Origin of the sequence: Tenacibaculum sp., from assembly GCF_048269885.1 — a bacterium.
Taxonomy (GTDB): domain Bacteria; phylum Bacteroidota; class Bacteroidia; order Flavobacteriales; family Flavobacteriaceae; genus Polaribacter.
The window spans coordinates 57,672-115,342 of sequence record NZ_JBLWTZ010000012.1; the positions used below are offsets into that span (position 1 = coordinate 57,672).

General features: G+C 33.1%; 58 protein-coding genes (2 of these 58 cut by a window edge). 29 read left to right on the forward strand and 29 right to left on the reverse strand.

The features are described from left to right. From ACN0WY_RS10450 to ACN0WY_RS10470, 5 genes are all read right to left on the reverse strand, one after another. On the reverse strand, window positions 1-736 hold the 5' portion of the coding sequence (locus ACN0WY_RS10450; RefSeq protein ID WP_330488009.1) for a VWA domain-containing protein. 272 nt of this gene lie to the left of the window's left edge; the window shows 736 of its 1,008 coding nt (coding positions 1-736); the start codon lies at window positions 734-736; its stop codon lies beyond the left edge, outside the window. Beyond that, window positions 723-1,640 carry a hypothetical protein gene (locus ACN0WY_RS10455; protein WP_417800323.1) on the reverse strand — a complete coding sequence of 306 codons (918 nt, stop codon included), beginning with the start codon at window positions 1,638-1,640 and terminating at the stop codon, window positions 723-725. Before ACN0WY_RS10455 ends, ACN0WY_RS10450 begins: the two co-directional genes overlap by 14 nt. Before the next feature lie 9 nt (window positions 1,641-1,649). After that, window positions 1,650-2,516 carry a DUF58 domain-containing protein gene (locus ACN0WY_RS10460; protein WP_330487946.1) on the reverse strand — a complete coding sequence of 289 codons (867 nt, stop codon included), beginning with the start codon at window positions 2,514-2,516 and terminating at the stop codon, window positions 1,650-1,652. Then, window positions 2,516-2,845 carry a hypothetical protein gene (locus tag ACN0WY_RS10465; protein WP_417800324.1) on the reverse strand — a complete coding sequence of 110 codons (330 nt, stop codon included), beginning with the start codon at window positions 2,843-2,845 and terminating at the stop codon, window positions 2,516-2,518. The genes ACN0WY_RS10460 and ACN0WY_RS10465 overlap by 1 nt, the downstream gene beginning before the upstream one ends. A gap of 72 nt (window positions 2,846-2,917) precedes the next feature. Continuing rightward, window positions 2,918-3,907, reverse strand: coding sequence for an AAA family ATPase (locus tag ACN0WY_RS10470; RefSeq protein ID WP_330487948.1), 990 nt, complete (start codon window positions 3,905-3,907; stop codon window positions 2,918-2,920). A 227-nt stretch (window positions 3,908-4,134) separates the two neighbouring features. Here ACN0WY_RS10470 and ACN0WY_RS10475 point away from each other — a divergent pair, with 227 nt between their 5' ends. Both ACN0WY_RS10475 and ACN0WY_RS10480 read left to right on the forward strand, forming a co-directional pair. Further along, complete coding sequence (locus ACN0WY_RS10475) at window positions 4,135-7,098, forward strand: SusC/RagA family TonB-linked outer membrane protein (protein WP_330487949.1); 2,964 nt, start codon at window positions 4,135-4,137, stop codon at window positions 7,096-7,098. 13 nt (window positions 7,099-7,111) lie between these two features. Next, a complete protein-coding gene (locus ACN0WY_RS10480) occupies window positions 7,112-8,425 on the forward strand; it encodes a RagB/SusD family nutrient uptake outer membrane protein (RefSeq protein WP_417800325.1) in 1,314 nt (437 codons plus the stop codon). Window positions 8,426-8,490: 65 nt separating this feature from the next. Here the strand turns inward: ACN0WY_RS10480 and ACN0WY_RS10485 are convergent, their stop codons facing one another. Further along, on the reverse strand, window positions 8,491-9,249 hold the full coding sequence (locus ACN0WY_RS10485; protein WP_417800352.1) for a UDP-2,3-diacylglucosamine diphosphatase: 759 nt from the start codon (window positions 9,247-9,249) through the stop codon (window positions 8,491-8,493). A 103-nt stretch (window positions 9,250-9,352) separates the two neighbouring features. Between ACN0WY_RS10485 and ACN0WY_RS10490 the strand changes: the two genes are divergently transcribed. Next, window positions 9,353-9,799: a nucleoside deaminase gene (locus ACN0WY_RS10490; RefSeq protein ID WP_330488010.1), complete on the forward strand. Its 447-nt coding sequence runs from the start codon at window positions 9,353-9,355 to the stop codon at window positions 9,797-9,799. A gap of 69 nt (window positions 9,800-9,868) precedes the next feature. Here the strand turns inward: ACN0WY_RS10490 and ACN0WY_RS10495 are convergent, their stop codons facing one another. Together ACN0WY_RS10495 and ACN0WY_RS10500 are read right to left on the reverse strand one after the other, a co-directional pair. Further along, window positions 9,869-10,363: a methylated-DNA--[protein]-cysteine S-methyltransferase gene (locus ACN0WY_RS10495; protein ID WP_417800326.1), complete on the reverse strand. Its 495-nt coding sequence runs from the start codon at window positions 10,361-10,363 to the stop codon at window positions 9,869-9,871. Beyond that, on the reverse strand, window positions 10,356-11,120 hold the full coding sequence (locus ACN0WY_RS10500; RefSeq protein WP_417800327.1) for a TatD family hydrolase: 765 nt from the start codon (window positions 11,118-11,120) through the stop codon (window positions 10,356-10,358). The genes ACN0WY_RS10495 and ACN0WY_RS10500 overlap by 8 nt, the downstream gene beginning before the upstream one ends. Before the next feature lie 36 nt (window positions 11,121-11,156). Here ACN0WY_RS10500 and ACN0WY_RS10505 point away from each other — a divergent pair, with 36 nt between their 5' ends. Continuing rightward, window positions 11,157-11,621: a retropepsin-like aspartic protease gene (locus tag ACN0WY_RS10505; protein ID WP_417800328.1), complete on the forward strand. Its 465-nt coding sequence runs from the start codon at window positions 11,157-11,159 to the stop codon at window positions 11,619-11,621. Window positions 11,622-11,630: 9 nt separating this feature from the next. Here ACN0WY_RS10505 and ACN0WY_RS10510 read toward each other — a convergent pair whose 3' ends face one another. Further along, entirely contained in the window at window positions 11,631-11,789 is a 159-nt protein-coding gene (locus tag ACN0WY_RS10510) for a helix-turn-helix domain-containing protein (RefSeq protein ID WP_417800353.1), read from the reverse strand. A gap of 168 nt (window positions 11,790-11,957) precedes the next feature. Between ACN0WY_RS10510 and ACN0WY_RS10515 the strand changes: the two genes are divergently transcribed. After that, the gene (locus ACN0WY_RS10515; protein ID WP_417800329.1) at window positions 11,958-12,344 is read left to right on the forward strand and encodes a hypothetical protein; all 387 of its coding nucleotides are present in this window, start codon (window positions 11,958-11,960) and stop codon (window positions 12,342-12,344) included. Then, window positions 12,329-12,790: a hypothetical protein gene (locus ACN0WY_RS10520; RefSeq protein WP_417800330.1), complete on the forward strand. Its 462-nt coding sequence runs from the start codon at window positions 12,329-12,331 to the stop codon at window positions 12,788-12,790. The genes ACN0WY_RS10515 and ACN0WY_RS10520 overlap by 16 nt, the downstream gene beginning before the upstream one ends. A 431-nt stretch (window positions 12,791-13,221) precedes the next feature. Here the strand turns inward: ACN0WY_RS10520 and ACN0WY_RS10525 are convergent, their stop codons facing one another. Together ACN0WY_RS10525 and ACN0WY_RS10530 are read right to left on the reverse strand one after the other, a co-directional pair. Beyond that, the gene (locus ACN0WY_RS10525; protein WP_417800331.1) at window positions 13,222-14,409 is read right to left on the reverse strand and encodes a pyridoxal phosphate-dependent aminotransferase; all 1,188 of its coding nucleotides are present in this window, start codon (window positions 14,407-14,409) and stop codon (window positions 13,222-13,224) included. Between the two features lie 24 nt (window positions 14,410-14,433). After that, window positions 14,434-15,525 (reverse strand): fatty acid desaturase family protein, encoded by a 1,092-nt coding sequence (locus ACN0WY_RS10530; protein ID WP_417800332.1) that lies wholly within the window; start codon window positions 15,523-15,525, stop codon window positions 14,434-14,436. 297 nt (window positions 15,526-15,822) lie between these two features. On the opposite strand from ACN0WY_RS10530, the gene rsmG reads away from it, so the two are divergent. Next, window positions 15,823-16,452, forward strand: a complete 630-nt coding sequence (gene rsmG / locus ACN0WY_RS10535) for a 16S rRNA (guanine(527)-N(7))-methyltransferase RsmG (RefSeq protein WP_417800333.1) — start codon at window positions 15,823-15,825, stop codon at window positions 16,450-16,452. Here rsmG and ACN0WY_RS10540 read toward each other — a convergent pair. The 4 genes from ACN0WY_RS10540 to ACN0WY_RS10555 form a co-directional block, all read right to left on the reverse strand. Next, window positions 16,449-17,075, reverse strand: a complete 627-nt coding sequence (locus ACN0WY_RS10540) for a low molecular weight phosphatase family protein (protein ID WP_417800354.1) — start codon at window positions 17,073-17,075, stop codon at window positions 16,449-16,451. The genes rsmG and ACN0WY_RS10540 overlap by 4 nt on opposite strands. A 1-nt stretch (window position 17,076) precedes the next feature. Next, window positions 17,077-17,544: a DUF6428 family protein gene (locus ACN0WY_RS10545; protein WP_417800334.1), complete on the reverse strand. Its 468-nt coding sequence runs from the start codon at window positions 17,542-17,544 to the stop codon at window positions 17,077-17,079. A 48-nt stretch (window positions 17,545-17,592) separates the two neighbouring features. Beyond that, on the reverse strand, window positions 17,593-17,922 hold the full coding sequence (locus ACN0WY_RS10550) for a metalloregulator ArsR/SmtB family transcription factor (RefSeq protein WP_330487960.1): 330 nt from the start codon (window positions 17,920-17,922) through the stop codon (window positions 17,593-17,595). A 178-nt stretch (window positions 17,923-18,100) separates the two neighbouring features. After that, window positions 18,101-19,333, reverse strand: a complete 1,233-nt coding sequence (locus ACN0WY_RS10555) for a DEAD/DEAH box helicase (RefSeq protein WP_417800335.1) — start codon at window positions 19,331-19,333, stop codon at window positions 18,101-18,103. A 184-nt stretch (window positions 19,334-19,517) separates the two neighbouring features. Between ACN0WY_RS10555 and ACN0WY_RS10560 the strand changes: the two genes are divergently transcribed. After that, complete coding sequence (locus ACN0WY_RS10560; RefSeq protein ID WP_417800336.1) at window positions 19,518-20,153, forward strand: YceI family protein; 636 nt, start codon at window positions 19,518-19,520, stop codon at window positions 20,151-20,153. A 134-nt stretch (window positions 20,154-20,287) separates the two neighbouring features. On the opposite strand, the gene ACN0WY_RS10565 is transcribed toward ACN0WY_RS10560, so the two are convergent. Together ACN0WY_RS10565 and ACN0WY_RS10570 are read right to left on the reverse strand one after the other, a co-directional pair. Beyond that, window positions 20,288-21,586: a Fic family protein gene (locus tag ACN0WY_RS10565; protein ID WP_417800337.1), complete on the reverse strand. Its 1,299-nt coding sequence runs from the start codon at window positions 21,584-21,586 to the stop codon at window positions 20,288-20,290. 139 nt (window positions 21,587-21,725) lie between these two features. Beyond that, a complete protein-coding gene (locus tag ACN0WY_RS10570) occupies window positions 21,726-22,637 on the reverse strand; it encodes a glutaminase (protein WP_417800338.1) in 912 nt (303 codons plus the stop codon). A 323-nt stretch (window positions 22,638-22,960) separates the two neighbouring features. On the opposite strand from ACN0WY_RS10570, the gene ACN0WY_RS10575 reads away from it, so the two are divergent. Further along, window positions 22,961-23,347 (forward strand): hypothetical protein, encoded by a 387-nt coding sequence (locus ACN0WY_RS10575; RefSeq protein ID WP_330487965.1) that lies wholly within the window; start codon window positions 22,961-22,963, stop codon window positions 23,345-23,347. Window positions 23,348-23,460: 113 nt separating this feature from the next. Here ACN0WY_RS10575 and pruA read toward each other — a convergent pair whose 3' ends face one another. After that, complete coding sequence (pruA, locus tag ACN0WY_RS10580) at window positions 23,461-25,086, reverse strand: L-glutamate gamma-semialdehyde dehydrogenase (RefSeq protein WP_330487966.1); 1,626 nt, start codon at window positions 25,084-25,086, stop codon at window positions 23,461-23,463. Window positions 25,087-25,227: 141 nt separating this feature from the next. Between pruA and ACN0WY_RS10585 the strand changes: the two genes are divergently transcribed. Genes ACN0WY_RS10585 through ACN0WY_RS10600 form a run of 4 tightly spaced genes read left to right on the forward strand, consistent with a single transcriptional unit; the run spans window position 25,228 to window position 29,772 of the window. Continuing rightward, window positions 25,228-25,947 carry an NRDE family protein gene (locus tag ACN0WY_RS10585; protein WP_417800339.1) on the forward strand — a complete coding sequence of 240 codons (720 nt, stop codon included), beginning with the start codon at window positions 25,228-25,230 and terminating at the stop codon, window positions 25,945-25,947. A gap of 30 nt (window positions 25,948-25,977) precedes the next feature. Beyond that, window positions 25,978-26,649, forward strand: a complete 672-nt coding sequence (locus ACN0WY_RS10590; protein WP_330487968.1) for a hypothetical protein — start codon at window positions 25,978-25,980, stop codon at window positions 26,647-26,649. Window positions 26,650-26,656: 7 nt separating this feature from the next. After that, complete coding sequence (locus ACN0WY_RS10595; RefSeq protein WP_330487969.1) at window positions 26,657-28,438, forward strand: hypothetical protein; 1,782 nt, start codon at window positions 26,657-26,659, stop codon at window positions 28,436-28,438. A gap of 5 nt (window positions 28,439-28,443) precedes the next feature. Next, window positions 28,444-29,772 (forward strand): hypothetical protein, encoded by a 1,329-nt coding sequence (locus tag ACN0WY_RS10600; protein ID WP_417800340.1) that lies wholly within the window; start codon window positions 28,444-28,446, stop codon window positions 29,770-29,772. Here the strand turns inward: ACN0WY_RS10600 and ACN0WY_RS10605 are convergent. The 3 genes from ACN0WY_RS10605 to ACN0WY_RS10615 are packed head-to-tail and all read right to left on the reverse strand — an operon-like array spanning window position 29,769 to window position 32,551. Next, window positions 29,769-30,881, reverse strand: coding sequence for a DUF3667 domain-containing protein (locus ACN0WY_RS10605; RefSeq protein ID WP_330487971.1), 1,113 nt, complete (start codon window positions 30,879-30,881; stop codon window positions 29,769-29,771). The two genes, ACN0WY_RS10600 and ACN0WY_RS10605, sit on opposite strands and share 4 nt — an antisense overlap. Then, window positions 30,881-31,267, reverse strand: a complete 387-nt coding sequence (gene apaG, locus ACN0WY_RS10610; protein WP_330487972.1) for a Co2+/Mg2+ efflux protein ApaG — start codon at window positions 31,265-31,267, stop codon at window positions 30,881-30,883. Before apaG ends, ACN0WY_RS10605 begins: the two co-directional genes overlap by 1 nt. A gap of 51 nt (window positions 31,268-31,318) precedes the next feature. Beyond that, entirely contained in the window at window positions 31,319-32,551 is a 1,233-nt protein-coding gene (locus ACN0WY_RS10615; protein WP_417800341.1) for a DUF5103 domain-containing protein, read from the reverse strand. A 162-nt stretch (window positions 32,552-32,713) separates the two neighbouring features. Between ACN0WY_RS10615 and ACN0WY_RS10620 the strand changes: the two genes are divergently transcribed. The 6 genes from ACN0WY_RS10620 to nqrF all read left to right on the forward strand — a co-directional run bounded on the left by ACN0WY_RS10620 (window position 32,714) and on the right by nqrF (window position 38,810). Then, window positions 32,714-34,066 carry a Na(+)-translocating NADH-quinone reductase subunit A gene (locus ACN0WY_RS10620; RefSeq protein ID WP_417800342.1) on the forward strand — a complete coding sequence of 451 codons (1,353 nt, stop codon included), beginning with the start codon at window positions 32,714-32,716 and terminating at the stop codon, window positions 34,064-34,066. Window positions 34,067-34,069: 3 nt separating this feature from the next. Further along, a complete protein-coding gene (locus tag ACN0WY_RS10625; RefSeq protein ID WP_417800343.1) occupies window positions 34,070-35,275 on the forward strand; it encodes an NADH:ubiquinone reductase (Na(+)-transporting) subunit B in 1,206 nt (401 codons plus the stop codon). Window positions 35,276-35,277: 2 nt separating this feature from the next. After that, window positions 35,278-36,018, forward strand: a complete 741-nt coding sequence (locus tag ACN0WY_RS10630; protein WP_330487976.1) for a Na(+)-translocating NADH-quinone reductase subunit C — start codon at window positions 35,278-35,280, stop codon at window positions 36,016-36,018. Between the two features lie 2 nt (window positions 36,019-36,020). Further along, complete coding sequence (locus tag ACN0WY_RS10635) at window positions 36,021-36,665, forward strand: NADH:ubiquinone reductase (Na(+)-transporting) subunit D (RefSeq protein ID WP_099215191.1); 645 nt, start codon at window positions 36,021-36,023, stop codon at window positions 36,663-36,665. Window positions 36,666-36,750: 85 nt separating this feature from the next. Then, a complete protein-coding gene (nqrE, locus tag ACN0WY_RS10640; RefSeq protein WP_330487977.1) occupies window positions 36,751-37,500 on the forward strand; it encodes an NADH:ubiquinone reductase (Na(+)-transporting) subunit E in 750 nt (249 codons plus the stop codon). Beyond that, complete coding sequence (nqrF, locus tag ACN0WY_RS10645; protein ID WP_330487978.1) at window positions 37,500-38,810, forward strand: NADH:ubiquinone reductase (Na(+)-transporting) subunit F; 1,311 nt, start codon at window positions 37,500-37,502, stop codon at window positions 38,808-38,810. Before nqrE ends, nqrF begins: the two co-directional genes overlap by 1 nt. Before the next feature lie 314 nt (window positions 38,811-39,124). Here nqrF and ACN0WY_RS10650 read toward each other — a convergent pair whose 3' ends face one another. Continuing rightward, window positions 39,125-39,586, reverse strand: coding sequence for a Na(+)-translocating NADH-quinone reductase subunit F (locus ACN0WY_RS10650; protein WP_330487979.1), 462 nt, complete (start codon window positions 39,584-39,586; stop codon window positions 39,125-39,127). Window positions 39,587-39,655: 69 nt separating this feature from the next. Here ACN0WY_RS10650 and ACN0WY_RS10655 point away from each other — a divergent pair, with 69 nt between their 5' ends. From ACN0WY_RS10655 to ACN0WY_RS10685, 7 genes are all read left to right on the forward strand, one after another. Beyond that, on the forward strand, window positions 39,656-41,014 hold the full coding sequence (locus ACN0WY_RS10655; RefSeq protein WP_417800344.1) for a DEAD/DEAH box helicase: 1,359 nt from the start codon (window positions 39,656-39,658) through the stop codon (window positions 41,012-41,014). Further along, the gene (locus ACN0WY_RS10660; protein ID WP_330487981.1) at window positions 41,014-41,376 is read left to right on the forward strand and encodes a Na(+)-translocating NADH-quinone reductase subunit F; all 363 of its coding nucleotides are present in this window, start codon (window positions 41,014-41,016) and stop codon (window positions 41,374-41,376) included. Before ACN0WY_RS10655 ends, ACN0WY_RS10660 begins: the two co-directional genes overlap by 1 nt. A gap of 336 nt (window positions 41,377-41,712) precedes the next feature. After that, a complete protein-coding gene (locus ACN0WY_RS10665; RefSeq protein ID WP_417800345.1) occupies window positions 41,713-42,276 on the forward strand; it encodes a uracil-DNA glycosylase family protein in 564 nt (187 codons plus the stop codon). Between the two features lie 160 nt (window positions 42,277-42,436). Further along, the gene (gene hflX / locus ACN0WY_RS10670; RefSeq protein WP_330487983.1) at window positions 42,437-43,636 is read left to right on the forward strand and encodes a GTPase HflX; all 1,200 of its coding nucleotides are present in this window, start codon (window positions 42,437-42,439) and stop codon (window positions 43,634-43,636) included. A 366-nt stretch (window positions 43,637-44,002) separates the two neighbouring features. Continuing rightward, window positions 44,003-44,707, forward strand: coding sequence for an energy transducer TonB (locus ACN0WY_RS10675; RefSeq protein ID WP_330487984.1), 705 nt, complete (start codon window positions 44,003-44,005; stop codon window positions 44,705-44,707). Between the two features lie 111 nt (window positions 44,708-44,818). Next, window positions 44,819-45,553 carry an energy transducer TonB gene (locus ACN0WY_RS10680; protein ID WP_417800346.1) on the forward strand — a complete coding sequence of 245 codons (735 nt, stop codon included), beginning with the start codon at window positions 44,819-44,821 and terminating at the stop codon, window positions 45,551-45,553. 43 nt (window positions 45,554-45,596) lie between these two features. Beyond that, the gene (locus tag ACN0WY_RS10685; RefSeq protein ID WP_417800347.1) at window positions 45,597-48,323 is read left to right on the forward strand and encodes a TonB-dependent receptor; all 2,727 of its coding nucleotides are present in this window, start codon (window positions 45,597-45,599) and stop codon (window positions 48,321-48,323) included. A gap of 81 nt (window positions 48,324-48,404) precedes the next feature. Here the strand turns inward: ACN0WY_RS10685 and ACN0WY_RS10690 are convergent, their stop codons facing one another. The 6 genes from ACN0WY_RS10690 to ACN0WY_RS10715 form a co-directional block, all read right to left on the reverse strand. Further along, window positions 48,405-49,478: a CNNM domain-containing protein gene (locus tag ACN0WY_RS10690; RefSeq protein ID WP_330487987.1), complete on the reverse strand. Its 1,074-nt coding sequence runs from the start codon at window positions 49,476-49,478 to the stop codon at window positions 48,405-48,407. A gap of 87 nt (window positions 49,479-49,565) precedes the next feature. Beyond that, window positions 49,566-50,405: a DUF3078 domain-containing protein gene (locus ACN0WY_RS10695; protein WP_330487988.1), complete on the reverse strand. Its 840-nt coding sequence runs from the start codon at window positions 50,403-50,405 to the stop codon at window positions 49,566-49,568. Window positions 50,406-50,484: 79 nt separating this feature from the next. Further along, complete coding sequence (locus ACN0WY_RS10700) at window positions 50,485-51,435, reverse strand: DUF3078 domain-containing protein (protein WP_417800348.1); 951 nt, start codon at window positions 51,433-51,435, stop codon at window positions 50,485-50,487. A gap of 33 nt (window positions 51,436-51,468) precedes the next feature. Beyond that, window positions 51,469-51,978: a DUF2480 family protein gene (locus tag ACN0WY_RS10705; protein WP_330487990.1), complete on the reverse strand. Its 510-nt coding sequence runs from the start codon at window positions 51,976-51,978 to the stop codon at window positions 51,469-51,471. Window positions 51,979-52,037: 59 nt separating this feature from the next. Then, a complete protein-coding gene (locus tag ACN0WY_RS10710) occupies window positions 52,038-52,358 on the reverse strand; it encodes a DUF59 domain-containing protein (protein WP_115899355.1) in 321 nt (106 codons plus the stop codon). A gap of 15 nt (window positions 52,359-52,373) precedes the next feature. After that, entirely contained in the window at window positions 52,374-52,799 is a 426-nt protein-coding gene (locus tag ACN0WY_RS10715) for a SufE family protein (RefSeq protein ID WP_330487991.1), read from the reverse strand. 192 nt (window positions 52,800-52,991) lie between these two features. On the opposite strand from ACN0WY_RS10715, the gene ACN0WY_RS10720 reads away from it, so the two are divergent. Together ACN0WY_RS10720 and ACN0WY_RS10725 are read left to right on the forward strand one after the other, a co-directional pair. Then, window positions 52,992-53,918 (forward strand): PfkB family carbohydrate kinase, encoded by a 927-nt coding sequence (locus ACN0WY_RS10720; protein ID WP_417800349.1) that lies wholly within the window; start codon window positions 52,992-52,994, stop codon window positions 53,916-53,918. Between the two features lie 79 nt (window positions 53,919-53,997). Next, window positions 53,998-55,896, forward strand: coding sequence for an amidophosphoribosyltransferase (locus ACN0WY_RS10725; protein ID WP_330487993.1), 1,899 nt, complete (start codon window positions 53,998-54,000; stop codon window positions 55,894-55,896). Window positions 55,897-55,970: 74 nt separating this feature from the next. Here the strand turns inward: ACN0WY_RS10725 and ACN0WY_RS10730 are convergent, their stop codons facing one another. Further along, window positions 55,971-56,333, reverse strand: a complete 363-nt coding sequence (locus ACN0WY_RS10730; protein WP_330487994.1) for an SPOR domain-containing protein — start codon at window positions 56,331-56,333, stop codon at window positions 55,971-55,973. Between the two features lie 214 nt (window positions 56,334-56,547). Here ACN0WY_RS10730 and ACN0WY_RS10735 point away from each other — a divergent pair, with 214 nt between their 5' ends. Further along, window positions 56,548-57,671 carry the 5' portion of a c-type cytochrome gene (locus ACN0WY_RS10735; protein ID WP_330487995.1) on the forward strand. 169 nt of this gene lie beyond the right edge of the window, so only the first 1,124 of its 1,293 coding nucleotides appear in the window; its start codon is at window positions 56,548-56,550; the stop codon falls past the right edge of the window.

Below are 57,671 nucleotides of genomic sequence, written 5' to 3' on the forward strand. Positions count from 1 at the left end.
CAGTTCTTGGATCCTTGGCCCAAGGAAAAGGAGCCATTCCATTAGTGCCAATACCAATAGTATAAACCTTAATTCCGTTTCCTTTTGCTAAATCGGTAGCAGTCTTAGGATCAACAAAACCAGCATTATTTACACCGTCCGTCAATAAGATAATCACTTTACTTTTGGCTTTGCTATCCTTGAGTCTGTTTACCGCAGAACCTAAGCCCATTCCAATTGCTGTTCCTCCTTCTAGTTGTCCCCATTTAATTTCTGAAATGGTTCTTTTTACGATAGATTTATCACTGGTAATTGGAGTTTGTGTAAAACTTTCTCCTGCGTATACTACAATACCAATACGGTCATTTGGACGTCGGTTTATAAAATCGGTAGCTACTCTTTTTAAGGCTTCTAGTCGGTTAGGTTTAAGGTCTTTTGCTAACATACTAGCAGAAACATCAACAGCCATTACAATGTCAATTCCTCGGTTTGTTTTCGTTTTTTTACTAACGGCAACATTTCTGGGACGTGCTAAAGCAACTATTAAGCAGGTTAAGGCCAGTAGTCTTAAGAGCGGCAGTATGGGCTTTAGTTTGGGTAAAATAGAACCTTGTACTTTAAAACCTTTGATGTTTGGCATTCTTAGTTGAGCACTGTCTTTTTTTCGAGTATAAAAACTCCAAAAAGCTAATAAAGGAATTAATAGTAGCAACCATAAAAACTCTGGACTATGAAACTCGAAATTATTCCACTTCATCATCTTCTTCTTGTTTTTTAGGTTTTAAATTATCTATAATAAGCTTTGCTTCTTTTCGGTCTTCTTCTATCTCATGAGACAAAGGTTTCGATTTTGCAAATTTTACTAAGTCAGATTCTTGTAATAAGTTCTTTAATTTATCAATAATTTCCCTAGAAGTTTCTATTGAATTAGTATCGTTAAAATCTCTTAAAACATCAATTAATTCATCAGTAGTGCTTTCTAAGGCAGGAACGTGCAACTCTCGTTCAATATATCCTCTAATTATATCTGTTAATTCGCTGTAATATTTTTTAACTTGATTATTTTGCCACAATAGTTTTTTGTCCAGTTCTTCCAGTTTTTGCATGGCTTCTTCATAAGGAGCCAATAAAGGAACAACGATAGTTTCCTCTTGTTCTTTTTTCTTCTTGAAAACAAAGAAATAGAGGAGTAATGCGATAACAATAATGGCTATTACAACCCACCAAATGTATTGTTTGAAATCGTCAAATTGATAGGGTTCTCCTTTAATCCCTTTAATTGGAAATTTTTTAATCTTGGTAGTGTCTATAGGAACTGTGGCTACATTAACTAGTAAGCTATCGGTTAAATAAGCTTGGTTTCTAATAAAAATTTGTTGTTGAGGAATGTAAAAAGCACCACTATCAAACCCTGTTAAAATGTATTTTCGGATGAGTTTGTTTTCAATAGTGTCTACTTTAAGGGTGTCAATAACCTCTAAGCCTTTAAGGTTGTTTAGTTTAGGAATGATAACGTTTTCAGTTTCATCAACAGTTATTTTATATTGAAACTGTTCACCAATTCTAATGTTTGTTGTGTCAATTTCTGCTTTTACCTGAGGTTGCTGTGCAAAGGCAAAAGAAGTTAAAAACAAGCATATGTAAAGTAATTTGTATTTCATTGTTTGTTCTTATCCTTTTCGTTTAAAATAGCCTAACAATTTTCGTACATAACTTTCATCAACTCTAGTGCTAATAGTACCTGCGCCACTTTTGGTAAATGCATTTTCAAAATAATCAGTTAAGCGTAGGGCGTTAGCCTTGTAATGGGTTCTAACAGATTTGGAACTGGTATTAACTAATTGAGTTTTTCCCGTTTCAGCATCTAGTATAGGAACCATTCCTAAATTAGGAATTTCCTCATCGTGCTTGTCATATACACGAATACCAGTTACATCGTGTTTGTTTCCAACAATTTTTAGCGTACGTTCATAACCTTCATCCATAAAATCAGAAAGCATAAAAACTATAGCTTTCTTTTTCATGATGTTGGATAAAAACTTGAGGGCTTCACTAATATTGGTTTGTCTACTTTTTGGTTGAAACTCAATAAGCTCACGAATAATTCGTAATACGTGACTTTTACCTTTTTTAGGAGGAATGTATAGTTCAACCTGATCAGAAAACAACATCAAACCAACTTTGTCGTTATTTTGAATGGCTGAAAAAGCCAATGTTGCGGCGATTTCTGTTACAGTATCTTTTTTAAATTGTTCAGAAGTACCAAAAAATTCAGAGCCAGAAATATCAACTACCAACATCATGGTAAGTTCACGTTCTTCTTCAAAAACTTTTATATAGGGTTCGTTGTAGCGAGCTGTAACGTTCCAATCAATTGCTCTAATATCATCTCCATACTGATATTGACGTACTTCAGAAAAAGTCATACCTCTACCCTTAAAGGTTGAGTGGTATTCTCCTCCAAAAATATGATTAGACAACCTACGTGTCTTTATTTCTATTTTTCGAACTTTTTTTAGTAACTCTTTTGTATCCATTAATTTAACCAAGATTCAGGTAGTGGAGGTAGTTCCACTTCTGTGTATTCTACGCTTTTTTCAAAAGCTAAAAAACGCGCTTCTTGTATTGATAAATTCACATTGTTTTTTTTACTAATCTCTTTTACTATTTCTTGTATACTCTTTTGTTGGCCTAAAACAAAACTATTCATAATTATGTTCGACTCAGTTTGTAAATCAAAACAGTTTACATAATAACTGGGCTTGTTGTCTTTATAAATAATAGCCTCAGTATTTTTTTTCTTTTTTAATTCTAAAATTTTTTTAGTTCCTTTTAATGTTTTGTACGTTGTTAATTTAAAAGTCATTAATAGCTAATTTAAGGGGATTCATATTAATAAGGTGGAAGCTATAAATGAGTAGGTGTACTTTCTTTATTTTTAAGGTACCTGTACTTCATTTATTATCGAGTTAATTATGTCTATCGATGTAATGTTTTCAGCCTCGGCTTCATAGGTAATACCAATTCTATGACGTAATACATCGTTAACCACAGCTCTAACATCTTCAGGAATTACATATCCTCTACGTTTAATAAAAGCATAACATTTAGCTGCTTTAGCCAAGGCAATGCTTCCACGAGGAGAAGATCCAAAACTAATAAGTGGTTGTAATTTTTCTAAATTGTATTTCTCAGGATAACGAGTTGCGAAAACAATGTCTAAAATATATTTTTCAATTTTTTCATCCATGTAAACTTCGTTAACGACGTTACGAGCTTTGATAATTTGATCTATTGAAATAACAGAATTTATCTTTTGAAAACTTCCGTTTAAGTTTTGACGCATAATCAGTTGCTCGTCTTGTAATTTTGGGTAGTCAATCACAGTTTTTAACATAAAACGATCTACCTGTGCTTCAGGAAGAGGATAGGTTCCTTCTTGTTCAACTGGGTTTTGAGTTGCCATTACCAAGAAAGGTTCATCTAATTTAAAGGTTTCGTCACCAATAGTAATTTGACGTTCTTGCATAGCTTCTAGTAAAGCAGACTGCACTTTAGCAGGAGCACGGTTAATCTCATCAGCTAATACAAAATTGGCAAAAATAGGTCCCTTTTTTATAGAGAAATCATTTTCCTTTACATTGTATATCATAGTACCCACAACATCAGCAGGTAATAAGTCTGGAGTAAATTGAATACGACTAAAGCTTCCGTCAACAGCTTTTGAAAGAGTATTAATAGCTAAGGTTTTTGCTAGCCCAGGTACCCCCTCTAATAAAATATGTCCGTTTCCTAAAAGCCCAATGAGTAATCGCTCAATCATGTGTTTTTGACCTACAATTACTTTGTTCATTTCTGTAGTTAATAAGTCTACAAAAGCACTTTCTCTTTCTATCTTTTCATTGATAGCTCTTACATCTATATCCATAGTAATTGAAATAAATTAGAAATTTTATGAAACAAAGCTACAATAATAGTGTTTTTTTAGTTGTTAAAAGTTGGTTAAACCTTGTATTAACAAGTGGCAAGGTGGTTCTTTTTAAAGTTTAGTTTTGGGTGTAGGTATTTATTTGACTGAAAATAAGTTATTTATAATTTGTTTTTGTAAATAAAAAAAATGAAATTTAGCTTCTACTAACCTTAAACTTAAATTTTATGAAGAAAATGTATTTTAGCAAAACGCTGCTAATTAACGCACTTATTTTCCTGTTTTCTAGTTTTGTTTACGGACAAACAATAAAAGGGAAAATAGTGGATGTAAATGGAGAAAGTATTCCTTTTGCTAACATAATAGAAAAAGGCACGACAAATGGCACCACTTCTAATGAGAATGGTGAATTTAGTTTAAATGTAAAAAAAATTCCGACGGTAGTTACCATATCTTCTTTAGGTTTTGTTACTGTAGAAAAAAATGTAGTCAATACAGATACTTTCTTACAAGTAACATTACGAGAAGATTCAGATGTTTTAGAAGAGGTGGTAATTTCAGGTTTAGCTACCACAACAAAAAGGTCTAATTTAGCGAATACTGTGTCTACAATTTCAGCGGCTGAATTAACACAAGTTACATCACAATCAGGATTTGATAGTGCTCTGTCAGGGAAATTTACGGGAGCTGAGATAAAAGCAAATTCAGGAGCGCCAGGAGGGGGAATCTCAATGAGGCTTAGAGGGGTTACTTCTATTTTTGGAGATCAACAACCTTTATTTGTGGTAGATGGAGTATATGTTGATAATTCATCTATTTCTTCTGGAAACAATGTTGTAAGTGAAGCAGCAGGAGGGGGGAATCCTTCTACAAATCAAGATGATGCTTCTAACAGAATTGCAGACATTGATCCTGAAGATATAGAAACCGTAGAAATATTAAAAGGGGCTTCTGCAGCAGCACTGTATGGGTCAAGGGCAGCAGGAGGAGTTGTGATTATTACAACGAAAAGAGGAAAAGAAGGGAAACCGAGAATTTCTTTTTCTCAAACAGTAGGTTTAAGAAGCCCTACTAGACTCTTAGGGTTAAGAGATTGGGATGAGGCAGAAATTGTAGCCTTTGGTGGTCCTGCTAATGCTAAGTTAAGAGATTACGAAGCTGAATTATTCGACCATACTAGAATTTCTACCACTACACGTTTTACAACTTCTGGAGGTTCAGAAAGAAGCGATTACTTTTTTGGAGTAACTTATAAAGAAGAACCAGGTTTGGTTGAGAATACGGGGTATGAAAAAACAGCTGTACGTCTGAATATTGGTCAAAAGTTTACAGATTGGATTGATATGTATATAACCTCAAACTATATCAATTCACAAGCAGACAGAGGTTTCTTTAATAACGGGAATGCTAATAGAACAGTAGGTTATGCATTGGCTTTTACGTATCCATGGGAAAATTTATCAGCGGTTGATGGAGTGTATCCATCAGGAGGGGCTGGCTCTAATGTTTTAGAAACAGTAGATTTAACTACCAATCGAGAGAATGTTAATCGTTTTATAGGAAGTGTTACTTCTAATGTTAAAATTTTAGACAATGAAAGAAATAGGTTGAAATTGGTATTGCAAGGAGGTTTTGATCAGTATACTTTAAGAACAACAAGTATTTTTCCAAGATCACTATCTTATTTTAGAGATCCTTCGTCACTAAGAGGAGCTTCCATTTCAGGAACAACAGTAAATACTAACTACAATTTATCTGCCTTTTTAGTTCATAATTTGAACTTAGAAAACGGATTGAATTTCACAACTCAAGCAGGAAGCTTTTTTCAAAATTTTGACAGAAATACGGTGATAACTATTGCTACTGGTTTAAATGGATCTCAAACAAATTTGGGGCAATCTGAAAGTGTATCTACACAACAAAATATAAGGTTACAAAAAGATAAAGGGTTCTTTGTTCAAGAAGAAATTAATTATGATGATAAAATTATAGGAACAGTAGGTATTCGTGGAGATAAGTCAACAAATAATGGTGATGCTGATAAAATGTATTACTATCCTAAAGGTAATTTAGCAATTAACTTACATAAGTTTGATTTCTGGAAGATTAAAGAGATTAGTTCCTTTAAACCTAGAATAGCCTATGGTGAAGCAGGAAGGTTTTCGAATTTTAGAGATAGGTTTACTACTATGACAGGACAGTTAATTGATGGTAACTCAGGTTTAGCACCTGGGAACTTTAAAGGGAACCCAAATGTAGGACCTGAGCGTCAAAAGGAGTTAGAATATGGAGTTGATTTTGGGTTGTTAGATAGCAGAATTAACTTTGAAGTTACCTTTTATAATAAAAAGGTTGAAGATTTACTAATTGAAACTAATAAACCAACTTCTTCAGGATATGTAACTGAAGTTCAAAACGCAGGAGAGCTTGAAAATAAAGGAATTGAAATAGGATTGAATGCAAGTATTATTGAACAGGAAGACTTTTCTTGGAGTACCAATTTAAAGTGGTGGAAAAATAAATCGGAAATAACGAAATTAAATGTTCCTGCATTTACAGAAGGAGGGTTTGCTTCTTCATTAGGAACTTTCTATATTCAGGAAGGTTTTAGTGCAACACAAATTGTAGGAACTTATAACCCTGCTGACTTTACAGCTGAAGAAATTGCTAGAAGAGATCCTGAAGGAGATGGCTTTTTTGTATATGGTAACGCAGAACCCGATTTTCAATTGTCTTGGCAAAATCAATTCAGATATAAGAATTTTGATTTGTCTTTTTTGTGGCACTGGAAAAAAGGAGGAGATGGAATAAACCTAACAACCTTATTGTATGATTTAGCAGGAACAACTTGGGATTATGACGATACTGGTTTAGATCCTTCTGGAACATTATCTAATGGAGATTATAGGGCAAGTCAAGCATTTGTTAATCCAGAGCCTCTTATTGAGGATGCAGGATATTTAAGATTACGTGAGGTAGGGTTGTATTATACCTTTAATGAAGGTGTTTTTAAAGGGTTTGAAAAAGTTAAAGTAGGTGTTTCGGGTAGAAACCTTATAAATATATTTGACTATAATAGTTATGATCCAGAAGCTTCAAATTTTGGAAATAATGTTTTAGCTAATAACGTGGAAGTAACCCCCTATCCAGCTTCAAAATTTATAAACTTCCACTTAAATATTAACTTTTAAAACATAGGATATTATGAAAAATATAATTTTAAAAACTATTTTATTATGTTCTGTTATTTTATTCTCTAATTGTGAATTAGAAGATATACCGAACCCTAATGCACCTACCGAGGAGAGCTTTTCTGATGGAGCGAGTCAAGCCGATGTTCAGTTATTAGCTGTCGGTCTTGAAGCTGTTATGAGAAACGATTTAGAATTTCATTACAATACTGTAAGCCTTTTAGCAAGAGAGTACTATGATTTGTCAGGTACGGATCCTCGTTATACAGGAGAAATTTTAAAAGGCCCGTTAGATAATAATGGTTTCTTAACAACAAGGTCATATGCTGCTTGGTATAGAGTTGTAAAATCAGCAAATGTTTTAATTACTGCGGTAGAAAACTCCTCAGCAGGTTTCTCCGATGATGTGAAAAATTCGTATTATGGATACGCTAAAACACTCAAAGCATATGCACTTTTAATGGTCGCAAACAGGCAGTATACAAATGGAATTAGAATAGATGTTGAAGATGCTGATAATTTAGGACCTTTTGTTGATTATGCTCAAGCTTTGACAGAGGTTAAAAATTTATTGAATGAAGCAAATACTAATCTAGCTAACTCTCCAACAACGTTCGATTTTTCTTTAAGTTCAGGGTTTATGAATTTTGATACACCGAGCTCGTTTTCAGAGTTTAATAGAGCGCTAGTGGCAAGAGTAGCATTGTATGAAGGAGATAAAGCAGGAGTACTTAGTTTCTTAAATGATTCTTTTTTTAACTTAAATGGTAACTTGATGACTGGACCAGCTCATGTATTCGGAGCTACAGGAAATGATATTTTAAATAACCAGTTTCATGTATTAGGGCAATCAGGGCAAGAATTTGTAATTCATAATTCTTGGATTAATGATGCAGAGGCAGGAGATAGTAGGGTAGCAGATAAATCATTCTTACTAACAGCCCCAGCAACGTTTGATGGATTGTCAGCAACGCATCAAATAGCAATTTATAAGAGCAATACAGCACCTGTGTATTTGATTAGAAATGAAGAGCTTATTTTAATGTATGCAGAAGCAAACATAGGAACAAATAACGCAGAGGCAGTAAACGCTATAAACATTATAAGAAACGAAGCAGGTTTACTTGATTATTCTGGAGGAACTTTAGATAATGAGTTAGTAGAGGAAGTTTTAAATCAAAGAAGATATTCTTTATTAGGAGAAGGGCATCGTTGGATCGACTTAAGGCGTTTAGGTAGGTTAAATTCTACTTATGTTCCGTTAGATAGAGCAGGAGATAATATTATTGATGCATTCCCAACACCGTTTAGTGAAAATGCTAATTAATAACAAAGTTTGTTTTTAATTGTGATATTTGATAATGAAAAAGCACCTTAAAAAAGGTGCTTTTTTTATGAATTATATTCTTTTAAAACTAATGTATCATTTTCAAAAACAGCATAGGTGTAATACTGGATCCAATCACCAGTGTTAAGGTAAACACTATTTTCTTTAAGCTGAATTTCTAAAGGCAGGTGTCTGTGTCCAAATATAAAATAATCGTAGTGTTTGGTTTCTAGTTTGCGCTTACAATACTGTACTAACCACTCATTATCTTCACCTAAAAATTTAGCATCCTCATCACCCGAAATCAATTTGTTTTTTACAGACATATATTGTCCTAACCGAACACCTAAATCTGGATGTAACCAACGAAACATCCATTGAAATAGCGGGAATGTAAACACTTTTTTCATGCGTTTATATCCTTTGTCATCAGGTCCCAATCCATCACCATGTCCAATTAAAAACAATTTATTATTAATTGTAAACTCTTGCGGAGAATGATATACAGGAATATTTAATTCCTTTTCAAAATAATCACACATCCATAAATCGTGATTTCCAACAAAAAAGTAAATAGGAATACCACTGTCCTTTATTTCTGCAAGCTTTCCTAAAACGCGCACAAAGCCTTTAGGAACTACAGTTTTATACTCGAACCAAAAATCGAATAAATCACCTAAAATAAAAATAGCCTCAGCATCTTTTTTAACTTCGTTTAACCAGGCAACAAACTTTTGTTCACGAGGAAAGCTAACCTCAGAAGTTGGAGCTCCTAAATGTTGATCGGAAGCAAAATAAACTTTTTTATTTTCAGAAGTGTTGATTGAAATCAAATCGTAAATTTTGGTAAAAATAAGTATTTTACTCAGAGTTAGCACTAACAAATTTTGGCTACATTTGTTTAAGAACTTATATGAATCTACGTATATGAATCCGTTTGATGATGCCTACTTTATGAAAAAAGCCTTACAGGAAGCTGAAATCGCTTTTGATAAAGGAGAGGTTCCAGTAGGAGCAGTAATTGTTTTTAACAATCAAATTATTGCCAGAGCGCATAATTTAACGGAGTTGTTAAACGATGTTACAGCACATGCTGAAATGCAAGCGTTTACGGCAGCATCAGATTTTTTAGGAGGAAAATACTTAAAAGACTGTACCTTGTATGTTACGTTAGAACCTTGCCAAATGTGTGCAGGAGCGAGTTACTGGACGCAAATAGGTAAAATAGTATACGGAGCAAGTGAACCCAAACTTGGCTTTAGTGTATTGAAAACAAAATTACATCCAAAAACAAAAGTAATACCAGGGGTTTTAGAAGAAGAATGCGGCTTTTTGTTAAAGAAGTTTTTTATTGAAAAACGCAATTTGAATTAAGTTGTCATTCCTGCGTAGGCAGGAATCTTTTTAGGATGATAAACTGAAACGAGTTCAGCTTGACGAAAATTAAAACAATGTTTGTTGCTTGGCTCCGCTTTCGTGCTCCAATAACCATTTTTTACGCCAAACACCGCCAGCATACCCTGTTAGTGAACCGTCAGAACCTACAACTCTGTGGCAGGGAATCACTATCCAAATAGGATTTTTACCATTGGCAGAAGCTACAGCACGAATTGCTTTTACATCCCCCAATTGTTTGGTTTGTTCTAAATAGGTTCTGGTGCTACCAAAAGGAATGTTTAGTAGCTCATCCCAAACCGATTGTTGAAAGCTTGTTCCTTGTGGGGTTAACTTCAGGTCAAATTCTTTTCTGGTACCAGTAAAATACTCATCTAGTTGGGTAACACATTCTTGTAAACAAGCAGGAATGTTATTTAGAGAGTTAGGTAGATTTGAAGCATTTTCATCCAATACAGAAATCGATTGGATTCCACTTTCATCACCTTCAATTTTGGCAATCCCGATAGGAGTTTTATAATATGTGGTTTGTAGGTTAGACACCAAAAACGTCTTTAGAGTTCTGTGTGGTAATTTCCGAAATTTCATCGAAAGTCAATCCATAAATATCTACTAACTTATCCACAACATTAGTAATGTAACTACTTTCATTGCGTTTTCCTCGGTACGGAGTAGGAGCTAGGTAAGGAGAATCGGTTTCTAAGACAATGTGTTTGATGTCAATTTGATGTAGGAACTTATCTATCTTTCCGTTTTTAAAGGTTGCAACACCACCAATTCCTAATTTCATGTTATAAGAAATTGCTTTTTCAGCTTGTTCAAGTGTTCCTGTAAAGCAGTGAAAAATTCCGAATAAATCCTCTCCTTTTTCAGTTTCTAAAACTTCAAAAATTTCATCAAAGGCATCACGACAGTGAATAACAATCGGTAGTTTTTTTTCTTTTGCCCACTGAATTTGTGTACGAAAAGCTTCTTGTTGTTGTGGTAAAAAAGTTTTGTCCCAATACAAATCAATGCCTATTTCACCAATCGCATAAAAATCACGTTTGTCTAACCACTCTTTTACATGTACTAATTCTTCTTGGTAGTTTTCTTTTACTGAGGTAGGGTGTAAGCCCATCATTAAAAACACGTCATTCGGATAGTTTTTTTCTAAATCGAACATACGTTCAGTATAAGAGCTGTCAATAGCAGGAATAAAAAAACGAGAAACACCAGCTTCTTTGGCTCGTCGTATCATTTCATTTCTGTCTTCGTCAAACTGACTTGAATATAAGTGGGTGTGTGTATCTGTAATCATTTATTGCCGTATCTTTACGAGACAAAAGTACAAGAAATGGCAAGTTTGAAAAAAGTATTACGAAAAAAGAAATACATTAAAATAAAACTTAAAAAAATGGTAACAAATCATTTAGAGTTGGATGCGGAGATAAATGGTGTTAAAGGAAGGTTTATTTTAGATACAGGCGCTTCCAATTCGTGTGTTGGATTAGATTTAATAGAACGTTTCAAGCTTATTTCTGAAGAAAGTGAAGTAAAAGCTGCTGGAGCAGGAGCGACGGATATGGAAACACACAAGTCAGAAAATAATTCTCTTAAAATAGGAAAGTGGAAAGCGAATGAGTGTGATTTAGTATTGTTTGACTTAACGCATGTAAATACAGCTTTAAAACAACACGATGCAGATGAGGTAGATGGAATTATAGGCGCAGATATTTTAGAAACTGGAAAAGCCTTTATTGATTATAACAAGAAAGCATTGTATTTAAAGAAGCTTAAAAAGAAAAAAGTTCCGTTTTAGCATTATTAATTATTGTAAAAGTTTTTCGGGTTTTATCTCTAATAAATTCGTTATTTCTATAAAACGTTGTAAATCTAACTTGGTTTTTCCTGTTTCTAATTTATAGTAAGCATTTTGGCTGATATGTAATTTTACTCCAATTTCATATTGAGACCACCCTAATTTTATTCTTTTCTTTTTTGATTTTTTGTAATACTTCTTTTTATTTTTTCACTGTTTAGTCGAAAAAGGAGTTAAGAAAATTTTAATGATTAATTATAATTTTTTTCATTTGTTTATTATTGGATTAATCGATGTAATAAAAACTATAAAGATTATTTTTTAATATATAAATCTATGAAAATGAAAAAAGTAAAATCAATTTTGTTAATGTGTTTTGTGTTCCTTGTTTCTTGTGAGAGCAACATGAAAGAGTTAGAAAATCTGGATAAAGATTTAAAACAAGTGCAAATTTCTTCAGAAGAAAGAGCTCTAAGAACGTTTGAAAAGTTTATTATAAACGCAAAGAATAAAATTGAAGAAAATAAGGCACATCTTAAAGGGACTGAAATCTTAAATTATGATCAGTCTACAGAGTTGTTAGATGAATTGATTGTACCTAGTATTAATTTCTTAAAAGATTACGGATTCACTAATGATGATTATTATGAAATGTTCGGAACGTTAGATGTTAATCAAATTCAAAAAGAAATAGCAGGGCTGGGATTTTGTTATATGCCTTAGAAACTAACAAACTTTTAACGTCAAGTTATAATTTACAAAGAAAAGGAGGTTATGATAAGTTTAAAAAGTGTTTTCTTGATGCAACAGGAATAGCGGCAGGAATAGCTCTTGTAGGAGCTCTTTCTGGAGAAGCGGGGGGTAAGGCTGTAAAAAAGGCTTTTAAAAAAGTGATAAAAAAATTAGGCTCTAAACTTGTTGGAGGAATAGGGTTGGTGCTAATGGCGGCTGAATTTACATATTGTATGTCTGTAAAAGAAGCATCTACGGATAATGGTAATAAAACTAGTTGTCCTGACCTTATTGAAGTGTATGTGCCTAAAAATAAGACAAAATATTTAATTTCAAAAAAGGATATAGGGTATGATAGTGTGGCTGAAATTAAAATTAATCTACCTCTTGAAAAAAATATAATGTATATGACGTTCAATTTGGGTACGCTCCTATAGAAGTGGGAGAAGGTATTCCAGAAGGAACACCTTGTTTGACGAAGCTTAAATATAAAAACCTGATTTTAGGTTCTGAAATTGACAAAAATTCCATAGAAGAATTTACTTCAATATCACTTTTTTATCTTTATCAAGAGTAAAATTATGAAAAGAAATAAATTGTTTTTTAACTATTTTGTTTTAGTTTGGGTAATATTTGGTTTGCTTATTTATGTGTGGGAGCTTTCTTCCCTGATCTATAATAAGCAGTATGACGAGTTTTTTACTTATCGGAGATTAAAAACAACATTTTTGCCTTTGTCAATTATTGTTTTATATATTGTTACTTTCTTAAAAAAAAATAAAAACGAAGAATCTAATTAAAAATTCAAATAAAAAAATCCGTAAGATGTTTCTTACGGATTTTTTTTATGCTTACTTGTTTAAGTTAATTAACTTAAAACTTCTTTAATTCTCTTGATAGCTTCTCTTAATTGTAATTCAGAAGCAGCATATGATAAACGAACACAGTTTGGTGCGCCAAAAGCTTCACCAGTTACTGTAGCTACATTTGCTTCTTCTAATAATAACATAGAAAAATCATTCGCATCTTTAATTTCTTTTCCTTGGATTGTTTTTCCAAAGAAATCAGAAATGTCTGGGAATACATAAAAAGCACCTTCTGGTACGTTTAATTTAAACCCGTCAATTTCTCCTAATAACTGTAAAACTAAATCTCTACGGTTTTTAAACTCATCTACCATGTATTGTACTTTTTCTGGCGATGCTTTTACAGCTGTAATTGCAGCACGTTGAGCAATACAGTTAGTTCCTGAAGTAATTTGACCTTGCATTTTTGTACAGGCTTTTGCAATCCATTCAGGAGCTCCGATATAACCAATTCTCCATCCTGTCATAGCAAAAGCTTTCGCTAAACCATTCACAGTAATGGTACGATCGTACATGCTTTCAATCGCGGCAAAACTAAACGGTTTTGTTCCGTAGTTAATATGCTCATATATTTCGTCAGATAAAATATAAATATCTGGGTATTTTTCTAGTACTTTAGCCAACGCTCTGTATTCTTCTTCACTATAAATAGAACCACTAGGGTTTGTTGGTGAGTTAAAGAAAATCATCTTTGTTTTTGGCGAAATAGCTGCTTCTAATTGCTCTGGAGTAATTTTAAAATCAGTATCAATAGAAGAAGGAATTTCTGTATAGGTTGCCTCACACAAAGTTGCAATTGCAGAATAACTTACCCAATAAGGAGCTGGTAATAATACTTCGTCACCAGGGTTTAATAATACCTGAGCTACGTTAGCAATAGATTGTTTTGCTCCTGTAGAAACCACTACTTGGTTTGGAGCATATGTTAAGTTATTATCACGCTTAAACTTCTCGCAAATAGCTTCTTTTAACTCTACATATCCATCAACTGGAGTATATGAGTTATAATCTTGATTAATAGCTTCAATAGCAGCATCTTTAATAAAATCAGGAGTATTAAAATCTGGTTCCCCTAAACTTAAACTAATGATGTCTTTACCTTCAGCTTTTAATTCTCTTGCTTTAGCAGCCATTGCTAAAGTTTGCGATACTGGTAAACTTTGAATTCTGTTTGATAATGCGTTTGACATTGTGTTGTTATGTTGTATGTTGATTTATGCTAATTGCGGTTTTTTTCCTAATTCAGCTAAGTGCCTAAAATGCTCAATAACTGCTCTACGTGTAGTTTGGTATTCATGATAAGGAAGGTTAAATTCCTTAGCAGTTTCTTTTACAATTTGAGCTAACTTCTTATAGTGAATATGAGAAATATTTGGGAAAATATGATGCTCCACTTGGTGGTTTAATCCACCTGTGTAAAAGTTGATAAACCAATTTTTAGGCGCAAAATTTGCGGTAGTATACAATTGGTGGATGGCCCAAGTGTTTTTCATGTTTCCATCTTCATCCGGTAATGGAGTTTCTGTTTTAGGAACAATGTGTGCTAATTGGAAAACCACACTTAAAATGATTCCTGCGGTATAGTGCATCACAAAAAATCCGATTAATACTTTCCACCAAGCAACATTCATTACTGCAATTGGTAATACAATCCAAAGGGAATAATAAATAACTTTAGAAACGACTAATTTGGTCCATTCTTTAGCTGGATTTGGAAACTCACCATACGATAATTTACGTTTTAAATAACTGTGCATTTGTTTAAAATCGGTAGTAATAGCCCAGTTAATCGTTAACAATCCGTATAAAAAGATTGAGTAATATTTTTGGAACTTATGAATCCATAACCACTGTGAGTGTTCAGAAAAGCGAATAATTCTACCTGCATCCATATCTTCATCATGGTCTTGAATATTTGTATAGGTATGGTGTAATACATTGTGCTGTACTTTCCAGTTGTATACATTACCTGCTAAAATATAAATACTGCTACCAAAAAGTTTATTTACCCATTTTTTACTAGAAAATGATTCGTGGTTGGCATCGTGCATTACATTCATTCCCACTCCTGCCATTCCAATACCCATTACAATAGCTAGGGCTAATTTTATCCATTGCGACATGTCAATAGTTAAAATCAAGATAAAAGGAACAATAAACATGGATAACATAATGATTGCTTTTGCATATAGTTTCCAGTTTCCTGTACGTTTAATATTGTTCTCTTTAAAGTAGGTGTTTACTCTTTTATTTAGAGTTCTAAAAAATTTAGCATTGTCTATTCTTGAGAAGTTTACTGTCTTCATTTGTTGTTTGTTTGTACCGCAAAAATAAACGTTTTTGGTTCACGGTTATTGCTAAAACTTAACTTTTTAACTAGATTAATATCTTTTGCAGAAAAATTAACAATACCAATTAGTTTTTTATTTTTGCAACGGAAAAAATCACTTCATGGAATCCTCTATAGAGGAATTATTAAATAGACAGAGTCTGTTGTAATACCCAAAGAGAAGAAATTTTACAGTAGGTAGTATTTTGTACTGATTAATATGTCTTAATAGGTTACCTAAAAAAGTAAGTGCTTAATTTAAATACACATTGGTTTGAAACTTGTAAAAAAATATTTTGACAATTTATCGGAAACACAATTAGAGCAATTTTCTAAGTTGCAAGAATTGTATCAAGACTGGAACTTAAAAATTAATGTAGTTTCTCGTAAAGATATTGATGAGTTGTATTTACGTCACGTATTGCATTCGTTAGGAATTGCGAAGGTAATGGAGTTTAAAGCAGGAGCCAAAGTAATGGATGTAGGTACTGGTGGCGGTTTTCCAGGAATTCCGTTAGCTATTTTATTCCCAGAAACTCAATTTCATTTGGTAGATTCTATTGGGAAAAAGATAAAAGTAGTGAATGAAGTTACTGAAGGATTAGGTTTACAGAATGTGAAAACGACACATGGACGTGTTGAAGAAGTAAACGATACCTACGATTTTATTGTAAGTAGAGCAGTAGCACAAATGGAAACGTTTCACCGTTGGGTGAAAAATAAAGTGCATAAAAAACAAAATCACACACTTAAAAATGGAATTTTATATTTAAAAGGTGGTGACCTTACGGAAGAATTGGCGAACTTCCCTAAAGCCACCATTTATGATTTGCCCGACTTTTTTGAAGAAGATTTCTTCGAAACCAAAAAAGTAGTGCATTTACCTATGAAATTCAAAGGCTAAGCTTTTACAGTAGAAAACACATAGTGCATTTCAGCTGCAATTTGTAAACTACGTTCCAAGTATTTCTCTTTTTCAGAAGATGTACCGTCGTATAATTTAGGGTCTTCATAAGTAACAGGTACTCTTTTATCAGCACCCGCAATAAAAGGACATCCTTCGTCAGCTTGTGAACAGGTCATGATAGCACCAAATGCTGAAGTTGGATTAAAGTCATCGTCATACTTTTTAGAAAAACCTATAATAGGTGGTGTGTTATCAGCATACTTTACTGCGTAAATTGGATTTGTTCCATCAGATAATTGCTGAATTTGAAATCCGTTACCTACTAAAGTATCTACCACTGTTGCATTCATAGCAGTAGCTTCTGTACCACCAGAATAGGTATTGACATTTGGTATTTGATAATAAAAAGCCATTGTTTGTGCCCATACTTGTGACAAATGACTTCTTCTTGAATTATGAGTACAAATAAAATTTAGGTTTATAACTTCTTTATTATCCAGTTTTTCCTGAATGTAATTTATAAGCGGTTGTAAAACTTGTTTTCGCTCTTCTGAAACAGTTGGTAAACTTAAAAGAGTTTGTTGTATTTCAGTAAATAGGGATGAAGTTTGTGTATTCATATTAGCAGCATCCTGAGTTAGGTTCACATGCAGTTTGTTTTTGTAAATCAGCTAATTTTACTCTTGGTTTTTCTTGTGGAATTCCGCAGTTATCTTTCGCTAAACAATCCGTTTGTTTTGTAGTTAGTAAGAAGTTAGTCCCGTCAAAATCCAATCCGTATTTTCCTATGGTATTTCCTTGGTATTCCACTTCAATTTCTAAATCAGGAATATTTAATACTTTTTCTGATAACTCAATAATGTGAATTAACTTTTCTGGATGTAATCTGTGATCATAATCATTCGCATTCCATAATTGAAAGTTTACAACTTCTTCATTTCTAACTACTCCACCACAATCGATAAAGTTTTTGGTAATTTTTCCTACCTCTGTTACGTGAAAATGATTGGGTACTAAGCTTCCGTCAGGTAATTGAAAAGCAATCGTTTTTAAGCTGCTTAAATGTTGTTTAATTTCTGAGAGTTTCATGGTCTTTAACGTTTATTGTAATATTACGATTAATAGATTCAAATTTTTTTAGCAACAGTTTTGGTTATTCATATCAAGGTTTAAAAAAGAAGAAAGTAAGGTTTTAGTCTCTTTCCATGTTGATGGATTGATGCAATAACAGACACTAGTTCCTTCAATCGTTCCTTTAATAATACCAATCTTCTTTAATTCTTTTAAATGCTGTGATATTGTGGGTTGCGCCAAACCGATTTCATTTACCAAATCACCACACACACAAGAATTCAATTTGAATAAGTGTTGTATGATAGCAATACGGGCAGGATGTCCCAACACTTTTGCGATGGTAGCCAATTGATTTTGCTCTTCAGTAAATATTTCTGATTTGGTTAATCCCATTAATTAATTGCTGGGCAATAGCCAGGGTTAAAACTCCCGAAGGCTCGCTCCAAAATGTTAAGTTTAGCTTTCTTTAAATACCTCTTGGCTTTTCCTGAGGTATTTTATTTTTATATTGCAATATTACGATTAATAAATAAAACACCAACTATTTTTAGTGTTATTTTTTATAAAAAGTTTAATACCAGCGTTTTTTCTTCTTTTTAGAAGCTTCTGATTTTCTACCTTTTTTGTGTTTACTAACAGTGTTGGGTTGTTTTTTCTTCTTTGGTTTAGCTAAAGGGAATGGATGGTCTTCTACAATTTTTATAGTTCTATCCATAAACTCTTGAATAGCTTTGATGTACGAAGTTTCATCGGCACTACATAACGAAAAGGCGATTCCGGATTTACCAGCTCTGCCAGTTCTACCAATTCGGTGTACGTAGGTTTCAGGAATGTTAGGTAAGTCAACATTAATAACCGCATCTACTTTGCTAACGTCAATTCCACGAGCAGCAACATCGGTAGCAATTAAAATATTGGCTTTATTGTTTTTGAAATCTTCAATGGCTTGGTTTCGTAAGTTTTGCGACTTGTCACCATGGACGCTAGTTGCTTTGTATCCGTTTTTTTGAAGTGTTTTTTCCAATTTGTCAACTCCAAATTTGGTACGACGAAATATAATAATGCGCCCTTTTATGGTGTTGCGTAATAGGTGCAAACACAAATCAACCTTATGCTTTTTAGGCGTGTAATACAGTAACTGACCAATGTTAGTTGAAGTGGTTTCTGCAGGAGAAATATCTACCTTTTCAGGCTTGTACAACATTGATTGAGCCAAGTCACTTACTTTGTCAGGCATTGTTGCAGAAAACAGTAAGGTTTGTTTTTTACGCGGACATAATTCTTCAATCTTTCTTACATCGTCGATAAAGCCCATATCTAACATTAAATCAGCTTCATCTAATACCAAAGTTTTTAGTTGACGAACATCAATACTGCCTTGTTTATGCAAGTCGATAAAACGACCCGGGGTAGCGATTAAAATATCGACACCTTTTGCCAGTACCTCTTTTTGAGGTTGTGTAGACATACCCCCATATATAACAGTACTTCTTAAGTTGGTGTACTTACTATATGCTTTAAAATTTTCTTCAATTTGAATAGCTAGTTCTCGAGTAGGGCTTATAACCAATGCTTTGATTTTTTTTGCTCTTTTTTCAACATCAGCTTCCTTAGAAAGCTCTTGAATAATAGGTAAGGCAAAAGCAGCAGTTTTACCAGTACCTGTTTGAGCAGCTACAATCACATCTTTTTTATTGAGTACTAACGGAATTACTTTTTGTTGTACTAAAGTTGGTTTGTGATGCCTTTCTTCCGTAAGCGCTTTTAAGATAGATGTATTGAGTTGTAAGTCTGTAAACTGCATTCAAATATTTTTTTGCAAAGGTAGGTCAAAACAGAGAATGAAAAATTTATTTTATAGTATTTCAGAGGGCAAACTAAGTATAAAAGCCTTGTTAAAGGTACTTTTTACACTTTTTTGACAATTGATTTACACTTTTAACGGAAGCTTGCGATAGTTTTGATGAAAACTTTAAAAAACGAATAGTATGAAAACCATTAAAAATAGAATTTTGTTAGTTGGGGCATTGCTAACCATAGTTTTGGTAAGCGGATTTGCTAAAAGTACTTCAACAGTTACACCAAAGGAAAAAAAGAAGGTGACAGAAACTGTAAAAAATCAAACAATCAATATGTTTGTAACCCACGGACATTGCAGTACGCCGTTTGGAGGTATTGTAGACGATTTAAAAGTGGAAATTCCTGTACGAATGGATGCTGGAAATCCGTTAGAAAATATGCGTATTTCTTTTGAAGTAGATCCTAATTCATTTAAAGCATGTAGAGGTGATGTGGCTGATTTAACCAAAAGAGTTAAAACCAAAGGAGTATTTATTAGCGATAACAACGAAAAAATAAGGTTTAAAACTACGAATGTGTATGTGATGGGGTTAGACTGGTATCAAATTAATGGGAAAATGTCTATTAAAGGTGTTGAACGTGAAGTGAATTTTTTTGCTACTGGTATTAGAAATATTAAAGAAAGTATGTCGAGTGAATTAGTGTTACAAGGACAAGTAAATTTATTGGATTGGGGTATTGATTATGATAAGCTAGTAAACGGACAATCTTCTGATGTACCAACTAAATGGTTGTATTTAAATATGAAAATTGAGTTGAGTTAAAAGAAGTAAAAAAGCCCAAAATAGTACGACTATTTTGGGCTTTTTTTGTTAATGGTGATTTATGAAAAGTGACTAATTTTAAATTTAGATTGAATAGTTGCTTATATATGGGGTCTTGAGTTAGAGTTAGTCCTTTATTGTTCTAAAAAATTATTAACTTTTTCCTTTGATGTAATTTTAAACACAACATTTCTTCCATCTTTATCTTCTTGTATTATACCTGCATTTATTAATTCATTTAGATCTTTTCTTGCTGTTTGTCTTACTACTTCGTGTTTTTTCGAATAGGATGAAATATTAACCTTACTATTTTCTTTTGTGTACAAATGACCGATTAAATCTGCTTGTCTTTTATTAAGGCCTTTGTCCATCATTTTATAAGAAATTAGATTGGCTTGTTCTATATCTTTCTTTTTCTTATCTCTGTATTTTATCAAGCTTTCAAAAGCAACTCTTAAGCTTTTAATCGAGTAATTAATAAAATAAGTGATATCATTGGCGTCATTTTCAGTTTTTAAGAATGCTTTATCATATTGGATTCTTGAGTTTAGAATTGCTCTAGAAATAGAAATATTTTTAATTAATGAATAATCTTTCTTTACTAAAAACCAATAGAATAAAGCTCTTGCAGTTCTTCCGTTTCCATCCATAAATGGATGTATATATCCAATCATAAAATGAATTATAGAGGCTTTAATTATTGGGTGAATGAATGGCTTGTCAGAATTAGCAAAATCACATAAATCATCCATATACTTTTTTACATACTTTGATTCAGGTGGTGTATGTGCTATTTCGCCATCGACATGATCTTGAACATAAATTTGGTTATTTCTAAAGTTGCCTGCACAATATTCAGCACTTGTGCTGGCAGTCATTGTTTTATGTAGTTCTATTATAAGAGTGAAATCAAGAGATTTGTCTATCTCTTCGGTTATGAGTTTAATGCTTCTGAGGTTATTGAAAATCATTTGTTCCGATTCATTTCTGGGGTTTCTTCCAGATTTAAGCATTTCAAAAGCAACTTTTGTCGTTGTAGCTGCCCCTTCTACTTGCGAACTTGCTATAGCTTCTTCAAGAATTGAGTTTTTTAAATATTCTGCTTTGTGAAATGGTGTAATTGGGTTTTTATATAAGCCGACAATTAGTTTTAAATCGAATTCATGAAGACTTTCTTGAATATTTTCAGTTAAACAATAATTAAATTCTTCTCTTCCAAATTTCAATCTTTTATAATTACTTCTTCTATGAAGTTTTACAAGACTCCAAGCTTTTATTGGATCGTTGTATGGTAGATTTTTTCTATGTTTGAGTTCGTCCCAATAAAAGTACCTGTCGTCTGACGTTTTTAAGAAGTCTGAATATTTTTTGTCGAAATAATCATCTATTAACTCACTTGACATTTGCATTTTTGGAGGGTTTTCAAACTTCATTGTTTATATATGTTAAAAATGAATTCAAATTTAACATATATGAACTAATTACGCAATTTTTTATTATTATTAATTTTTTGAAATAATAATCCGTTTTAATATTTTACGGTAAACATTACCAAATTAATTAAAATAAAACCTAAAAAATAGACTGTTCAGAAAGGGTGGTAAACTCTTCTAAAAAGCGCATGCCTCTGTAGGAATTTCCTTTTTTGTTCAATTTAGGACTCCATACAGCAATCGCATATTGGTTAGGGTGTATGGCAATAATTCCTCCACCAACACCACTTTTGCCAGCTAGCCCAACTTTAAAAGCAAACTCACCCGATTCGTCGTAAAAACCACAGGTTTGCATCAATGCATTGATTCTTTTCGATTGACTTTTAGTCAATATTTGTTCGCTCTGTCTGGTTTGTCCGTTATTGGCTAAGAAGAAAAATAATTCCGAAAGTTGTTCGCAAGTCAATTCCAACGAACATAAGTCGAAATAGAAATCAAGCACCACTTCAGGATCATTATAAATGTTTCCGTAGGACTTGATAAAATTACACAAGGCAACATTTCTGTAGCCTACCGATTTTTCAGAAGCCGCAATTTTTGCAGAGTAGTCAATGTCTTTATTTGTAGAAAGGCTCTTGATGAAATTCAATAAATCTTCCTTCGGACTCACTAAGCTGCTAATTAAAATATCAGCAATTACAATAGCACCTGCGTTGATAAATGGATTTCTAGGGATACCATTATCCGTTTCCAGTTGTATCAATGAGTTAAAACTATTGCCTGAAGGTTCTACACCTAATCTGTCCCAAATAGATTCACCAAGATGCTTATACGCCAAACAAAGAGATAATACTTTGGCAATACTTTGTATGGAGAACTTTTCCTGAAAGTTTCCTAATCCAAAATTAGTATTAGCAACTGTTGAAATATGTACGCCAAATTTATCAGCATCTATGGTAGCTAATTCAGGAATATAGGTAGCTAACTCCCCAACATTTTCAATAGGAGCTATTTTCTGATATACCGTTTCAAGTATTTCTTTGTAATTCATTGTTTTTAAACACTAAATATGTGTTAAACGAAATTAGTTGAATTCTGTTTGAAAACAAAAAAGAAAGTAACTACTTCATTTATACTGTTTTAAAATGTATTCATGATTGATTATCAGTGTTTTATGGTGTTTTTTGTAGGTCGAGTTTATTTATTTTTGAACTTAGCATTGTCGAAATGAAGTGCTATTAAAGCAAGAAATCTATATAGTGATTATAGAGATATAAAATGAAAAAGGTTTAGTGGCACTATGAATTTTAAAGGTGGAATCCGAAAAGCCTATTATAAATAGAGTAGGAAATTAACTAACCAAATTTTTATATTATGTCAAGTATAGCATTAGAAGCTCTTGGAGCAGAAGTAGGTAAATACCTTAGTCATGCCAATGATGAGGTGTGGCTTCAAAACGGAGTGCAAGGAAAAGGAGAAGTTTTTGAACTTAAAAAATTAAAAGATAATCGTGTAGCCTTAGCGTGTAAAGGAGCTGAAAAAGGAAAGTATCTTAGTCATGCCTTTGGTAAATTATGGTTGCAAGATGGAATTCAAGGAGAAGGAGAAGAATGGATAATGAAAGATCATGGAAAAGGAAATGTATCTTTTGATTGTTTAGGAAAAGAAACAGGTAAAACGCTTAGTCATGCTTTTGATAAAATGTGGCTTCAAGATGGATACCAAGGAGAAGGAGAGTTGTGGGCTAAAAAAGCCGAGTAAAAACTTTTCTTCTTGAAGGATAATAAAAAAAGCAACCTTACTTCGGCTACGCTCAGTAACCAAAGGGGTTGCTTTTAATTTATAGTAAGATTCCTTGTTTGGAATTTCTTTTCTTATCCTAAGAATGGGTAACGATAATCTACAGGAGAAACAAAAGTTTCTTTGATTAAACGAGGAGATACCCAACGTAATAAGTTTTGAGCAGATCCTGCTTTATCGTTTGTTCCTGAAGCTCTAGCTCCACCAAATGGTTGTTGCCCTACAACAGCACCTGTTGGCTTATCGTTTACATAGAAGTTACCAGCACAGTTTTCTAACGCTTTCGTAGCTTCAGCAACCGCATAACGATCTGTAGAGAATACAGCACCAGTTAAAGCGTATTCAGAAGTTCCGTCAACTAATTGTAACGTATCAGCCCAATCAGCATCTTCATACACATAAATAGTAACTACAGGACCGAATAATTCAGTTTCCATAGTCGTATATTTAGGGTTGGTAGTTAAGATAACAGTTGGCTCAATAAAGTATCCTTTCGATTTGTCGTAGTTACCACCAGCAATAATTTCAGCATCCGCATCTGCTTTCGCTTGGTCAATATATTTAGCTAATTTATCAAATGAACCTTCGTGAATTACCGCAGTAATAAAGTTACTCATATCTTCTGGAGACCCCATTTTAAAAGAAGCGATATCTTCTTTTACATAGTTTAAGGTTTCTTCAGCTAACGATTTTGGTAAATATACTCTTGAAGCCGCAGAACATTTTTGACCTTGGAATTCAAAAGCACCACGAGAAATACCTGTTGCTACTTGTTTTGGATTAGCAGAAGGGTGTGCAATGATAAAATCTTTACCACCAGTTTCTCCTACAATTCTTGGGTATGTTTTGTATGTGTGAATGTTTTCACCAATCTTTTTCCATAACTCCTTAAATACATAAGTAGAACCTGTAAAGTGGATTCCAGCAAAATCAGGAGAAGATAAAACTACATCAGTAATTTCAACAGGATCACCATAAATTACGTTGATAACACCGTCTGGTACACCAGCTTCTTTAAATACATCTACAATTACTTTTGCAGAGAAAATTTGGCTGTCAGATGGTTTCCATACTACAACGTTCCCCATCATTGCAGCCGATGCAGGTAAGTTTGCAGCAATTGCAGTAAAGTTAAAAGGAGTAATTGCGTATACAAATCCTTCTAACGGACGGTACTCAACACGGTTCCAAATTCCGTCGTCAGAGTTTGGTTGCTCGTTGTAAATTTCAGACATGTATTCTACGTTAAAACGTAAAAAGTCAATTAACTCACAAGCAGCATCAATCTCAGCTTGGTGAACGGTTTTAGATTGCGCAATCATAGTTGCAGCGTTAATCTTTGCACGGTAAGGACCCGCAATTAACTCAGCAGCACGTAAAAAGATAGCAGCTCTTTGTTCCCATGGCATTTGTGCCCACTCAGTACGCGCTTCTAAAGCATTAGCAATCGCTTTTTCAGCATGAGATCTATCTCCAATATGGTAGTGTCCTACCACGTGTTGGTGATCGTGCGGAGGAGTCATATTACGAGTATTTCCAGTTCTAACTTCTTCGTTACCGATGTACATTGGTACATCTACAGATCCGTTAAAATATTCTTTGTATTGTTTTGAAACGGCTTCACGCTCTGAAGATCCAGGAGCGTATCCTTTTACCGGTTCGTTAATGGCAGTTGGTACGTGAAAAAATCCTTTTCCCATTTGTATGTTGTTTGTTGAATTAAATTTCTTTCTTTGTTATTGAAAAAGCCCGATAATGAACTTTCTTAAATGACAAAGTTACGGTTATTTTAGGAATATTTAAATGGACATAAGGCTGGAATTATATAAAAGGAAAACAACATGTGTACGGTAACTTATTTACCCTTAGGGAATAAAAATTTTATATTAACTTCAAATAGAGATGAAGACCCAAAACGAAAAACGATTGCACCAAAAACATATGTAGAAGATGGAGTAAAGTTAACCTATCCGAAAGATGAATTGGCCGGAGGTACATGGATTGGGTTAAGTGAAAAAAACAGATTAATTTGCTTGTTAAATGGAGGCTTTACAAAGCATCAAAGAGCAGAATCATACCGAATGAGTAGAGGAGTGATTGTAAAACAACTATTAAAAGTTGAAGACCCTGTTGAAATAATTAATCATTTTGATTTTGAAGGAATTGAGCCTTTTACAATTGTGTTGGTTGATTGGAATAATGAACTGCAAGCGTATGAATTGGTTTGGGATGGAGCTGAAAAACATTTTCAAAAGCTAGATGGTACTCCTAAAATTTGGTCATCATCTACACTGTATACTGATGAAATGAAACAGCTAAGAAAAGAGTGGTTTGCTGACTGGTTGTCAAACAATAAAGAATTTCATCAATCGGGTATTGTTAACTTTCATCTTGATGAAACAAGAGGAACTAAAGAAACATCTCTAAAGATGAAACGTCATAATGTAGAAACAGTTAGTGTAACGTCTGTTATAAAAAACGAAAAAGAACTTAGTATGAGCTACTGTGATTTATATTCAAATATTAACAAAATAGAGGAACAAATCATTCGCTTGCAGTAAAACCTATTTAATATCTTTGCAAAAAAAAATATGAATAAAAGACTGCTATTAATATTCTCTACAATTACTATTTTTTTATTCACGAGTTGTTTCGAGTTTGTAGAAGAGGTAACTTTTAATAAAGATGGCTCTGGAAGTGCTGAGCTTACAATTAACCTTAGTAAAAGTAAAACAAAGTTAGCCTCTATAATGTTACTCGATAGTATAAATGGCTACAAAGTACCTTCAAAAACAACTATTAGAAAGAAAGTAGAAGAAATAGTTGCTAAAATTAAAGCGACAAAAGGAGTTCACAATGTAAAAAACACCTTAGATTTTAATGAGTTTATCGTGACGGTTTCTTGTAATTTTGATAATGTGGAAGCGTTAAACGAGGTCATAGCTAATTTTAGTTCAAAAAAACACATAGAAGCTATTAAAAAGAACAAGCATTTTACCTTTAACGAAAAGAGTAAGACATTCACACGTAGCCATCATTTTGATTTGGGAAAAGAATTTAAGAAAACAAAAAATCAAGATCGTAAAGTGTTTGAAACAGCAACTTATACAAGTGTTTATAGGTTTGAAGCACCGATAAAATCAAGTGAGAATAATCAAGCGAGAATATCACAAAGTAAAAAAGCTATTATGTTGCATTTACAAGCACAAGACATCATAGCAAACAAGCAAACAATTAAAAATAAAATACAATTAGAGAATTAAATTTAGGATGAAAAAAATTATTGCTACACTACTGTTATTAAATGCATATACAGCTACACAGGCTCAACGATTAGAGTCTAAAATACCTAACAATGTAGATGTATTAGTTTCTGCAAATGCGGAAAATTTATTTAAGTTGATAAAAGTATCAGATATAGATAAAAGTGCTATTGGAAAAGAGATTTTAAAAGACTTAAATAGAAGTAATAAAACTTACAGAGTAGAATCTGTAGTTGAGTCAGAGTCAGATGAAAAGAAAGAAGACTCAAAAGAAATAGAAGAAAGAAAAAAAGTGTCTTCTGTTGCGAATGCAGGTATAGATATTAAATCAAATGCTTATTATTTCTTTAGTAAAACCGATAGTATTTCATATCATAACTTTTATGTGGAGTTGAAAGATAGAGCGTTGTTTGAGTCGATGCTAAGTAAACGAAATAAAAAGAAGATAAGAAGAATGGAAGGTTACAGTATTATTGAAGGACGTAGCGATATTAGAATTTGGAATGATGACTATCTTTTGTTGGTAAATGGAGATGCATCTAGAGGATATTTTTCAACTCATAAAGAACGTTTAGATAAACTTAAAGAAAAAGGAGAGTTTAATTACAATTTCAAAAAAAGGATAGGCAAAGGTTGGACAAAAAAGTATGTGTTAGATTTATTTAATAAGAATGTTGTCAACTCTATTGCTTCCAATAAAAAATTTCAAAAAAGTAAAAAGAAAAACGCTTCAGCAACATTATGGGTTCGTAACTATGGAATGTTAATGACAGATTTGTTTAAGTCTTTTGGTGGATATCTTTATCCCATGTATGCTGAAGGTGGAGATCAAAACATTTACGGAGTAGAAGAAGTAACAGCTAATTTATTTTTTGAAAAAAGCGATGCGAGAATTTTATTAGATATGTCGGTTAGTCCTGATATGAAGAAATCTTTTAAAAAGATTTATAATAAAAGAATGAGTCGCGATCTAGTAAACAGCTTTGATCATGATAAAGCATTAGCTTTTTGGAGTATTTCTATAAACACAGAAGAAACATTAAAACAATATCCAGAATTAGTGCATAAGATGTACGGAGGTATTTTACCTAAATTTAAAGAGGAAATGGACATTGTAGGAGATTTATTTTCTTTAATTATAGACGAAGAGGCTGTTGGAAGATTGGTTACCGGAGATGCTCTTTTGGTGTTAAACGATTTTTCTAAAGAAGAAGTTGAATACACTACATATGAGTACGACAAAGACTACAAACGTAAAGAAGTAACAAAAACGAAAGAAGAATTTGTTCCCGATTTTACGCTAATGATTGGTTCAAAAGAAGAAGATTTATTAAATAAATTTTTCAAGTTAGGAGAAAAGCACAAAGCCGTAGAAATTGAAAATAACGTGGTAAAGTTTAAAACTAAAAAGTCTGATATCCCATTTAACCTATATTCAGTAGTTAAAAACGATGTATTGTACTTAACAACGTCTGAAGCTAATGCGTTACGTATTGCTAGAGGGAATAACAACTTCAATACTAAAAAGCATAGTAAATTAGTTAGAGATAATTCAACAGTGTTTTTTGTTAATGTTAATGCGGTTTTAAATAAGATTCCTAATAAGTGGATGAGTAAAACTGAAAAAGAAGCCATGCGTTTTTCAACAAATCACTTAAATGACGGAGTGTTTAGAGTATCGAGAGTAAAAGGAAGCACCATTTCTTCTGAATTAAAAATCTCCACACAAGGAACAGAAGAGAACACCTTAAAATTATTGTTAGAGTTTATCAATGCAGTAGCCAAGTAAACTAAATGATAAAAAGAATAGCATATATACTTATAATAGTATGCTGTATTATAGTTACGGTTGGATTTTTTAGATACAATCCAACCGTAATTTATGCAAAAAAAGTTCCAGCTTCAGCTGAAACGGTAGTCTATGTCAATCTTCGAGAAATAGAGTACAACATACTCCTTAGTTTTTTAAAGCACCCGTTTTCTCAGTTAGACTTTAAAAAATCTTCAAACACAAAAGAGAAAAAGAAAATAACGTTGTTAGATGAGGTAGAAGTGCCTACTAATTTGTTTTTATATACCAACACACGAGTGTTTAAAGACTTTTTTGTCAGCAGCCCAATAATCGTAAAGAAAAATTTTATAAACGCTTTAAAAGAAGAGAAGTTTATTGCGCATAATGTTAGTAAAACTACAGTGTATAGTAAAGGAATGATAAGTTGCGTAGTAAAAGATAACTTGTTACAAGTGTTATTCAAAAAACATAAGAAGGCACAAATATCACCCGAGTTATTATCTAAATTAAATCAAGAAAACTACTTTTCTGAAAACGATTTAATTTTCAAACAAATAAAAAACAGTAAACAGCCAGTGGTTATAAGTACTTTGAAAGGAGACTTTTTCGAGTTTGTTGTAGATAAAGGTAGTTTAAGAATCCAAGGTGAGTTGAGAGAAGAAAACAACTTGTTTAAACCATTTAAAGCAACATCAGTAGCTGGTTCAATATTGAGTGTGTCAGGAAAGTTAAATACTGAACTAATAGCTGATGGATTAAGTGAAAACCTAAAGGAGAAGTTTAAAAAACTCACAACATTGTCATTGGACTCCGTTACTAATAAGTGGAATGGAGTCGTAGAGGGGAACCTTACTTCTTTTGTAGAAAAATCAGATACCATCGTAACTTATGGATATGATGATGATTTTAATAAGATAGAAAAAAAGGAAATTCAGAATACAATCATCCCTGAGGTAACTTTAGAGTTGCAAGGAAGTCAGCTTTGTAATTACTTGAAAGAAAAAGAAGTGATTAAGAGCGTTAAGAATGAAGAGCTATTAACATTGATGCCTTTGTTCACTACTTACAGTTTTTGTAAAGGAGATGGCTTAAAGTTTACAGCTAAAAAAAATCAAAAGCTAACTAAAGATATCGACGGCAACAAGAAGTTTTACTTCTTGTTTAATGTCGTCAATTATCAAGAAAAAGACAGAGGTATTTACTCTTTTAAAAATAAATACCTAGATAAGGTGAAAACAATACAGTTGTCAGTAACTAATAACAATCAATTAGATGCAACTGTAGAGTTACAAAACACTTCTAAAAACGTCTTCTTGCAAATGCTAGATTAATAAAAGGCAAAAGCAGCAAACGATATAGCGATAGAGCCAAACATAGCTAATACAAAAAACATAGTATTGGCTAGTATGTATTTCATAAATGTTTTAAAATACCCTTGATTGTAAAATCTTTTCATGGCTATAAATAAATAAATCATGAAGAGTAGTAAGAAAACAAGTAAAAAACTGTCTGAATGCTTGAAAAAATCTATTATATAAAAAATAGAAAACAGCAGAAAGAGTACGGTTTGTACATGAAATACAAAAACAAGATGTTCTACATATGTATACCTTCTTCTAAGGTAAATAAACTTTAAAAATAAAGTGAATATAGGCAGGAGTATAAATAATGCGATAGAAGCATACGATAGTATTTGACGGAAAAACTTCTTAGCTTCATCTTTATCTAAAAATACGGAGTTAAAAACTTTTGCACGTGAATACCAAAAACGATTGCTAAAGTTTTTTTCTACTTTCAAGCTGTCCAAAGCAACCTCTATTGGTACTTTAGGGTTGGTTTTTTGAAATTTCATGAATTTAATGATTCTGAAAGAGTCATTAGGGTCAGCTTTGGCTAGTTTTAGTTCAGAATTATATGAAACTGATGTGGAGTCAGATTTAGGTTGTGTTTTCTTTGCTTCCGTAGAATCTTGTTGCTCAAGTTGTTTGAAAACCACCTCTTGTATGGAATCTAAATCTACTTCTATCGTCTCACTAGTGTTGTTGTTTAATTTAACCTGAGAATTGTTGCCTGAGGATTTACCAATTCTTAATTCTTCAAATTTTTTATAGCTATCCGTTAAGCTTATAATTAAAAAAAAGATTATTGAAGTAGCAAGATAAAACCGAAACGGATTGGTGTACGTGGTTCTTTTTCCTTCAATATAATCTTTTGAAACTTTACCAGGGCTTATTAATAATGGAATAAGTGTTCGCCAAAACTTGGTGTCTAAAGAGAAAAAACCCGCAAAAAGTTCACGGAGAAAAATACTTAATGTAATTTTTTTACCTCTGTTTTTTTGTCCGCATTCTGGACAAAATTTTTCATTATTAGTAAAAGGGTGTCCACAGTTTAAGCAGTTAGCATCTCTTATAACTGGAACTTTATTTTTTTTAATCATTAGTTTAAAATAGTAGTAGTGGTTAGTTGAAAAGTTGGAATGATTACTAAAAATTCTTCAAGAGTTTCTACGTTTATCATTTTGTAATTGCCTCCCATAGCACCGGTAGTAGAAAGTAAAAAAGAATTAGACCTGTAATTGTAAATCTCGTTTGGTTTTAAGGTTGGAGTTTCTCCAACAACCCCTTCGCCTTCCACATATTCAGTGTTGTTAAGAGCGTCAAAAATAACCCAAAAGCGTTCTAGTAGTTTTACCGTATCTTTTGACTTGTTTTCTATAGAGATGTAATAACTAAACGCATAGTACTGTCGATGCCCTCTGTAAACAGAGCCCCTAAAAGATGTTTTTACAGAGATCTTGATGCCTTTAGTTATTTGTTGAAACATATGATAAAGATAGTTCTTTTTCAGTCTTTAGTCAATGTTTCTATGCATACCTTACCTATTTTGGTTGAAAAATCCGTATCCAACACCAATTACACTGTCGTAAATTTCACCAAAAGGTTTGTAGTAAATAATCACAGTATACTCATTTTCGGTTTGATAAAAAGAACCGTCAACTTCATGTAAATCAATATTTTTGTTGTTGCTCAACGTAACATAGCTGTAGTTGTAAAAGCCTTGCTTAAAAGGAAGTGTAGCTTTGTAAATTCTCTGAGAGGAATCGTAAATCATTTTGTTTTCTTCAGATAATTCGTAATTGTTAAATGCGCCATAAACATAAACATCTTTGTTTTCGTAAGGTTCAAAAGCTTCTAAAGAAAAATGAACTACAGAATAATCAGCTTCGGTATTATCTCTATCATCAACAACATCTCGTTCTGTGGTTCTAACCACAAACTGTCCATTGATATCGGGGTTGTAAGTGTATATTTTATCAGTACGTGGCTCGTCTGTGTAAAGATAGCTGTGATATAGGTTTTTACGTTCTACTCTAGCAACATTCAAACTAGAGTTTCGTATGAATTTTGTGTCAAAGTTTAAAAACTCGTTTCCTCCCCAAAAATTAGTTTTTATAGTGTGATTGTATAATAATTGCTGAGGTTTGATAAATATGGGTTGGAGATTGGTAATCGCGGTATTCCAATTGTGATTTTGAAATAATACAACATTAATTTCTTGTGACGGCGTATTGATTTGTAAACCCGGATGATTAACTGAAAATTGAACGGTTTGTTGTTGGTTGGTTGTTGCTGCGTTTCTACTTCTAAAAGCGGCAACGCCAACAGTAGTAATATCTTCGTAAAACACACAGCGTCTGGTAAAAACAACTTCGTAGTTTTCGTCGATAACAGAAATTAAATAATTACCGCTTTTGGTGATGATTGTATTTTGATTGGGAATTTCTACAGTATAATGTGTATAAGGTTGAAGTGTGTTAAAAGAATTGGTGAAATTGATAATTTCGTTTTGTTCGAAACCTTCTATATACTGATTGCTTGTCATGGAGCTAGGTTTCCAATCATGGGTCATGTGTTCAATTTTATATTGGTACTGTTTGCTATCAGCATCCAAATCGTCAAAAGACAACTTTAAAACAGCTCCTAAACGAACAATAGGAGCATAAAAATTAGGGTTGTTTTTAGGTCGTAACTGTACAGTTTTTATGTTTTGAGCAAAGCTCGAAACAACTAGTAAAAAGGCAATTAAGGATAGTTCTTTTTTCATCATGATGTAACAAAAGTATCAAAATATAAGCCAAAGACAAGGTTTTTATTTAGAATAAGTATAAATAATAAGGTTTCGTAAAGATAAAAATGGTTTTGTTCTGCAAAGGGATTCAAAATTTTTAAATTTGCGTGTTTTTTAAGAAAATCAAATTAATCAGTTCCTATGTCAAAAGACATCCGTATTAAGAAAGGCTTGGATATCAAGCTAGTTGGCGAGGCAGAACAGGTAACTACCGAACTTCAATTAGGTAGTGTGTTTGCAGTAAAGCCAGATGATTTTCACGGCGTTATTCCTAAAATTTTAGCAAAAGAAGGTACAGAAGTAAAAGCAGGTGAAGCACTTTTTTATTCAAAAAGTGATGAGCGTATTTTATTTCCTAGCCCTGTTAGTGGTAAAGTTACAGAAATCGTTCGTGGAGCACGAAGAAAAGTTTTAGCAATTAAAATCACTGCTGATGCACAGCAGGAATACAAAGATTTTGGTAAAAAAGATGTAGACGCAATGTCTGGAGAAGAGGTGAAAAACCACTTGTTTGCTTCAGGTTGTTGGCCGTTTGTAAAACAACGTCCATACGACGTGGTTGCAAACCCTAATCAAGCACCAAAAGCAATTTTTGTATCAGCCTACGCAAGTGCACCTTTGGCAGCTGATTATGATTATGCGTTAAAAGGTAAGGAAGCAGCATTACAAGCAGCGTTAACAGCGTTAACAAAATTAACAGCTGGTAAAGTACATGTTTCTATTGCTAAAAACTCAACACTATCACCGTTTAAAGAGGTGAAAGGAGTTGAGCTACATAAAGTTTCAGGACCGCACCCAGTAGGTAATGTAAGTACTCAAATAGCACAAATTGACCCTATTAACAAAGGAGAAGTAGTGTGGGTAGTTACTCCTCAAGATTTAGTAGTAATAGGAGAATTATTATTAACAGGAAAGTTTAATATAACTCGTACGGTTGCGTTAGCAGGTTCTAAATTTAACAAACCACAGTACGTAACTGCGAAGGCAGGAGCGCAAATAGCTGATGTTGTTAAAGGAAATTTAGATGCCAATAATGCTCGTATAATTAGTGGTAATGTTTTAAGTGGTTTGGAAGTTAAAGAAGATGGTTTCCTAGGCTACTACGATAACTTAATTACCGCTATCCCAGAAGGAGATGACTATGAGTTATTTGGGTGGAATAAGCCAGTTTTTAATAAAATATCTACTTCTAGAGCATTAACTTTTTCTTGGTTAAATCCAAAGAAAAAATATGATTTAGATACGAATACTAACGGAGAACATAGAGCATTTGTAGTAACAGGTTCTTATGAAGAAATTTTCCCGTTAGATATCTATCCGATGCAATTATTAAAAGCTTGTATGTATAAAGATCTTGACGAAATGGAAGGATTAGGAGCTTACGAAATTGCACCAGAAGATTTTGCGTTAACAGAATTTATTTGTGTGTCGAAACAACCTCACCAAAAAATAATTCGTGAAGGATTAGATTTAATGAGAGAAGAATTAGGATAAGATATGGGCTTAAAACAAAACTTACATAATTTAAAAAAGAAGTATGAAGGAACTAAAATAGCTCCGCTATTTAATGGTTTTCATACATTCTTATATATGCCGAATGAGACGACTCATGGAGGAACTCACATTAAGTCGGCAGATGACCTTAAACGTACGATGAATACCGTAATCATGGCATTAGTTCCATGTTTAATATTCGGTATGTTTAATGCAGGATATCAGCATAATCTTCAAATAGAAGCCGTTTCAAACGCAACTGGTTTCTTTTCTGGAGAATTTTGGAATATGGATAACTTACTAATCGGTTTAGTTAAAATATTACCATTAGTAATTGTATCGTATGTTGTTGGTTTGGCAATAGAATTTATTTTTTGCATCATCAAAGGACATGAGATAGAAGAAGGGTACTTAGTAACAGGAATGTTAGTTCCGTTAATCGTACCTGTAGATTTACCATTATGGATGTTAGCAGTAGCGGTAGCATTTGGTGTTGTAATTGGTAAAGAAGTGTTTGGAGGAACTGGAATGAATATCTTAAACCCAGCTTTAACCATTCGTGCATTCTTATTCTTCGCATATCCAACATGGATGTCTGGAGATAAAGTATGGGTTCAAGGAGCTGTAGAAGCTGCAGGAACAGCTGATGCTATTTCAGGAGAAACAATCTTAGGAAGTTTAGCACAGTCACAACCATTAAACTATTCAGTTTCTGATATGTTCTTCGGGTTTATTCCTGGTTCGGTAGGAGAAACGTCAACATTGTTAATTTTATTAGGAGCGTTGTTTTTAATCTTTACAAAGATTGGAAGCTGGAGAATTATGTTATCTGCAGTTATCGGAGCTTTAGCAATGGGATTCATCTTCAACCAAGTAGTTGATATGGGATGGATTGGTGAAACAAGCAAGTTTTACGGATTAATGAGCTTAGATTTCTGGAAGCATTTACTAATTGGAGGTTTTGCATTTGGTGCGGTATATATGGCAACTGACCCAGTAACAGCATCGCAAACAAACAAAGGAAAATGGATTTATGGATTCTTAATTGGGTTTATTTCAATTATGATTCGTGTATTCAACCCAGCATATCCAGAAGGAGTAATGTTAGCAATTTTATTAATGAACGTGTTTGCTCCAACAATTGACCATTACGTAGTTCAAGGTAATGTTAAGAGAAGATTAAAACGTTTAAAAGCTAAAACTGCCTAATTATGAGTAAGAAGACAGATAGTAATTTATATACGGTACTTTTCGCCATAGGAATGGTGTTAGTAGTAGGTGCGTTGTTAGCTTTTACAGCGTCATCACTTCGCCCAACAATCGATGCTAATAAACGTATCGAGAAGCAGCAAAACATTTTGTATGCCATGGGTGTTAACGAAAATGATGAAACAAGTGTAGCGTTTGTTTCAAAAGATAAAGTAGCAGAAGAGTTTGCTAAATACATTAAAAAACAATTAGTAATTGAAGGAGATAACGTTTCTGAAGATGCTAAAGCATATTTAATTGATGTAAAAAAACAACAAACAGCAGCTAAAGAAGGTAAAACAAGAAAGTTACCCTTATTTGTAGGTGAAAAGGATGGCAAAACGTTCTATATCGCCCCTATTAGAGGTAAAGGTCTTTGGGATGCTATTTGGGGGTATGTTGCAATGGATAAAAATATGGTAGTTCAAGGAGTTTTCTTCGATCACAAAGGAGAAACACCAGGTTTAGGAGCTAACATTAAGCAACGTTACTTTATGGACGATTTTATTGGAGAAGATTTAATGAACAACGGTTCTTTTAAAGGAATTGCAGTTTCTAAATCTAACAATGATCCAAAAAATGAAGATAAAAATGATAACGAGGTAGATGCAATTGCAGGAGCAACTATTACTGGCGACGGGGTAGCTGCAATGCTTAAATCAGAATTAGCATTATACGTGCCTTACTTTAAAACATTAAAATAATTATGGGACTTTTATCAAAAAAAGACGCAGCATTAATTACTGATCCATTAGCAGATAATAACCCAATTACAATTCAGGTATTAGGTATTTGTTCTGCATTAGCAATTACAGCAGAGTTAAAAGCTTCTATTGTAATGTCTATATCAGTATTATTTGTATTAGGAGTAGGGAACGTAGTAATCTCGTTAATGAGAAATATTATTCCATCAAAAATTAGAATTATTGTACAGTTAATCGTCGTAGCTACATTGGTAATTATTGTAGACCAAGTATTAAAAGCATTTGCGTACGATTTAAGTAAAACCCTATCGGTATTTATTGGGTTAATTATTACCAACTGTATTATCATGGGACGTTTTGAAGCATTTGCGTTAGGTAACGGACCATGGAGGTCGTTTTTAGACGGAATAGGAAATGCTTTAGGATATGCAGTAATCTTAATTATTGTAGGTTTCTTTAGAGAGTTATTTGGTTCAGGTACTTTATTAGGATTTAAAGTATTAGGGGATCCTATCGAGAAAACAGGATTGTATGCTTTAGGATACGAAAACAACGGATTTATGTTATTATCACCAATGGCATTAATTGTTGTAGGTATTATTATTTGGGTACAACGTACAAGAAATAAAGCATTAGTAGAAGATTAAAATAGTAATGAGACGTTAGATATGAGAATTGAGATGCTATCAATAAACTCAATACTAACTACTCAATACTAAATACTATAAAAATATGGAACATATAGAATTATTTTTCAAATCGATATTTATAGATAACATGGTATTTGCTACCTTCTTAGGAATGTGTTCATACTTAGCAGTATCTAAAAAAGTATCAACAGCCGTAGGTTTAGGAGCTGCCGTAATCTTTGTATTAGCGGTAACAGTACCAGTAAACTGGTTGTTAGATCAATACTTATTACAACCTGGAGCTTTAAAATGGTTAGGAGAAGAGTATGTAGATTATGACTTAAGTTTCTTATCGTTTATCATGTTTATTGCAACCATTGCAACCATGGTACAATTGGTAGAAATTATTGTTGAAAAATTTGCGCCAGCCCTCTATAACTCTTTAGGTATTTTCTTACCATTAATTGCCGTAAACTGTGCAATTTTAGGAGGGTCGTTATTCATGCAATCTCGTGAAATCCCAACATTAGGCTTGTCATTTACCTACGGTATTGGTTCAGGAATCGGATGGTTTTTAGCAATTTTAGCAATTGCTGCTATTCGTGAAAAAATCAGATACTCTTCTGTGCCACCAGCATTAAGAGGATTAGGAATTACATTCATTATTACCGGATTAATGGCTATCGGATTTATGAGTTTCGGTGGAATGTTAACTGGAGGTGATGATGCAGGTAAAAAGGAAGAAACTGCTGAAGTTAAGGTTGAAAAGAAAGAAGTTGAAGAAAAGGTAGTAGAAAAGACTGAAGAGAAGGCAGAAGAATTAGCTAATAACACTAAAGAAATTACAGAATAATGGTATTTTTAGAAGTAAGCACAGGAGGAACAGTTGCTATTACAGTATTAGCGTTTTTAGCGGTAATCTTAGTTTTAGTAGCCTTATTATTATTTGTAAAACAAAAATTAGCACCATCTGGACCTGTAAAAATTACAATCAATGGTGAAAAAACAATAGAAGTACCATCAGGAGGAACGTTGTTATCTACCTTAGGTAATGAAAAAATCTTCTTACCATCAGCTTGTGGTGGTGGTGGTTCTTGTGTACAATGTGAGTGTCACGTTAACTCTGGTGGGGGGGAAGCTTTGCCAACAGAAACACCTCACTTTACACGTAAAGAACTACAACATGGTATTCGTTTAGCATGTCAGGTAAAAGTAAAACAAGACATGGACATTTCTATTCCAGAAGAAATCTTCGGAATAAAGAAATGGGAAGCAGTAGTTGTACGTAACTACAACGTAGCATCTTTTATTAAAGAATTTGTAGTTGAGATTCCAGAAGATATGAACTATAAAGCAGGAGGATATATTCAAATTGAAATACCACCATGTGAAGTTAAGTTTTCTGATATGGACATTACCGCACACCCAGAGGAGCACGAAACTCCAGACAAGTTCCAAATGGAATGGGATAAGTTTAAGTTATGGCCATTAGTAATGAAGAATGAAGAAACTGTAGAAAGAGCATACTCTATGGCTTCTTACCCTGCAGAAGGACGTGAAGTTATGCTAAACGTTCGTATTGCTACTCCACCATTTGATAGAGCTAAAGGTGGGTGGATGGATGTAAATCCAGGTATTGCATCTTCATACGTATTCTCAAGAAAAGTAGGAGATAAAGTAACGATTTCTGGACCTTATGGTGAATTCTTTATCAATGAGTCTGATGCAGAAATGTTATATGTAGGAGGTGGAGCAGGAATGGCACCAATGCGTTCTCATTTATACCATTTATTTAAAACCTTAAAAACAGGAAGAAAAGTTTCTTACTGGTACGGAGGTCGTTCTAAACGTGAGTTGTTCTACTTAGAGCATTTCTGGGCATTAGAAAAAGAGTTTCCTAACTTTAAGTTCCATATTGCTTTATCTGAGCCTTTACCAGAAGATAACTGGAAAGTGAAAGATAGTATTGATGCTGAAGGAGATGGTTTCGTAGGGTTTGTTCACAATTGTGTTATCGATAATTACTTAAGTAAGCACGATGCACCTGAAGATATTGAGTTATACTTCTGTGGACCACCACTAATGAACAAGGCAGTACAAAAAATGGGTGAAGACTTTGGTATTCCAGATGAAAACATTCGTTTTGATGACTTTGGAGGATAGACATATTGTATTTTTTACATATATAAAAACCGATACAAACTTGTATCGGTTTTTTTTATACTTAAAATATCACCATCCATAATTAATTTTTAGCTGTTTATAAACTTTTAACTTTTAGTTAAACTTAATAGGCTTACTTTGTAATGCTACTATTTACAACATAGTATAAAACCAAACTAACCTATGAATTGTCCAAATTGTAAATCTAACTTTGTTAAAAGAAAAAGAAGAAGCTTATTTCAAAAGATAGTATTCTTTAATAAGAGAAAGTTTAAGTGTTATGAATGTAAAACAGTGTTTTTGGCTAAATAGCTTTATTCATAAATTACATCAAACTTATAAACAGGGGTGTCTTTTTCGTATTCAAAAACTTTAGCATAATCCATAACGTTGGCTATACTTTCTAGTTTACATAAATGCGCAACTACTGCATACAAACCATTAAACAAATTTTCTTTATCATTAGGGTGGTGAGGTTTTGGATTGTAATGACATAAAGGAACTGTAAAGCCACACGCTTTTAAAAATACGTTTTCTATTTGTAATAACTCAAGCGGACTATAACCGTTAAATTTTCTGCCTAAATTTTGATGAACCCTACCTATATAGCTAAGTTGCAATGAACCGTGACCGTTTGTTAGATATTTCCAGCTATCCTGATTGTCTAAGATGTTTCCAACGGCACATGCTGAACAACATTCAGGATTCAATTCATCGTTGTGAAAAGCATTGTAAAGCTTTATAAGTGCTTGTTCTAATCGTTTCGGTATTTCCATAATTAAAAAGGATTTACTCCCCTTAAATATACAAAATATTGGTTGTACCTTTGCAGCAAATTATTGTTAATGACTACTTTTCAAGATTTAGACTTATCAAACCCACTAAGAAATTCTATTGAAGAATTAGGTTTTGTAAACCCAACACCCATTCAAGAACAAGCCTTTCCTGTAATTCGCTCAGGAAAAGATGTAGTGGGAATTGCACAAACCGGTACAGGGAAAACCTTTGGGTATTTATTGCCAATACTCCGCGATTTAAAATTCTCAAAGCAACAGCACCCAAGAGTAATGATATTAGTGCCTACAAGAGAATTAGTAGTCCAGGTGGTAGAAGAAATAGAAAAACTAACCAAATACATTACAATACGAACTGTAGGAGTATATGGTGGGGTTAATTTAAACCGTCATAAAGAAGCAGTAATGCAAGGGGCTGATATTATAGTTGCTACTCCCGGACGTTTGTACGATTTAGCTTTAAGTAATGTACTGAAGTTAAAATCTATTCAGAAACTAGTCATTGATGAAGTAGATGTAATGCTTGACCTAGGCTTCCGTTTTCAGTTGTTAAACATTTTTGATTTGCTACCTCAGCGACGTCAAAATATTATGTTTTCTGCAACGATGACAGAAGACGTAGAAGCTTTAATTGACGATTTTTTCATTGCTCCACATAAAATAGCAATTGCAGTTAGTGGAACGCCGTTAGACAACATTCAGCAAACAAGCTATAAGGTTCCAAATTTTTATACCAAAGTCAATTTACTAAACCATTTGTTATTTGATAAATCAGAATTTAGTAAAGTGTTGGTATTTGCCCCTAATAAACGAAATGCAGACCGATTGTTCGATTGTGTTGCAGAAGAATACCCGTCGCAAGCCTGTGTAATTCATTCAAATAAAACCCAGAACTATCGTTTGCGCTCCATAGAACAATTCAATAAAGGAGAAAAACGAATTTTAATTGCTACGGATGTAATTGCACGTGGATTGGACTTAGAAGAGATTACACATGTAATTAATTTTAATACACCACATTTCCCTGAAAATTACATGCACAGAATAGGTCGTACAGGTCGTGCAGAGCATGAAGGAAAAGCAATTTTATTTGCTACAGAAAAGGAACAGGAAGCTAAAGAAAGAATTGAGGAGTTGATGGATTATAAGATTCCAGAGTTAGAAATTCCAGCACAAGTTGAAATCTCAAAAGAGCTAACAGAAGAAGAGCGCCCAAAAGAAGAACGAGAAATAAATAAGAACAGAACTTCTCAAGAATACATTCCTGGACCTGCCTTTCACGAGAAAAAAGAGAAAAATAAGAAAACAAATCAAGGAGGTTCTTATCGAAGAGAAATTGCTAAGAAATATAAAAAACCAAAAACAAGAGGAGATAAAAACTATAACAAACGCAATAAGAAACGAAAGTAATGCAAGCACTTACAGAACAAGAACTTCATAATTTAGGAATGAATATTGTAGGAAAAAAACTACAAGAAATGGGCTATGAATTTATTGCTGTAAATAGTGAATTAAAAAGACACCCTCAGTTCGTATTGTATAAAAAAGGAGAACCAACAATTTTTGTATTGGTAAAAACCACGAACAATCTCCAATCGCCCCAAGAGTATGATGTATTGTGGATGGAAACTTTTAAAAGACACGCAGAAAAACAAAATGCCAAAGTTTGGTATGCAGGTATAGGAATAGCAAATGCAGAAAGTGTAGATTTACCTGTTTTTAAAAACGAACCCTATTATGTTGCTTTTGATGATTTTGTAAGAATCTCATAAAAATCAAAACACTAATTTTTAGATAATTACCCTTTTTCACTCATTGAAAAAGAGGGTTTTAATAGATTGAAAAGGGCAAAAACCCTATTAAATATCAAGTAGTTGCATGTTAATTTTACCACAGGGAAATTAATAAAATATCTAAAAAAATGAAAAGACAACTACTAACCAAAAAAGTGAAAAAACTAATGAAAACAATTATGGCAATCTTATCTGACTTAGGCAATGGCGCTAGCTATGCAATTAACAATTAAGAGCTATATAATTAAGACTAACAAACACTCGTTTTACAATGTAATCGAGTGTTTTTTTATATATAAATATTAACTTTACTGGGTGGAGAGTCTTCTAAGGAAAATAAAAGAATGTAAAATATGTGAGAAACATATAGAGCCTAACCCCGTAGTTTTAGCTAATAGCAAGTCAAAAATTATTATTGTAGGTCAAGCCCCCGGAACCAAAGTCCACCAGTCTGGAATTCCATGGAATGATGCTAGTGGAAAACAACTTAGGAAATGGTTGGGTGTTACCGATGAGCAATTTTACAACACAAACAATTTTGGAATAATTCCTATGGGGTTTTGTTATCCAGGAAAAGGAAAAACAGGAGATTTGCCACCAAGAAAAGAGTGTGCTCCGCAATGGCATCAACCTTTGTTAAAAGAAATTTCAGAAGTTAAACTGATTATTTTAATAGGAATGTACGCTCAAAACTATTATTTAAAAAAGAAAGCAAAACGAACACTTACCGAAACTGTAAATGCTTTTGAAGTGTATTTGCCTAAGTATTTTGTATTACCACACCCATCACCAAGAAATCGATTTTGGTTAACGAAAAATCCGTGGTTTGAAAAAGAGGTGTTGCCACAATTAAAAACGACTGTAAAAAAACTATTATAAGTCTTAAGGTAACTTGTTACCTGTTTGGGTGCTGTTTTTCGGTAGGTAAAATAGCATCGATAACAATGAATATTAAACGATATTTAATCCCTTAAAATAATAGATTCTCAACTAAATAAGTTAACTAGTTTACATCGATAAATTTGTACTTTTGTAATGTATGATTGAAACAAGAGAAGCCATATCAGAAAAAGCGGTTTTAATAGGTATTATAACCCAAAATCAAGACGAAAAGAAATCAGAAGAATACCTTGATGAATTAGAGTTTTTAACGCTTACAGCAGGAGGAGTTGCTGTTAAACGATTTGTTCAAAAGTTGGATAAACCACATCCAAAAACGTTTATTGGAACAGGTAAATTGGAAGATGTAAAAGCCTATATAGATTCCAATGATATAGGAACAGCCATTTTTGATGACGAGCTATCGCCAGCGCAACTTAGAAATGTTGAACGTTTTTTAGAGTGTAAAATTTTAGATAGAACCAATTTAATACTTGATATTTTTGCAAGTAGAGCGCAAACAAGCTCAGCAAAAGCACAAGTTGAACTAGCACAATACCAATATTTATTACCTCGATTAACCAGAATGTGGACCCACCTCGATAAGCAAAAAGGAGGAATTGGGATGCGTGGTCCTGGTGAAACAGAAATAGAAACCGACCGTCGTATTATTCGAGATAAAATTTCACTGCTAAAAAAGAAACTGCTAACTATTGACAAGCAAATGTCCATACAGCGAAAAAATCGTGGAAAAATGGTACGTGTTGCCTTAGTTGGATACACCAATGTTGGGAAATCTACGCTAATGAATGTAGTTAGTAAAAGTGAGGTATTTGCTGAAAATAAATTATTTGCAACACTAGATACTACAGTTAGAAAAGTAGTTATAAAAAATATTCCTTTTTTAATGACAGATACTGTTGGGTTTATTAGAAAATTACCAACTCAATTAGTAGAGTCTTTTAAATCTACTTTAGATGAAGTTCGTGAAGCAGATTTGTTATTACATGTCGTAGATATTTCACATCCAAATTTTGAAGATCATATAGCTTCTGTAAATAAAATTTTAGATGAAATAGATAGTAAAGATAAACCCACGGTTATGGTGTTTAACAAAATAGATGCGTATACGCATGAAACTATTAATGAAGACGATTTAGTAACAGAAAAAACGAAAGAGCATTATACATTAGAGGATTGGAAAAGAACCTGGATGAATGATCTAGAAACAGAGAGCATTTTTATTTCTGCATTGAATAAAGACAACCTAGAAAATTTTAAAGACAAGGTGTATGAAGAAGTAAAAAAAATACACATTCAACGTTTTCCGTACAACGATTTCTTGTATCAAGAGTATTAGTTTTTTACACTAACAAAACACAATCGTAACTAAAAAAGAACTTAAAGAATTGCAACGCTAAGTTCTTTTTTGTTATATTTATAATCGCTAACATAGTTTTTGCTATGTTTTATAAAGCATTGTAAATTAATATTTTTAACCATTTTATCCCCCTGAAAATGAAAAATAATAAAACTTCACCAACAAAATTTAAACGATTTTATCCAGATCAGTCAGTTTATAAGAAAGCTTAAGTCAAACAACGATAGTGTAACCTTATTTAACCAGCTAACTTACCAAGTATTCACAAAGTTTTAAGTGTAAAATTTAAGACCAGATGAAATGTCCGCTCTTTTTTGAGTTACCATGTGTTAATCTGAATAGATCATGATGAAAAATATAATTCCCCTCATACTACTGTGTTGTGGCTTGCAATTTGCCGTAGCACAAGAGAAGTGTACATCTGAAAATCTTCATTCAGTAGATGTAAACGTAGTAGATAAGTGTTTAGTAGAAAAAAAAGAAAAAAAGCTTATAGAAGAAACACCAGCTGCAATAACTACAATTTCTGCTAGAAGACATTTAAGAAAACGAATTTACTTTGAAAAAGTTATTAGTTTGGCTACAGGAATAGAAGCAAGAAAAGAAAAGCTGACAATAACAAATGACTTAGCTACATGTCGTTTGTATGATATTAGTCCACTGACAAAAAGGATGAAGAAAAAAGCAATTTCTTTTGATGTTGTCGATGAGATTCCTATGTTTTTATCATGTAATAATCCGTCAAAGGATAGCGTAGACTGCTTTAATTACGAAATGCAAAAACATATAGTAAATACACTGGTATATCCTGATGAAGCCTTAGATAAGGGTATAGAAGGAGAAGTGTTGGTGAACTTTGTAATCGATGAAACAGGTAAAGTAACAGATATCAAAACAGCAGGGCAAAATGTACATGAGATTTTAAAAAAGGAAGCAAAAAGAATCGTATTACTATTACCTAATTTTAGCCCAGGAAAACAACAAGGGAAAAATACAAGTGTAACGTATAGTTTTCCTATGAACTTTAGTTTGAATAGCTCTGAATATTAGAGTGTTAAAATAATTTATTTTCTGTAAAAAAAAGAATACCTTTGCGCGCCATGTTTTTCACAAATAATAAACGATAATTAGTTGATTGGAAAAATGTTAAACCCCTTAGGTATGAGAAAAATTATTTTAGTTATTACATTAGTTTGTTTTTATGCTACTAATGTTGTGTCACAACGTGAAGTATGTGAAACCCCTGAAGCGTCTTTAGTAGATTTAAATAGTATAACAAAATGTACAATTGCTCCAAAAGACAAGAAAAATAAAGGGACACGACAAATCTCTGTAAAAGTATCGGCTAACAGAAGGTATTTAAAAAAGAGAGAAATTTCAAAAAAGAAAGCTGTTTCTAGTGCTGCTGGTCTATCAGGAGCAGGAACTGCGGCAATAGAAAATACCACTCCTCAAACAGCATTAAACGAGTCGTTAACTTTTAAAAACAATCTTGAAAATATCACAAGTAAATTATCAGCAGAAGAAGTAAGAAAAGCTGAGAAGTTTACTACAGTTGATAAGATTCCTTTGTTTGCCGCATGTAAAAAAGCAAAGAAAAACGAGCGGTTAGATTGTTTTAACGTAGAAATGGTAAAACATATACAAAAACATTTCCGATATCCAAGTCAGGCTGTCAAAGAATCTATTCAAGGAGAAGTTTGGGTGCGTTTTATCATAGACAAAAACGGCCAAGTTAAGAATATCAAAACTTTAGGTCCTAAAAACGGAGAATTGCTAAACAACGAAGCCGTTCGAGTAGTTTCTCAGTTACCTCAGTTTATACCTGCAAAAAAGTCAGGAGATGAAACCTCTGTAAAATACGGATTCCCTATTATGTTTGCTCTTGATGAGTAAATAATTCAAAATAACTTAATACAAATCAATTAAAATAAACATTATGTTTAAAAAACTACTATTCCTAGTTTTGGTAGTGTGTAGTATGGCTATGTATGCGCAAACTACAGTAAATGGAAAAATTTACGACGAATACTTGGAACCCTTTCCAAACGCAGTAATTCTTTCAGGAGAGGCCAGAGCAGTTTCCGACTTTGAAGGGAAATTTACACTACAAGTTACGTCAACTTACCCCATAACAATACAAGTTTCTGCTTTTGGATACAAGACAGAAGTACTAGAGCTTATTTCACAAGACCAAGAAGTGAATGTGATCTTAAAAGAAAGTGTAGCATTAGACGAAGTTGTAATTTCAGCATCTAGATCACCTGAACGAGTTATTGAATCTCCTGTAACTATTGAAAGAATGGGGATTGTTGATATAAAAAGAAATACTTCTGTTTCGTTTTATGACGGATTAGTCAACTTAAAAGGAATCGAATCACGTGAAGCAAATTACGGATTTAAATCTGTAAACTCTCGTGGTTTTTCTACTTTCGACAATACTCGATTTGTACAATTAGTAGATGGAGTAGAAACATCAATTCCTGCACTAAACTTCTCAGCAGGGAATATTATGGGGCTTTCCGATTTAGATGTGAAAAATGTTGAAATTCTTCCAGGAGCTTCTTCTGCCTTATATGGAGCAAATGCCTTTAACGGTATTTTGTTAATGAGAAGTAGAAATCCTTTTGACGATGCCGGTATTAGTACCTATATAAAAACAGGAAGCATGTCTCAAAAAGCAGCAGGTAACAATCCTTTTTATGACGTAGGGGTTCGTATGGCATATAAGTTTAATGATTATGTAGCTGCTAAAGCTAATTTTACTTATTTCTCTGCTGAAGAATGGCATGCCGATGATACTAGAAATACGACAGGTATTGGTGGAACTGCAACTGATGGAGATCGAAATACCAATACAGACTATGATGGTGTAAATGTATATGGAGATGATTTTAGTTTTAACCTAAATGATTTAAATCCAGCATTGCCTTCTTTAGATGTTAGTAGAACAGGGTATAATGAATCAGACTTAACAGATTATAATGGATATAACCTAAAATTTGATGGATCTATACATATCAGACCATGGGCCAATGACGCATTAGAAATTGTATTAAATTCTCGTTTTTCTCGTGGAGATAATACCTATCAAGGAACCAATAGATTCTCTCAAAAAGGATACTTTATTGAGCAGTATAAACTAGAACTTATAGGGAAAAACTTCTTTGTAAGAGGTTATTATACTGGTAATGATTCTGGAAAAAGTCACGATTTACGATTTGCAGCCATTGCATTGAATGAAAAGTATAATCCAACTCAAAATTGGTATCAAGAATATGCAGGCATATATAGTGGAGCCTTAACAGTTCCTGGGTTCACACCTCTTAACGATGCAGATGCAAGAAGATTTGCCAATAGAAACAGATACACACCAGGATCGGCTGAATTTAAAACAGCCTTAGAAGAGGTGATTGATACTCCAATAAACAAAGGAGGAGCGGGTATAAAAGACGAAACTTCTTTTTATCATTTTGATGCTAATTATAACTTTAAAGATATCATTCGTTGGGGAGAGATTCAGATAGGAGGTTCTTATCGTAAATTTGATATCAATTCAAACGGAACCTTATTTACTGATGAAAATAGCAGTATTGAATTCGACATGGTAGGGGTTTATTCTCAAATTCAAAAGAAGTTTTTAGATGATAGATTAAAATTTACAGGATCTGTTCGTTATGATAAATCTAAAAACTTTGAAGGGAACTTCTCACCAAGGGTAGCGTTAAACTATTCTTTAGGAGAATCAAAAAACCATATTTTAAGAGCATCTTATCAAACAGGATTTAGAAACCCTAGTACTTTAGAACAATACTTCGGGTTGCGTTCAGGACCTAGCAAGTATATTTTAGGAACCTCACAAGAAAACTTAGATCGTTTCTCTACTACAGTAGTTAATCAAGATGGTTCTACTAGTGTAATTACTGGTAGACAAGCTTTTGGAAATGCTTTAGTTGGAAGAGATAATAGAGTAAAATTAGATGTGAATCCTATAAAACCAGAAAAGGTTACTTCTTACGAAGTTGGATATAGAAGTATCATCGACTTAAATAGTAGAAATATATTAGAATTAGACATCAATGGTTACTACAACCAGTATAATGATTTTGTAGCGTTCAAAGATGCTATTGTAGCGAATTATGGAGCTTTAGAAGCTGATGGAACACCAGATGCACAAGCAGATGCAGCAATTAATAATGGGGATTATACATCGTTTGTTCTTAATACAAATACAGCTGCGAATGTAGACTCGTATGGTGTAGGTGTAGGATTGAATACAAAGGTATTCAAGACGTTTAACTTAGGAGCTAACTACACATATTCAAAATTAATTTTTGACCAAAGTGAAGATCCAACTTTTAAAGCAGGATTTAATACTCCAGAGCATCAAGTAAAAGTAATGTTTGGAAATCCTAACTTATTTAAAAACTTCGGATTTAACGTGAACTTAAGATGGCAAGATGAGTTTTATTGGCAGTCAAGCTTCTTAGATGATACAGTAGATGCAAGAACGGTATTAGATGCGCAAATAAACTATAGAGTACCTGCTATTAAATCAAGATTTAAAGTAGGAGGAACTAACCTAACAGGGAATGAATATATGGTAGCACCTGGATCAGGATTAATTGGTTCTATGTACTATGTTTCTTGGACAATTAATGACTAGAAACACAGCTTACAGTAAAATAAAAAAGCGAGGTGAATTATTTTCACCTCGCTTTTTTATTTTACAAGTTCGTAAGATTTGCTATTCATTTTCAGAATCGTTAATGATTCCTAATCGTTTTGCACGTTGTTCCCAGCTTTTTCTAGCTAGGCTCTGTAGATTTGCTACATTATCACTTTCGTCCATTATTTCATAGCCTAAAAGCGTTTCTATAACATCTTCTTGAGTAACTAAACCACTAACAGCTCCGTATTCATCTACAACTAAAGCTAAGTGTTCTCGTTGTTCAATTAGTTTTTCAAATAAATTAGGAATAGATAATTCTCTACTGGCTATTATAATTTCACGTTTAATTGTTTTTAAAGGTTCGTTTCCTTTGTTATCAACCAAAGAAAGTAATAGTTGATCCTTTAAAACATATCCAGTTATATTATCTGGGTTTTCAGCATATACAGGTATTCTAGAAAAACGCAAAGGCCTGTTTTCATTAAAAAAAGATTCAATGCTTTGGTTTTCATCAGCAGTAGTCAGTACCGTACGAGGGGTCATAATGTGTTTCGCCTGAACTTCTTTAAAGTTTAGCATGTTTCTAATTACCTTACCTTCACTTTCATGAAAAACACCTTCTTGCTCAGCAATATCTGTCATAGCAGAAAAGTCTTCTCTACTTAAAACACTTTCTCCATGAGCTCCTTTGCCAAATAGCTTTGTAAATAGTTGTAGTACCCATATAATACCGGTGTATTTACAAAAGAAAATCAATATATTTAAGGCTTTAGTTGTAAAGCCAGCCAAAGATTTCCAGTAAGTTGCACCAATAGTTTTAGGAATAATTTCAGATGCGACTAAAATCAAAATAGTCATTATAGCAGAAACTATAAAAACGCCGTTTCCTTCATCACTAAATATTTTCTTTGCTTGAGCACCAACTAAGATAGCTCCCACGGTATGAGCAATTGTATTTACCGTTAAGATGGCAATAAGAGGTTTGTCTACATCTTTTTTTAAGGCTTCAAGATCATTTGCGTAAGCTTTTTCTTCTTTCTTTTTAACATTTACAAAAGTAGGGGTAACACTTAGTAGAACAGCTTCTAATATAGAGCATAAGAAAGAGAAAAATATAGATAAAGTGGCATAAACAATTAATAAAGTCATTTGTTAGGTTTTTGGGGCTAAAATACGTAAAAAAGAAAACCTCAAGAACATGTTCCTGAGGTTTAACTATTATGTTTAATTTTTTTTCTAGAAACCGTAATTTACTCCTAAACCAAATACCTCCCTAGTTTGAAAACCTGTAAAGGCATTGTCGTCATAAATTGCTTGCATAGAAAGATTCGCAGATAAATATTTGTTAACTTTCATTACCACGTTAACGGTATAGTCAATGTCCACATTTTGAAAATCTTCAAGGTAGTTACTGTATAAGTTTAAGATGTTTTCAACAGATACATTTTTCATAACCTCTAATTTGTAATAAGCGTTAACCGCAGCACCTAGTTCATAACGGGTTGTTTCGTTTTGAGCTACTCCAAAAGCAGGTCCCAAGTCAGTCAAGTGCTTATGTACATAAATTAACTTAGAAGTTGCAGGAGCAATGTTTACTTTTAAATTGTCATCCTTTTTCCATAACATACCTGGTCCGAATTGGAAATAAGCTGGTGAAAAGAAATGAGATGTTTGCTCACCAGAAACATAAGTAGAAGACATCTGAGTTTTAAAATTGAAAAAAGCAGAGTAATACCAGTATCCACTAGCTTTTTTACCCGCTAAAGAGCTTAATTCTAAACGGTCATCCGTTTTTTGCATTGCTTCCCCTTTTAATTTTGTTAAACCGTAAGAAGCAATGAGTTTATTATCCCAAGTCCAATCACCTTTAGTATAGTTAAAATCATAGTTTAACCCAATAGTACCAGAAATGTTATTAGTACCTCCAGCTAACCAATTATTAAAAGCGGATTGATTGAATAGAAAAGAGATGTTACCGCTTCTTTTCCATCCCTCTTTAGGTTCTTCTTTTTTTTCTTCTTGAGCGTTAACTGTTAGTGCTCCAAACAAAACAGCAATAGCTAATAATTTTTTCATTTTAATAGTTTTAAATTAATTTTTGAGGGCGCGAATGTACGCTTAACCTAGGGGTTAGACAATAACATTACGCCAAAAGTCACGTCTTATGAAAAATATAATTTAAACCAAGACCAAACACTTCTTTAAATTGGATTCTACTAGAAGCATCGTCGTCTATAATGGCATGCAAACCAAGATTAGTAGATAGGTTTTTATTAATTTTAACAAAGATGTTTAACTGATAATCAATATCAATATTTTGAGGTTTGTTCAAATAATCTGAATACACCGCTACGATACTCTCCATAGTTACATCTTCCATTATTTTACTTTTAAAATAAGCAGATAAATTGAAACCTAAACTGAAATTGGTATTCTTGCCTTCATCTACACCGTATTTACCAGAAAATTGATTGGAAACAAATGTGTAACGAGCTGTTGCAGGTGCAATGTTTATTCGAGCATCATCATTCCGCTTCCATAGCATACCAGGACCAAAACTCCAGTATGCTGGAGAAAAGAAGTCTGAAACCGCTACTTTGGGCTCTTGTTTGTAGTCATAACCTTTGGTGTATTGTGTTTTAAAGTTACTAAAAAAAGAAAAAAACCAAAGTTTAGAAGTCCTTAATCCTAATAAAGAGTTGTATTCAAACTGATCTTCTGTTTTTCTGACTCCTTGACCATCTACATAGCTTAAACCATAAGCAGAAATAACTTTATTATCCCAGTTCCATTTTTTTCTCTTGTAGTTAAAATCATAACCAAGTGTCATGTTTCCAGCAACGGTGTTATTTCCCCCTGCAGCCCAATTAGAAAAAGACGATTGATTGAAAAGAAAAGTATACTTTCCAACAACAGTCCATTTTTTTGGTGGGTTTTTCTTTACTAAAGGTTCAGCAAACACCCGATAGTTTACTACAAAAGAAGCAAAACCGGTATCTAATGGTGAATTAGTTAAACCTAGAGTAGATATACTATCTTTTTTAGTTTCTTGAGAAACTATAGAAAAAGAGCAACAAGAAAATAAGATTAAGAACAGTTTTTTCATTGGTAATTAAATTGAGGAGTTCTATGAGTTTAATTATCTTTTTCTCTTATAAAGCGGTACTGTTGAACAAGCTTCACCAAACATGATGGTTTTTGCTACAGGGTTGATTTTTTCAATTAATAAAGTATATGCTGATGGAGGTATAGGCTTGTTTGCACAGCCTTTAATTATTACAGGTTTGTCTTTATACTCAGAAGTGTCTAGCTTGTGAATTATCTCTTGATATATTACAGTTTCTAATAATGTTAAGTCGCCAACTACCACTTTTTTAGCAAAAGGAGTAAGTTCAGTAGTCAATAAAAGATAGGCCCAAGAAGGAATAATCGCATCAGAAGAACAAGTTAAGGAAATATAGTTGCCTTGGTATTGAGTCCAGTCATGATTTTTTACAGATTCTCTAAAATCTTTTTCACGAAGAATCAATTCTTCAAACAACCAATTTTTAATATCAAACACTACACGCTTGCCTTTAGGGTAAAAATCTTCTAAATCTATCGTAGTAAGTTTGCTATTAGCAACTCTATTTATAATTTCTTCTGCCATATTTAGTTGAAAAGTTTAAAGTTGTACGCCTTGTGTTTTTAATAGTTACATTAAAAGCCTTATAGCATTCCTAATTCTAATTTAGCTTCTTCACTCATCATATCTTGAGTCCAAGTAGGATCAAAAGTAATCTCAACCTCACAGTTATTGATTTCTTTCAAAGTTTTTACCTTTTCTTCTACTTCAACAGGTAATGTTTCAGCAACAGGACAGTTAGGAGAAGTTAATGTCATTAATATTTTAGCATCATTCTCTTCTGATATAAAAACATCATAAATTAAACCTAGCTCATATATATCAACAGGTATTTCAGGGTCGAAAATTGTTTTTAATACACGAACTATTTTATCTCCTAATTCTTCTAATTTATCTTCAGTCATAATTCTAAACTTCTTTTAAGTTGCTAATTTGCTTTGTTGCGCAATCGCATACATTTTTATTTGTTTTACCATCGATACTAATCCATTAGCACGCGTAGGGCTTAAATGTTCTTTTAAACCAATCTCATCAATAAAGTCAGTATCGGCGTCTAAAATAGCCTTAGGTGTTTGGTCAGAAAACACCCTCAATAATAAAGCTACAATTCCTTTTGTTAATATGGCATCACTATCGGCAGTAAACTCAATTGTGTCACCTTTTAACTCAGAATGCAACCATACTTTCGATTGACATCCTTTAATTAGGTTTTCATCTAATTTGTATGCTTCGTCTATTAACGGTAGCGATTTACCTAGCTCAATAATGTACTCATAACGCTCCATCCAGTCGTCAAACATCGAAAACTCGTCAATAATTTCTTCTTGTATTTCTTTGATAGTCATTTTTTAAAACTATTTTTGCAAAGTCAAAAAGACCGTTTTTAATTAAAGACGCAAAATTACGATAAAAAAGGCAGTTGACATGAGAGTTTAAGCCTTAATGAGTAGAATTAGTAAAATTTTAAGTCTTAGTAGTTTATAGAGGCTTAATGAAATAAATACATTTCTTCTGTAGAAGAGATATTAAGTAGAGTTATGAGTAAATTATTAGCAGTAGGAACCGTAGCATTTGACGCTATAGAAACACCATTTGGAAAAACTGATAAAATCTTAGGAGGATCAGGAACTTTTGTTGGATTGGCAGCTTCACAATTTGGAGTAGAAACAGGAGTAGTTTCTGTAGTAGGTGGAGATTTTCCACAATCATATTTAGATATGATGAACGAAAAAGGGATTAATACCGACGGAGTGGAGATCGTAAAAGAAGGAAAAACATTCTTTTGGAGTGGAAAATACCATAACGATATGAATTCTCGTGATACTTTAGTAACAGAGTTAAACGTATTAGAGCACTTTCAGCCAGTGGTTCCAGAATCGTTTAAAGATGCGCCAATTGTAATGTTAGGTAATTTACATCCATTAACCCAAGCGTCGGTTTTAGATCAAATGAATGAGAGACCGAAGTTAGTAGTATTAGATACTATGAACTTTTGGATGGATATAGCACTGAATGATTTACATGAAGTTTTAAAGCGTGTAGATGTTATTACAATTAACGATGAAGAAGCTCGCCAATTAAGTGGAGAGTACTCTTTGGTAAATGCAGCAAAGAAAATTCATGAAATGGGGCCAAAATATGTGGTCATTAAAAAAGGAGAGCACGGAGCTTTATTATTCAATGAAGGGAATATGTTCTTTGCGCCAGCATTGCCATTAGCAGAAGTATTTGATCCTACAGGAGCAGGAGATACTTTCGCTGGAGGTTTTTGTGGATATTTAGCGAAAACAGCAGATATTTCATTTGAAAATATGAAGAGTGCAATTATTTACGGATCTAACTTAGCATCGTTCTGTGTTGAGAAATTCGGAACACAACGTATGGAAACGTTAACTAACGAAGAGGTACAAGCACGTTTAAATGCCTTTAAAGAATTAACCCAATTTGATATAGCATTATCATAAACTATCAATCCGCGCTTTTTGCTGCGGATTTTTTTATACAATACACAAAACCACAACACAACTAAATACTTGAAATTACATGAGTGACGCTATTAAACATGAATGCGGAATTGCAATGGTTCGTTTAAAAAAACCATTACAATACTATAAAGACAAATATGGTACTGCGTTTTATGGTGTGAATAAAATGTATTTGCTAATGGAAAAACAGCACAACAGAGGACAAGATGGTGCTGGATTAGCAAGTATCAAATTTAATGTAGAGCCTGGAACAAGATATATCAGTAGAATTCGTTCCAATCAATCACAGCCAATTCAAGATATCTTCGGTAAAATTAACCAAAGAATTAACGGAGTTTTTGAAGAACATCCAGAGAAGGTTGATGATGTAAAATGGCAAGAGGAAAATGTACCGTACATCGGTAATTTGTTTTTAGGGCATGTTCGTTATGGAACTTTTGGTAAAAACTCTATAGAGAGTGTGCATCCTTTCTTGCGTCAAAGTAACTGGAAACACCAGAGTTTAATTGTTGCTGGGAACTTTAACATGACAAATTCCAAGCAATTATTAAAAGATTTAATTGACTTAGGGCAGCACCCAAAAGAGTTTACCGATACGGTGACTGTAATGGAAAAAATTGGTCATTTTTTAGAATCAGAAGTTTCTGATTTGTACTTAAAAGCTAAGGAAGAAGGGTTTAATAAAAAAGATGCTTCGCCTTATATAGAAGAAAATCTAGATATTCAACGAATTTTACAACGTTCAGCTAAAAACTGGGATGGTGGTTACGCAATGGCGGGACTATTAGGGCATGGAGATGCTTTTGTATTACGTGATCCTTCTGCAATTCGTCCAGCATTCTTTTATGAAGACGACGAAGTAGTCGTGGTTGCTTCAGAACGACCAGTGATTCAAACAGTATTCAATGTGCCGATTGATGCAATTAAAGAAATCGATAGAGGTCATGCGTTGATTATTAAGAAAGATGGTCAAACAACTATGGCTCCGGTTTTAGAAGAGAGACCCAAAAAAGCATGTTCTTTTGAGCGTATTTATTTTTCAAGAGGAAGCGATGCCTCAATTTACGAAGAGCGTAAAAACCTAGGAAAGTACGTGTTTCCTGAGGTTTTAAAATCTATTAATAAAGATATAGAAAACTCAGTGTTTTCTTATATTCCTAATACTGCGGAAACATCGTTTTTCGGAATGATGGAGGCTGCTGAAGATGTATTGAACCAACAAAAAACAGAGGCAATCTTAGCAGGTGAAGGAAAGCTTTCAAAAGAAAGAGTAATTGAAATTCTTTCTAAAAGACCACGTTTTGAAAAAATAGCAATTAAAGATGCAAAGCTACGTACGTTTATTACTGATGATAGTAGTCGCGACGATTTAGTAGCACATGTTTATGATGTAACTTACGGGGTGGTAAAGCCAACAGATAATTTGGTTATTATTGATGATAGTATCGTAAGAGGTACTACCTTGAAGAAAAGTATTATTAAGATCTTAGATCGATTGAACCCTAAGAAGATAGTAGTAGTTTCTTCTGCGCCTCAAATACGCTATCCAGATTGTTATGGTATTGACATGGCTAAGATTAACGATTTCATAGCATTTAAAGCTGCTTTAGAGTTGTTACAAGAAACCAATCAATATCATATTGTTGATGAAGTGTATCAAAAGTGTAAACAGCAAGAAGGTAGTGAGGATAAAGACGTGGTAAACTACGTTAAAGAAATTTATGCGCCATTTACAGATGAAGAAGTTTCTGCAAAGATTGCGCAAATGCTAAAAACTGCCGAAATAAAAGCTGACGTAGAGGTGATTTTCCAGCCAGTAAGTGGGTTGCACAAAGCGTGTCCAGATAATTTAGGAGATTGGTATTTTACAGGTAATTACCCAACTGATGGAGGACATAGAGTAGTAAATCAGGCATTTATTAATTTCTATGAAGGAAATGATAAAAGAGCTTATTAATAATTAATAAGTTCTGTAAAAAAAAAGAGTGATGGTATACCATCACTCTTTTTTTTTTACACCTGTTTATTGATTTACATAGGAACCACAATGGCACCAGAGAATTTTTCACGGATTTCATTCAGAGCTCTGTCAGCATGTAAGCGTGTTTTATAATTACCTACTTGTATTTTCCACTCTGGAGCTTTGTAAGTTAGTTTAGTAAAAACATCAGGGTACTCAATTTTAAATCTATTACGCAAGCTTCTAGCCCGTTTTTCTAGTCCGTTATATAGTTGGATTCTATATCCACTTCCGTTATTTTTGTTATAGGTACGTTTTTTTTCTATCAACGAAATAATGTCTTTGTTATCAGTAAGTTTGTCCTGCGCTTTTACGTTAAAAACACTACCCGTAATAATGAATAAAAAGGTGATTAAGATGCTGTATTTTTTCATTTTGTTGAATCTTTTTACAAAAGTAACGACTTGTTAGTTAATACATTGTTAATGTAGTTTATTTAGAATTGTTATAAATTATAGATTAGGATTCTCTTAACATTTCACAATTTAGACAGAAGTAGTACTTTTGTGCAACTTTCTGTGTGCTGTTTTTTAATAGTGTAACAGAAAAAATTGTACCAAAATAGATACAAAACTTATATTTTATAGTATGAAAAGTGTGAATCATCACAGTAGATTAACCAAAACTCTAGTAAGGAGTTTAGCTTTCTTTTTAGTTTTCTTAGTAAGTTCTTCCGCGTTTTCACAAGATATTGACGAAGCGCGTCAAAAAGAAGGAAAGAAATTATTTAAATCTCTTTGTGCTTCTTGTCACAAGTTAGATAAAAAACTTGTAGGTCCTGCGTTAGCTGGAGTAGAAGAAAAAAGAACTAACGAATGGTTAAAGGCATGGATTAAGAACAATGCTGAGCTTAGAGCATCTGGAGACAAAGATGCAATTGCTATTTTTGAAGAGTATAACGGTTCTAACATGACTGCTTTTCCGCAGTTAACAGATCAAAACATTGATGATATTCTTTATTATACAACTGTTGGTGAAATGAAGACAGCTGCTGCTGCAGGAGCTGAAGTTGCTGGTCAGCCTCAGGGAGATCAGGCACCTAAGTGGTTGATTTATATATTAGCTGCGGCAATTGTTGTAGCGTTTTTAATTATTGGTAGTTTATTAAAAACTATTAGTGAGTTAAAAGGTGCTCCAAAAACTCCAGGTTTAATGGGGCAAACTGCTGAGTTATGGCAAGGAATTAAACAGAATACTTTCTTAAAAGTGTTAACCGTGATTTTCGGAGCTTTAGTAGCTGCTTATTTCTTGTTTGGTACCTTGTTTAAAGTTGGTGTTGATACAAATTATCAACCAATTCAACCAATTGCCTTTTCACATAAAATTCACGCAGGAGATAATAAGATTGATTGTCAATACTGTCACTCGTCTGCTAAGCACAGCAAAACATCTGGAATTCCTTCAGTGAATGTTTGTATGAACTGTCATAAGAATATTTCAGAAGTTGCGGATGATACTAAAGTGGTAATGGACGATCATACACTAGTAAAAGCAGATTTAGATAAAGAAATCGCTAAGATTTATGAAGCAGCAGGTTGGGATGCAGATAAATTAGAGTACACAGGAAATACTAAGCCAGTTAAATGGGTTAGAGTTCATAACTTACCAGATTTTGCATATTTTAACCACTCACAACACGTAACAGTTGGAGGTGTAGCTTGTCAAAAATGTCATGGACCTGTTGAAGAAATGGAGGAAGTATATCAATACTC

Coding starts and splice junctions, on each gene's coding strand:
- ACN0WY_RS10545 (WP_417800334.1), bottom strand. CDS start 17,544: ATGAAACTCTCAGAAATTAAACAACATTTAAGCAGCTTAAAAACGATT.
- ACN0WY_RS10655 (WP_417800344.1), top strand. CDS start 39,656: ATGACTACTTTTCAAGATTTAGACTTATCAAACCCACTAAGAAATTCT.
- ACN0WY_RS10565 (WP_417800337.1), bottom strand. CDS start 21,586: ATGAAGTTTGAAAACCCTCCAAAAATGCAAATGTCAAGTGAGTTAATA.
- ACN0WY_RS10525 (WP_417800331.1), bottom strand. CDS start 14,409: ATGTCAAACGCATTATCAAACAGAATTCAAAGTTTACCAGTATCGCAA.
- ACN0WY_RS10575 (WP_330487965.1), top strand. CDS start 22,961: ATGTCAAGTATAGCATTAGAAGCTCTTGGAGCAGAAGTAGGTAAATAC.
- ACN0WY_RS10480 (WP_417800325.1), top strand. CDS start 7,112: ATGAAAAATATAATTTTAAAAACTATTTTATTATGTTCTGTTATTTTA.
- ACN0WY_RS10505 (WP_417800328.1), top strand. CDS start 11,157: ATGGCAAGTTTGAAAAAAGTATTACGAAAAAAGAAATACATTAAAATA.
- pruA (WP_330487966.1), bottom strand. CDS start 25,086: ATGGGAAAAGGATTTTTTCACGTACCAACTGCCATTAACGAACCGGTA.
- ACN0WY_RS10595 (WP_330487969.1), top strand. CDS start 26,657: ATGAAAAAAATTATTGCTACACTACTGTTATTAAATGCATATACAGCT.
- ACN0WY_RS10455 (WP_417800323.1), bottom strand. CDS start 1,640: ATGAAATACAAATTACTTTACATATGCTTGTTTTTAACTTCTTTTGCC.
- ACN0WY_RS10620 (WP_417800342.1), top strand. CDS start 32,714: ATGTCAAAAGACATCCGTATTAAGAAAGGCTTGGATATCAAGCTAGTT.
- hflX (WP_330487983.1), top strand. CDS start 42,437: ATGATTGAAACAAGAGAAGCCATATCAGAAAAAGCGGTTTTAATAGGT.
- ACN0WY_RS10725 (WP_330487993.1), top strand. CDS start 53,998: ATGAGTGACGCTATTAAACATGAATGCGGAATTGCAATGGTTCGTTTA.
- ACN0WY_RS10600 (WP_417800340.1), top strand. CDS start 28,444: ATGATAAAAAGAATAGCATATATACTTATAATAGTATGCTGTATTATA.
- ACN0WY_RS10590 (WP_330487968.1), top strand. CDS start 25,978: ATGAATAAAAGACTGCTATTAATATTCTCTACAATTACTATTTTTTTA.
- ACN0WY_RS10705 (WP_330487990.1), bottom strand. CDS start 51,978: ATGGCAGAAGAAATTATAAATAGAGTTGCTAATAGCAAACTTACTACG.
- ACN0WY_RS10660 (WP_330487981.1), top strand. CDS start 41,014: ATGCAAGCACTTACAGAACAAGAACTTCATAATTTAGGAATGAATATT.
- ACN0WY_RS10690 (WP_330487987.1), bottom strand. CDS start 49,478: ATGACTTTATTAATTGTTTATGCCACTTTATCTATATTTTTCTCTTTC.
- ACN0WY_RS10730 (WP_330487994.1), bottom strand. CDS start 56,333: ATGAAAAAATACAGCATCTTAATCACCTTTTTATTCATTATTACGGGT.
- ACN0WY_RS10715 (WP_330487991.1), bottom strand. CDS start 52,799: ATGACTATCAAAGAAATACAAGAAGAAATTATTGACGAGTTTTCGATG.
- ACN0WY_RS10675 (WP_330487984.1), top strand. CDS start 44,003: ATGATGAAAAATATAATTCCCCTCATACTACTGTGTTGTGGCTTGCAA.
- ACN0WY_RS10500 (WP_417800327.1), bottom strand. CDS start 11,120: ATGATTACAGATACACACACCCACTTATATTCAAGTCAGTTTGACGAA.
- ACN0WY_RS10470 (WP_330487948.1), bottom strand. CDS start 3,907: ATGGATATAGATGTAAGAGCTATCAATGAAAAGATAGAAAGAGAAAGT.
- ACN0WY_RS10605 (WP_330487971.1), bottom strand. CDS start 30,881: ATGATTAAAAAAAATAAAGTTCCAGTTATAAGAGATGCTAACTGCTTA.
- ACN0WY_RS10695 (WP_330487988.1), bottom strand. CDS start 50,405: ATGAAAAAATTATTAGCTATTGCTGTTTTGTTTGGAGCACTAACAGTT.
- ACN0WY_RS10555 (WP_417800335.1), bottom strand. CDS start 19,333: ATGCAGTTTACAGACTTACAACTCAATACATCTATCTTAAAAGCGCTT.
- ACN0WY_RS10635 (WP_099215191.1), top strand. CDS start 36,021: ATGGGACTTTTATCAAAAAAAGACGCAGCATTAATTACTGATCCATTA.
- ACN0WY_RS10475 (WP_330487949.1), top strand. CDS start 4,135: ATGAAGAAAATGTATTTTAGCAAAACGCTGCTAATTAACGCACTTATT.
- ACN0WY_RS10560 (WP_417800336.1), top strand. CDS start 19,518: ATGAAAACCATTAAAAATAGAATTTTGTTAGTTGGGGCATTGCTAACC.
- nqrE (WP_330487977.1), top strand. CDS start 36,751: ATGGAACATATAGAATTATTTTTCAAATCGATATTTATAGATAACATG.
- ACN0WY_RS10615 (WP_417800341.1), bottom strand. CDS start 32,551: ATGATGAAAAAAGAACTATCCTTAATTGCCTTTTTACTAGTTGTTTCG.
- ACN0WY_RS10515 (WP_417800329.1), top strand. CDS start 11,958: ATGAAAATGAAAAAAGTAAAATCAATTTTGTTAATGTGTTTTGTGTTC.
- ACN0WY_RS10540 (WP_417800354.1), bottom strand. CDS start 17,075: ATGAATACACAAACTTCATCCCTATTTACTGAAATACAACAAACTCTT.
- ACN0WY_RS10530 (WP_417800332.1), bottom strand. CDS start 15,525: ATGAAGACAGTAAACTTCTCAAGAATAGACAATGCTAAATTTTTTAGA.
- nqrF (WP_330487978.1), top strand. CDS start 37,500: ATGGTATTTTTAGAAGTAAGCACAGGAGGAACAGTTGCTATTACAGTA.
- ACN0WY_RS10625 (WP_417800343.1), top strand. CDS start 34,070: ATGGGCTTAAAACAAAACTTACATAATTTAAAAAAGAAGTATGAAGGA.
- ACN0WY_RS10650 (WP_330487979.1), bottom strand. CDS start 39,586: ATGGAAATACCGAAACGATTAGAACAAGCACTTATAAAGCTTTACAAT.
- ACN0WY_RS10570 (WP_417800338.1), bottom strand. CDS start 22,637: ATGAATTACAAAGAAATACTTGAAACGGTATATCAGAAAATAGCTCCT.
- ACN0WY_RS10720 (WP_417800349.1), top strand. CDS start 52,992: ATGAGTAAATTATTAGCAGTAGGAACCGTAGCATTTGACGCTATAGAA.
- apaG (WP_330487972.1), bottom strand. CDS start 31,267: ATGTTTCAACAAATAACTAAAGGCATCAAGATCTCTGTAAAAACATCT.
- ACN0WY_RS10680 (WP_417800346.1), top strand. CDS start 44,819: ATGAGAAAAATTATTTTAGTTATTACATTAGTTTGTTTTTATGCTACT.
- ACN0WY_RS10490 (WP_330488010.1), top strand. CDS start 9,353: ATGAATCCGTTTGATGATGCCTACTTTATGAAAAAAGCCTTACAGGAA.
- ACN0WY_RS10630 (WP_330487976.1), top strand. CDS start 35,278: ATGAGTAAGAAGACAGATAGTAATTTATATACGGTACTTTTCGCCATA.
- ACN0WY_RS10685 (WP_417800347.1), top strand. CDS start 45,597: ATGTTTAAAAAACTACTATTCCTAGTTTTGGTAGTGTGTAGTATGGCT.
- ACN0WY_RS10710 (WP_115899355.1), bottom strand. CDS start 52,358: ATGACTGAAGATAAATTAGAAGAATTAGGAGATAAAATAGTTCGTGTA.
- ACN0WY_RS10460 (WP_330487946.1), bottom strand. CDS start 2,516: ATGGATACAAAAGAGTTACTAAAAAAAGTTCGAAAAATAGAAATAAAG.
- ACN0WY_RS10585 (WP_417800339.1), top strand. CDS start 25,228: ATGTGTACGGTAACTTATTTACCCTTAGGGAATAAAAATTTTATATTA.
- ACN0WY_RS10700 (WP_417800348.1), bottom strand. CDS start 51,435: ATGAAAAAACTGTTCTTAATCTTATTTTCTTGTTGCTCTTTTTCTATA.
- ACN0WY_RS10465 (WP_417800324.1), bottom strand. CDS start 2,845: ATGACTTTTAAATTAACAACGTACAAAACATTAAAAGGAACTAAAAAA.
- ACN0WY_RS10550 (WP_330487960.1), bottom strand. CDS start 17,922: ATGGGATTAACCAAATCAGAAATATTTACTGAAGAGCAAAATCAATTG.